The organism is Caulobacter hibisci (assembly GCF_016135805.1).
Taxonomy (GTDB): domain Bacteria; phylum Pseudomonadota; class Alphaproteobacteria; order Caulobacterales; family Caulobacteraceae; genus Caulobacter; species Caulobacter hibisci.
Genome location: NZ_JADWOX010000026.1, coordinates 1 through 52,208 on the forward strand (window position 1 = coordinate 1; position 52,208 = coordinate 52,208).

The 52,208-nt window shown below is 69.9% G+C and carries 44 protein-coding genes and 2 pseudogenes; 23 read left to right on the forward strand and 23 right to left on the reverse strand.

The window, feature by feature from the left end:
• Nucleotides 1-2,365: ATP-binding protein (locus I4Q42_RS23950; protein WP_198578614.1), on the reverse strand; the 2,365-nt coding region annotated here is incomplete at its 3' end.
• Between the two features lie 186 nt (nt 2,366-2,551).
• On the opposite strand from I4Q42_RS23950, the gene I4Q42_RS23955 reads away from it, so the two are divergent.
• Nucleotides 2,552-3,841 carry an MFS transporter gene (locus I4Q42_RS23955; RefSeq protein WP_198578615.1) on the forward strand — a complete coding sequence of 430 codons (1,290 nt, stop codon included), beginning with the start codon at nt 2,552-2,554 and terminating at the stop codon, nt 3,839-3,841.
• Here the strand turns inward: I4Q42_RS23955 and I4Q42_RS23960 are convergent.
• Nucleotides 3,838-4,320, reverse strand: coding sequence for a DUF1348 family protein (locus I4Q42_RS23960; RefSeq protein ID WP_198578616.1), 483 nt, complete (start codon nt 4,318-4,320; stop codon nt 3,838-3,840). The two genes, I4Q42_RS23955 and I4Q42_RS23960, sit on opposite strands and share 4 nt — an antisense overlap.
• Before the next feature lie 221 nt (nt 4,321-4,541).
• On the opposite strand from I4Q42_RS23960, the gene I4Q42_RS23965 reads away from it, so the two are divergent.
• The 7 genes from I4Q42_RS23965 (at nt 4,542) to I4Q42_RS23995 (ending at nt 10,627) form a co-directional block, all read left to right on the forward strand.
• A complete protein-coding gene (locus I4Q42_RS23965) occupies nt 4,542-5,546 on the forward strand; it encodes an alpha/beta fold hydrolase (protein ID WP_198578617.1) in 1,005 nt (334 codons plus the stop codon).
• A 12-nt stretch (nt 5,547-5,558) separates the two neighbouring features.
• Nucleotides 5,559-6,062 carry a cytochrome P460 family protein gene (locus I4Q42_RS23970; protein ID WP_232793406.1) on the forward strand — a complete coding sequence of 168 codons (504 nt, stop codon included), beginning with the start codon at nt 5,559-5,561 and terminating at the stop codon, nt 6,060-6,062.
• A gap of 90 nt (nt 6,063-6,152) precedes the next feature.
• Nucleotides 6,153-7,439, forward strand: coding sequence for an epoxide hydrolase family protein (locus tag I4Q42_RS23975; RefSeq protein ID WP_332873143.1), 1,287 nt, complete (start codon nt 6,153-6,155; stop codon nt 7,437-7,439).
• Nucleotides 7,440-7,464: 25 nt separating this feature from the next.
• Nucleotides 7,465-7,875 carry an Ohr family peroxiredoxin gene (locus I4Q42_RS23980; RefSeq protein WP_198578618.1) on the forward strand — a complete coding sequence of 137 codons (411 nt, stop codon included), beginning with the start codon at nt 7,465-7,467 and terminating at the stop codon, nt 7,873-7,875.
• Nucleotides 7,853-8,947 carry a redoxin domain-containing protein gene (locus tag I4Q42_RS23985; protein ID WP_198578619.1) on the forward strand — a complete coding sequence of 365 codons (1,095 nt, stop codon included), beginning with the start codon at nt 7,853-7,855 and terminating at the stop codon, nt 8,945-8,947. The genes I4Q42_RS23980 and I4Q42_RS23985 overlap by 23 nt, the downstream gene beginning before the upstream one ends.
• Before the next feature lie 25 nt (nt 8,948-8,972).
• Nucleotides 8,973-9,758, forward strand: a complete 786-nt coding sequence (locus I4Q42_RS23990) for an alpha/beta fold hydrolase (RefSeq protein WP_198578620.1) — start codon at nt 8,973-8,975, stop codon at nt 9,756-9,758.
• Nucleotides 9,759-9,784: 26 nt separating this feature from the next.
• Nucleotides 9,785-10,627, forward strand: coding sequence for an oxidoreductase (locus I4Q42_RS23995; RefSeq protein ID WP_198578621.1), 843 nt, complete (start codon nt 9,785-9,787; stop codon nt 10,625-10,627).
• A 25-nt stretch (nt 10,628-10,652) separates the two neighbouring features.
• Here I4Q42_RS23995 and I4Q42_RS24000 read toward each other — a convergent pair whose 3' ends face one another.
• The 6 genes and pseudogenes from I4Q42_RS24000 to I4Q42_RS24025 all read right to left on the reverse strand — a co-directional run.
• Nucleotides 10,653-10,958 carry an MBG domain-containing protein gene (locus I4Q42_RS24000; protein ID WP_332873144.1) on the reverse strand — a complete coding sequence of 102 codons (306 nt, stop codon included), beginning with the start codon at nt 10,956-10,958 and terminating at the stop codon, nt 10,653-10,655.
• A 26-nt stretch (nt 10,959-10,984) separates the two neighbouring features.
• Nucleotides 10,985-11,788, reverse strand: coding sequence for a hypothetical protein (locus tag I4Q42_RS24005; RefSeq protein WP_198578623.1), 804 nt, complete (start codon nt 11,786-11,788; stop codon nt 10,985-10,987).
• A 2-nt stretch (nt 11,789-11,790) separates the two neighbouring features.
• On the reverse strand, nt 11,791-13,062 hold the full coding sequence (locus I4Q42_RS24010; RefSeq protein WP_198578624.1) for a hypothetical protein: 1,272 nt from the start codon (nt 13,060-13,062) through the stop codon (nt 11,791-11,793).
• A gap of 465 nt (nt 13,063-13,527) precedes the next feature.
• Complete coding sequence (locus I4Q42_RS24015; protein WP_198578625.1) at nt 13,528-19,422, reverse strand: autotransporter domain-containing protein; 5,895 nt, start codon at nt 19,420-19,422, stop codon at nt 13,528-13,530.
• A 248-nt stretch (nt 19,423-19,670) separates the two neighbouring features.
• The gene (locus I4Q42_RS24020) at nt 19,671-20,594 is read right to left on the reverse strand and encodes an AraC family transcriptional regulator (RefSeq protein WP_198578626.1); all 924 of its coding nucleotides are present in this window, start codon (nt 20,592-20,594) and stop codon (nt 19,671-19,673) included.
• A gap of 314 nt (nt 20,595-20,908) precedes the next feature.
• Nucleotides 20,909-21,940: pseudogene (locus I4Q42_RS24025) on the reverse strand (DUF2278 family protein); the annotation flags it as partial.
• Nucleotides 21,941-22,149: 209 nt separating this feature from the next.
• Between I4Q42_RS24025 and I4Q42_RS24030 the strand changes: the two are divergent.
• The gene (locus I4Q42_RS24030; protein ID WP_198578628.1) at nt 22,150-22,422 is read left to right on the forward strand and encodes a hypothetical protein; all 273 of its coding nucleotides are present in this window, start codon (nt 22,150-22,152) and stop codon (nt 22,420-22,422) included.
• Entirely contained in the window at nt 22,419-23,783 is a 1,365-nt protein-coding gene (locus tag I4Q42_RS24035; protein ID WP_198578629.1) for a hypothetical protein, read from the forward strand. The genes I4Q42_RS24030 and I4Q42_RS24035 overlap by 4 nt, the downstream gene beginning before the upstream one ends.
• On the opposite strand, the gene I4Q42_RS24040 is transcribed toward I4Q42_RS24035, so the two are convergent.
• From I4Q42_RS24040 to I4Q42_RS24080, 9 genes are all read right to left on the reverse strand, one after another.
• Complete coding sequence (locus tag I4Q42_RS24040) at nt 23,692-25,461, reverse strand: hypothetical protein (protein WP_198578630.1); 1,770 nt, start codon at nt 25,459-25,461, stop codon at nt 23,692-23,694. The genes I4Q42_RS24035 and I4Q42_RS24040 overlap by 92 nt on opposite strands.
• 173 nt (nt 25,462-25,634) lie before the next feature.
• Nucleotides 25,635-26,987, reverse strand: a complete 1,353-nt coding sequence (locus I4Q42_RS24045; RefSeq protein WP_198578631.1) for an MFS transporter — start codon at nt 26,985-26,987, stop codon at nt 25,635-25,637.
• A 49-nt stretch (nt 26,988-27,036) separates the two neighbouring features.
• Nucleotides 27,037-27,582 (reverse strand): DUF3237 domain-containing protein, encoded by a 546-nt coding sequence (locus I4Q42_RS24050; protein ID WP_198578632.1) that lies wholly within the window; start codon nt 27,580-27,582, stop codon nt 27,037-27,039.
• On the reverse strand, nt 27,579-29,069 hold the full coding sequence (locus I4Q42_RS24055) for an AMP-binding protein (protein ID WP_198578633.1): 1,491 nt from the start codon (nt 29,067-29,069) through the stop codon (nt 27,579-27,581). The genes I4Q42_RS24050 and I4Q42_RS24055 overlap by 4 nt, the downstream gene beginning before the upstream one ends.
• Nucleotides 29,070-29,109: 40 nt before the next feature.
• On the reverse strand, nt 29,110-29,937 hold the full coding sequence (locus I4Q42_RS24060; RefSeq protein WP_198578634.1) for a p-hydroxycinnamoyl CoA hydratase/lyase: 828 nt from the start codon (nt 29,935-29,937) through the stop codon (nt 29,110-29,112).
• Nucleotides 29,938-29,973: 36 nt separating this feature from the next.
• A complete protein-coding gene (locus I4Q42_RS24065) occupies nt 29,974-31,377 on the reverse strand; it encodes an aldehyde dehydrogenase (protein WP_198578635.1) in 1,404 nt (467 codons plus the stop codon).
• 2 nt (nt 31,378-31,379) lie between these two features.
• A complete protein-coding gene (locus tag I4Q42_RS24070) occupies nt 31,380-31,862 on the reverse strand; it encodes a MarR family winged helix-turn-helix transcriptional regulator (RefSeq protein WP_332873145.1) in 483 nt (160 codons plus the stop codon).
• Nucleotides 31,863-31,952: 90 nt separating this feature from the next.
• Nucleotides 31,953-33,575 carry a tannase/feruloyl esterase family alpha/beta hydrolase gene (locus tag I4Q42_RS24075; RefSeq protein ID WP_198578636.1) on the reverse strand — a complete coding sequence of 541 codons (1,623 nt, stop codon included), beginning with the start codon at nt 33,573-33,575 and terminating at the stop codon, nt 31,953-31,955.
• Nucleotides 33,576-33,642: 67 nt separating this feature from the next.
• Nucleotides 33,643-35,880: a TonB-dependent receptor gene (locus tag I4Q42_RS24080; RefSeq protein ID WP_198578637.1), complete on the reverse strand. Its 2,238-nt coding sequence runs from the start codon at nt 35,878-35,880 to the stop codon at nt 33,643-33,645.
• Nucleotides 35,881-36,209: 329 nt separating this feature from the next.
• On the opposite strand from I4Q42_RS24080, the gene I4Q42_RS24085 reads away from it, so the two are divergent.
• Complete coding sequence (locus tag I4Q42_RS24085) at nt 36,210-37,367, forward strand: alpha/beta hydrolase (RefSeq protein WP_198578638.1); 1,158 nt, start codon at nt 36,210-36,212, stop codon at nt 37,365-37,367.
• Between the two features lie 23 nt (nt 37,368-37,390).
• Here I4Q42_RS24085 and I4Q42_RS24090 read toward each other — a convergent pair whose 3' ends face one another.
• From I4Q42_RS24090 to I4Q42_RS24105, 4 genes are all read right to left on the reverse strand, one after another.
• Nucleotides 37,391-38,404 carry an alpha/beta hydrolase gene (locus I4Q42_RS24090; protein ID WP_332873146.1) on the reverse strand — a complete coding sequence of 338 codons (1,014 nt, stop codon included), beginning with the start codon at nt 38,402-38,404 and terminating at the stop codon, nt 37,391-37,393.
• Nucleotides 38,405-38,444: 40 nt separating this feature from the next.
• On the reverse strand, nt 38,445-38,771 hold the full coding sequence (locus tag I4Q42_RS24095; protein WP_198578640.1) for a hypothetical protein: 327 nt from the start codon (nt 38,769-38,771) through the stop codon (nt 38,445-38,447).
• Nucleotides 38,772-39,137: 366 nt separating this feature from the next.
• Nucleotides 39,138-40,496: a GntR family transcriptional regulator gene (locus tag I4Q42_RS24100; RefSeq protein WP_198578641.1), complete on the reverse strand. Its 1,359-nt coding sequence runs from the start codon at nt 40,494-40,496 to the stop codon at nt 39,138-39,140.
• 150 nt (nt 40,497-40,646) lie between these two features.
• The gene (locus I4Q42_RS24105; protein ID WP_198578642.1) at nt 40,647-41,540 is read right to left on the reverse strand and encodes a LysR family transcriptional regulator; all 894 of its coding nucleotides are present in this window, start codon (nt 41,538-41,540) and stop codon (nt 40,647-40,649) included.
• 125 nt (nt 41,541-41,665) lie between these two features.
• Here I4Q42_RS24105 and I4Q42_RS24110 point away from each other — a divergent pair, with 125 nt between their 5' ends.
• From I4Q42_RS24110 to I4Q42_RS24130, 5 genes are read left to right on the forward strand one after another with little or no spacing between them, the layout of a single operon-like run.
• Nucleotides 41,666-42,013: a flavodoxin gene (locus I4Q42_RS24110; protein WP_198578643.1), complete on the forward strand. Its 348-nt coding sequence runs from the start codon at nt 41,666-41,668 to the stop codon at nt 42,011-42,013.
• Entirely contained in the window at nt 41,991-42,275 is a 285-nt protein-coding gene (locus I4Q42_RS24115) for a flavodoxin (RefSeq protein ID WP_332873147.1), read from the forward strand. Before I4Q42_RS24110 ends, I4Q42_RS24115 begins: the two co-directional genes overlap by 23 nt.
• Nucleotides 42,276-42,297: 22 nt before the next feature.
• Nucleotides 42,298-43,296 (forward strand): aldo/keto reductase, encoded by a 999-nt coding sequence (locus tag I4Q42_RS24120; RefSeq protein WP_198578644.1) that lies wholly within the window; start codon nt 42,298-42,300, stop codon nt 43,294-43,296.
• Nucleotides 43,297-43,320: 24 nt separating this feature from the next.
• Nucleotides 43,321-44,472: an aldo/keto reductase gene (locus tag I4Q42_RS24125; protein ID WP_232793408.1), complete on the forward strand. Its 1,152-nt coding sequence runs from the start codon at nt 43,321-43,323 to the stop codon at nt 44,470-44,472.
• 43 nt (nt 44,473-44,515) lie between these two features.
• Nucleotides 44,516-45,706, forward strand: a complete 1,191-nt coding sequence (locus tag I4Q42_RS24130; RefSeq protein ID WP_198578645.1) for a (R)-mandelonitrile lyase — start codon at nt 44,516-44,518, stop codon at nt 45,704-45,706.
• Between the two features lie 57 nt (nt 45,707-45,763).
• Here I4Q42_RS24130 and I4Q42_RS24135 read toward each other — a convergent pair whose 3' ends face one another.
• The gene (locus tag I4Q42_RS24135) at nt 45,764-46,699 is read right to left on the reverse strand and encodes a LysR family transcriptional regulator (protein ID WP_198578646.1); all 936 of its coding nucleotides are present in this window, start codon (nt 46,697-46,699) and stop codon (nt 45,764-45,766) included.
• 98 nt (nt 46,700-46,797) lie between these two features.
• Here I4Q42_RS24135 and I4Q42_RS24140 point away from each other — a divergent pair, with 98 nt between their 5' ends.
• The 4 genes from I4Q42_RS24140 to I4Q42_RS24155 all read left to right on the forward strand — a co-directional run bounded on the left by I4Q42_RS24140 (nt 46,798) and on the right by I4Q42_RS24155 (nt 49,621).
• Nucleotides 46,798-47,802 carry an NADP-dependent oxidoreductase gene (locus tag I4Q42_RS24140; RefSeq protein WP_232793409.1) on the forward strand — a complete coding sequence of 335 codons (1,005 nt, stop codon included), beginning with the start codon at nt 46,798-46,800 and terminating at the stop codon, nt 47,800-47,802.
• A 55-nt stretch (nt 47,803-47,857) separates the two neighbouring features.
• A complete protein-coding gene (locus tag I4Q42_RS24145) occupies nt 47,858-48,256 on the forward strand; it encodes a RidA family protein (RefSeq protein WP_198578648.1) in 399 nt (132 codons plus the stop codon).
• A 73-nt stretch (nt 48,257-48,329) separates the two neighbouring features.
• Nucleotides 48,330-48,815, forward strand: a complete 486-nt coding sequence (locus tag I4Q42_RS24150; protein ID WP_198578649.1) for an ester cyclase — start codon at nt 48,330-48,332, stop codon at nt 48,813-48,815.
• A gap of 11 nt (nt 48,816-48,826) precedes the next feature.
• On the forward strand, nt 48,827-49,621 hold the full coding sequence (locus tag I4Q42_RS24155) for an alpha/beta fold hydrolase (protein WP_198578650.1): 795 nt from the start codon (nt 48,827-48,829) through the stop codon (nt 49,619-49,621).
• 6 nt (nt 49,622-49,627) lie between these two features.
• Here the strand turns inward: I4Q42_RS24155 and I4Q42_RS24160 are convergent, their stop codons facing one another.
• On the reverse strand, nt 49,628-50,548 hold the full coding sequence (locus I4Q42_RS24160; RefSeq protein WP_198578651.1) for an AraC family transcriptional regulator: 921 nt from the start codon (nt 50,546-50,548) through the stop codon (nt 49,628-49,630).
• Between the two features lie 91 nt (nt 50,549-50,639).
• Between I4Q42_RS24160 and I4Q42_RS24165 the strand changes: the two genes are divergently transcribed.
• The 3 genes and pseudogenes from I4Q42_RS24165 to I4Q42_RS24175 all read left to right on the forward strand — a co-directional run.
• The gene (locus tag I4Q42_RS24165; protein ID WP_198578652.1) at nt 50,640-51,383 is read left to right on the forward strand and encodes an SDR family oxidoreductase; all 744 of its coding nucleotides are present in this window, start codon (nt 50,640-50,642) and stop codon (nt 51,381-51,383) included.
• 206 nt (nt 51,384-51,589) lie between these two features.
• Nucleotides 51,590-51,745: a hypothetical protein gene (locus I4Q42_RS24170; protein ID WP_198578653.1), complete on the forward strand. Its 156-nt coding sequence runs from the start codon at nt 51,590-51,592 to the stop codon at nt 51,743-51,745.
• Nucleotides 51,746-51,778: 33 nt separating this feature from the next.
• Nucleotides 51,779-52,208, forward strand: a pseudogene (locus tag I4Q42_RS24175) (hypothetical protein); the annotation flags it as partial.

The window sequence follows — 52,208 nt, forward strand, 5'->3', positions numbered from 1 at the left end:
AGGCGTTGACGGCGGCCAGCTTGGAGAAGGCCTTCAGCCCGGCCTCGGTCTCATCCAGATCACCAGCCCACAGCGACACCGAGAGGGTCCAGATCAGGGCGATGCAATGGGTGATCGGATGGTCCAGGCGACCGGCCTCGCGCAGCGTCTCGGCGGCGATGCGGCGGGCGCGGTCGGCATGGCCCTGCAGCCACAGGGTGCGGGCCAGGGCGATGCCGGAGCGATTGCGATGGTCGTAGCCGTAATAGATCGTGCGGCCGCGTTCCGAAGGCGGGCTCGACCGCAAGGCCTGCTCCAGCTCGCGCCGGGCCAGGGTCTGATCGCCGGCCAGGTGGTGCGAGACTCCCGACAGCGAAGCGGCCACGGCGATCGCTTCGGGTTCGCCGATGGCGTCGGCGACCTCCACGGCCATGGCCGCCCAGCCCAGGGCCGTTTCGAAGTCACCGATCCGCTCATGAAAGATGTGCAGGCGCCCCAGCAAGCGCAGTTGGTTCCACTGGTCGCCGAGCCGCGTCGCCAGGTCCAGGGCCCGGCGCAGCGCCTTTTCGGCCGCGTCGCTGTTGCCGCGCGTGAACATCAGCGACAGCCCGAGCGCCGCCTGCAGCTCCAACTCGATCGCGCCGTCCCGGTGCTCTTCGCGCAGGCCAGCCACGGCCCGGGCGCACCAGGTCCGGCACTCGACCAGCAGGGACAGGTCGAGGAAGGCCGAGGCGCTGGCCGAGGCCAGGGGCGCGGCCAGGTCGGGGTCGCCGTCGGCGCCGAAACTCCAGTCCAGCGCGCTGCGGATGTTGCCGAGCTGCGAAGAGAGGTCGGCGGCCCATCGCTCCGCGTCCTCCGCGCGCCGGTCTTCGGCGCCCTTCAGGCTTTCCAGCACGTGGACCGCGTGACGACGGGCGGTGGCGGCGCCCTCCCCGTCTCCCCGCGCCGACAGCTTGGCGCGCGCATGGGCTCGGGTCATCTCCAGCAGGCGATAGGCCCGCGCGTCGCCCCAGCGGTCGGGAGAGACCAGCGACTTGGCGATCAGCTCGTCCAGGGCCGAGGCGGCGACGTCGACGCAGAGATCCTCGCCGACGATCACCTCCAGCGCCGCTTCGAGCGAGAACGGCCCGAGGAACACCGAAAGCCGCTCGAACGTCCGGCGTTCGGCGTCCGAGAGCAGGTCGTAGCTCCAGTCGAGCGTCGCCTGCAGCGTCTGCTGCCGGGGCTGGGCCGTGCGGCGGCCGACCCAGGCCAGGCTGAAGCGCTCGCCCAGCAGGCGGGCGGTGGCCTGGACGCCGTGGGCGGCCACCCGTACGGCCGCCAGCTCGATCGGCAGGGCCATGCCGTCCAGGCGACGGCAGATGTCGGCGACCGCGCGGGCGGTGTCGAGATCGGCGGCGGGCGCGCCGCCCGCGGCCGCGGCGCGAGCCAGGAACAGCTCGACGGCCGGATAGGCCAGCAGCGCCTCGCGGCTCAGCTCCGCCGTCTCGTTGGGATAGTCGAGCGAGGCCAGCCAACGAACCTGTTCGCCGCGCACCCGCAACGGCTCGCGGCTGGTGGCCAGGATGGCGACCCGGGGCGCGGCCTCGCGGATCCGCTCGACGACGCCGGAAACCGCGTCGACCAGGTGTTCGCAATTGTCGAGGATCAGCAGGCGGTGCTGCTCGCGCAGGTGGCCCAGCACGACCGCCAGCGGGTCCTCGGCCTGGACGACGACGCCCAGGGCGCCGGCGATGGCCGAAGCGACCAGCGCGCCGTCCTCGAGCGCGGCGAGGTCGACGAAGTTCGCCCCGTCGGCGAAACGCTCGGCAAGGGCGTGGCCGGCCTCGATCGCCAGGCTGGTCTTGCCCACGCCCGCCGCCCCCACGACGGTGAGGATCTGGCCGTCGCCGATGCGCTCGAGCAGCAGCCGCACCTCGTCGTCGCGCCCGATCAGCCGCGAGAGCCGCGCCGGTAACCGGCCGGCCGACCCCGGCTCGATATTGGCCGGCGGCGCGGGGATGGCGGGCGGCGCGGACAGTCCCCGCACAGGCGCGACGAAGGCGTAGCCGACGCCCACCTGGGTGGCGATGAACCGCGCGCCATCCTCGCCGTCGCCCAGGATCCGGCGCAGATTGGCCATGTGGAACCGGAGGCTGGCGTCCTCGACGACGACATCGGGCCAGACGCGCTTGAGCAAGTCACGCTTGGAGAGCACCCGGCCGGGCTGGGCAACCAGGGCCAACAGCAGGTCAAGCGTTCGCCCGCCGATCTCCAGCGGCGCGCCGTCACGGGTCAGCAGCCGCTCGCCCGGCGTCAGGGCGAAAGGCCCGAACGACAGCCGCGCCCCGATGGGCGGCTCGACGCTGATGACGCTCGAAGCAAGGTTTTCCACGGTCTGTCGCATGTTGCGGACGCGATCGCCCTAGACTCACCTGAGATTACGGGGCGGCCAGCGGCCGGATAGTCCAAAGCTGACGCAATGTCGCCGGCTGGTTTCCGTCTGTCGGACCTGAACCCCGCATGCAAGTTAGCGCGTGCGAGACGCTGCAAGACCGACGTTATTCGCTCTTCCATAGAGCCGAAAAACGCGGTGGAAACGTTCAAGAACAGCGCCGAACGCCATGCTCATACCGGCCTCATGACGCCTCACTGGTATCGTGGTCTCAGCGGAGACGCCCGGCGCGCCTTCTGGAGCTCCTATGCCGGCTTCGGGCTCGATGCGATGGACGTGCAGCTCTACGCCTTCGTCATGCCGGCGCTGCTGGCGCTGTGGGGACTGAGCCACGCCGAGGCGGGCCTGCTGGCGTCGGTGACCCTGGCCTGTTCGGCCCTCGGCGGCTGGGCGGCGGGCGCGCTCTCGGACCGGCTGGGCCGGGTCAGAGTGCTGACGGCGACGATCCTCTGGCTGGGCGTATCGACCTGCCTCTGCGGCCTGGCCCGGAACTTCGACCAGCTGCTGGTCGCCCGCGCCCTGCAAGGGCTGGGCTTCGGCGCCGAGTGGGCGGCCGGCGCTGTGTTCGTCGCCGAGATGGTGTCGCCCGGCGTTCGCGGTCGCGCGGTCGGCGCGGTGCAGAGCGCCTGGGCGCTGGGCTGGGGCCTGGCGGCGCTGATCTCGGCCGCGGCCCTGGCCCTGACGCCGCCGGACCTGGGCTGGCGACTGACCTTCGTCGTCGGCCTGGCGCCGATGGTCGTCATCTATCTGGTCCGCGTCCGGATGCGCGATTCCGAGACCTTCCTGACTGGACGCAAGGCCGCCGGCTGGACCGCCATCTTCGCCCCCGGACAGCGCTCGATCACCCTGCGCGCCAGCCTGCTGGCGGCCGGCATGCACGGCGGCTACTGGTCAATCGCGACCTGGTGGCCCTCGATGCTGCACGCCGAGCGCGGCTTCTCCGCCACCCTGACCAGCGTCTATTTCGGCGTCATCGTCGCCGGATCGCTGCTGGGCTATCTGGCCGGCGCCTGGCTGGGCGACGTCGTCGGCCGCAGGGCCACCCTGGCCGGCTTCGCGCTGGGCGCGGCCATCACCGTGCTGGCCAGCACGGCCCTGCCGGTCAGCGACACGGCGCTGCTGGTGCTGAGCTTTCCACTCGGGGTCTTCGCCCTGGGCATGTTCAGCGCCATCGGGCCGGTGCTGACCGAGCTCTTTCCGACCGAGATCCGGGGGGCGGGCCTGGGCTTCTGCTACAATATCGGGCGGGGCGTCGCCGGCTTCGCGCCGGCCCTGATCGGTCTGCGCATCGACAAGACCAGCCTGGCCCATGCGATCGGGCTCTACGCCACGATCGCCTATGTCCTGGTGCTGGCGGCGACGGCGCTGATCCCCGAGACCCGCGGCAAGGACCTGGCGGCGATCGCCCCGAAGCCGGCCCTGGACTAGAGTCCGAGGTCCGACAGCGCCGGATGATCGTCGGGCCGGACGCCGGCCGGCCAGCGCAGGACCCGCTCGTGCTCCTGGATGGGCTGCTCGTTGACGCTGGTGAAGCGGCGTCGGATCAGGCCGCCGGCGTTCAGCTCCCAGTTTTCGGCGCCGTGCGCCCGCCGCCAGTCGCCGCCGTCGTCGCGGAACTCGGCGACGAAGCGCAGCGCGAGGCGGTTCGCCTCGGCGGCCCAAAGCTCGGTGATCACCCGGCGCTCGGTTTCCCGCCGCCACCTGCGGGCGAGATAGGCGCGGATCTGCTCGCGGCCCCAGAAATAGTCCGCGCGGCTGCGCCACTGGCAGTCGATGCTGTTGTGCAGCACCGCGCCTTCGAAGTCCCGCAGGTTGGAAGCGTTCTCGGCGTCGCGGACCTTCACCAGCGCCCGCTGGCGTTCGGGACACAGGTCGGGGCTGGGGTCGGGGCTGGCTCTGCCGGTCATGTCGTCTCGCTCTCAAGCCGTCCGGCGCGAGCATGGCGCCGATCGCCGCGACCGCCCGTTAGCGGCTGTGAGGCGGCGTGATTTCGCGGGGCCGAACCCAAGCGCGGTCCTGCCGTTGGAAAAGGCCCTGGCGAGCGCTCACCGCCGCTCACACCCGCTAACAGCCGGCCGAGCCCGACCGCGCCTAGTCTTCGGTCACCAACAGCCGAAGGACCCGCGCCATGTCCGCCGCCCCCATCGACCAGAGCCGTCGTCGCCTTCTCGGCGCGGCCGCCCTCGTCACCGCCCTCGCCCCGCTGGCTGGAGCCGCTCGCGCCGCCGTCCCCGCCACGTTCGGGCCGGTCAAGCAGATCGCCGCCGGCCTGCTGGAAGTCGGCTATGTCGAGACCGGGCCGGCCGACGGCCCCGCCGTTCTGCTGCTGCACGGCTGGCCCTACGACATCCACGCCTTCGCCGAGGTCGCCCCACGCCTGGCCGCCCGGGGATACCGGGTGATCGTCCCGCACCTGCGCGGCCACGGAACGACCCGCTTCCTGTCGGCCGCCACGGCGCGCAACGGCCAGCAGGCCGCCCTGGCCCAGGACGCCATCGCCCTGCTGGACGCCCTGGAGATCAAGCGCGCCATCGTCGCCGGCTTCGACTGGGGCGCGCGCACCGCCGACATCATGGCCGCCCTTTGGCCCGAGCGCTGCAAGGCCCTGGTCTCGGTCAGCGGCTATCTGATCGGCAGCCAGCAGGCCAACCGCGCGCCCCTGCCGCCGCAGGCCGAACTGCAATGGTGGTACCAGTTCTACTTCGCCACCGAGCGCGGCCGCGCCGGCTACGCCGCCAACACCGAGGCTTTCAACCGGCTGATCTGGACCCTGGCCTCGCCGCGCTGGACCTTCGACGACGCCACCTTCGCCCGCACCGCCGCCTCGTTCGCCAATCCCGACCACGTCGACATCGTGGTCCACAACTACCGCTGGCGGCTGGGCCTGGCCGATGGCGAGCGACGCTACGACGACCTGGAGGCCAGGCTCGCCGCCAGCCCGCCGATCACGATCCCGGCGATCACCCTGGAAGGCGACGCCAATGGCGCGCCGCACCCCGATCCGGCCGCCTATGCCGGCAGGTTCAAGGGCCCCTACACGCATCGCCTGATCACCGGCGGCATCGGCCACAACCTGCCGCAGGAGGCCCCGGCCGCCTTCGCTCAGGCCGTGCTCGACGTCGATCGGCTGTAGGCGGCGTCCGTGATGAAAATCCCAAGTCTTCTACTGGTCGCCGGCGCCGGCGCCATGACGGTCGCGGGCCTGTGCTGGGCCGCGGGACCGACACCGTCCGACGCCTCGCCGATCTACGGCGTGCGCATCCCCGCCGGCTATCGCGACTGGACCCTGGTCGCGCCGGCCCAGGAGGCCGCGCCGCTGGACGAGCTGCGCGCCGTGGTCGGCAATCGCAAGGCCCTGAAGGCCTACCGAATCGGCGCGCGCGCTTTTCCGGACGGCACGGTGCTGGTCAAGCTGGCCTGGAAGCACACGCCCTCGCCCGACTTCCCGCCGGCCTCGATCCCCGGCGCCGCGACCACGGTGCAGGTGATGATCAAGGACAGCCGACGCTACGCCGCCACCGGCGGCTGGGGCTTCGGCCGCTTCGTCGACGGCCGGCCGGTCGATCAGGCCCAGCACGAGACCTGCTTCGCCTGCCACGCCGCCCGCGTGAAGGACCGCGACTACGTCTTCACCCGCTACGCGCCCTAGCGCGGCCTAGCTCCAGACAAGGCGACCGCCGCCCCGGCCGTCGCCAGCCCCAGCCCGACAAGTTCCGGCCTCTCGAAAGCGGAGAACACCGTGTCCATACCTTCCCTGCCCGCCGCCCTCCCGGCGACGCGACGCCACATACTCGGCGGCATCGGCCTGGTCCTGACGGCGAGCCTCGCGGCGGCCGAGACCAGCGCAACGCCGACCGGCGACGCCGTCCGTCCGTTCAAGGCGGCGATCCCCGACAGCGCCCTGGCCGACATGCGCCGGCGGGTGCGCGAGACCCGCTGGGCCGACGCCGAACCGGTCGCCGACGCCAGCCAGGGCGTGCAGCGGGCCAAGCTGCAGGCGCTGATGCGCTACTGGGGCGACGGTTACGACTGGCGCAAGATCGAGGCGCGGCTGAACGCCTTGCCGATGTTCGTCACCCAGATCGACGGACTGGACATCCAGTTCATCCACGTCCGCTCGCGCCATGCCAACGCCCTGCCGATGATCATGACCCATGGCTGGCCGGGCTCGATCCTGGAGTTCCTCAAGGTGATCGGCCCGCTCAGCGATCCCACCGCCCACGGCGGCAAGGCCGAGGACGCCTTCCACCTGGTGATCCCGTCGATCCCGGGCTTCGGCTTCTCGGCCAAGCCGACCACGGTCGGCTGGGGCTCGGATCGCACCGGCCGGGCCTGGGCGACGCTGATGCGCCGCCTGGGCTACGAACGCTACGTCTCGCAGGGCGGCGACTGCGGCTCGGTGATCTCCCAGCGCATGGCGTTGCAGAAGGTCCCGGGGCTGCTGGGCGTCCACCTCAACATGCCCGCCACCGTACCGGCCGAGATCGTCAGGATCCTGGCCGCCGGCGATCCGGCCCCGGCCGACCTGTCACCCCAGGAGCGCAAGGCCTTCGGCCAGCTGGAGGCCTTCTATCGCGACAGCGCCGGCTACGCGCAGATGATGAACACCCGCCCCCAGACCATCGGCTATTCTCTGGTGGACTCGCCGGTCGGCATGGCCGCCTGGATGTACGAGAAGTTCCAGACCTGGACCTACAGCGGCGGCGATCCCGAGCGGGTGCTGACCCGCGAAGAGATGGTCGACGACATCGCGCTCTACTGGCTGACCGGCACGGGGGCCTCGGCCGCCCGGATCTATTGGGAAGACCACACCAACAACTTCAACGCCCGCGGCGTCATCGATACGCCCGTCGCGGTCACGGTCTTTCCCGGCGAAATCTACTGCGCGCCCAGGAGCTGGGCCGAGCGCTGCTACAGCGACCTCATCTACTTCAACGAGGCCTCGAACGGCGGGCACTTCGCCGCCTGGGAGCAGCCGGCGCCGTTCGCCCAGGAAGTCCGCGCGGCCTTCCGCACGCTCCGCTGATCCCAACCCGAAAGGACGAGACCCCATGACCCAAGCCCAGACCCTCTATACCGGCAAGGTCCACGTCGTCGGCGGGCGCGAAGGCGCCGCCCGCAGCGCCGACGGACGCCTGGACATCAAGCTCTCCACCCCGGGCGGCCCGGGCGGCGGGACCAATCCCGAGCAACTGCTCGCCGCCGGCTGGTCGGCCTGCTTCCAGGGCGCGATGGCGATCGCCGCGCGGCAGATGGGCGTCACCCTGACCGAGGTGGCCATCGACGCCGAGATCGACCTCAATACCGACGGGGCGGGCTATTTCCTGGCCGCCCGGATGAACGTCTCGACGCCGGGCCTCGCGCCCGACATCGCCCAGCAGGTCGTCGAGGCGGCCCACCGCACCTGTCCCTATTCCAAGGCCTTGCAGGGTAATATCGATGTCGTCCTCAACCTCGTCTGATCCCGATCGGCGGACGTGGCTGAAAGCCGTGGCGGCGGGGCTGATCCCCGTGGCGCTGGGCGGGGCCTTGGCCGTGCCCCAGGCCCGCCAGGCCCTGGCGCGGGTGCTCCAGCCCACGCCGCCGCTGGACGGGCTGCGTCTGTCCGGACCCTGGCTGAACAGTCCGCCGCTCGACGCGGCGGCGCTACGCGGCAAGGTCGTGGTGGTCTGCTTCTGGACCTATTCCTGCATCAACAGCCTGCGGGTGCTGCCCTACCTGCGGGCCTGGCAGGCGCGTTACCGCGACCGGGGCCTCGTGGTGATCGGCGTACACACGCCCGAATTCCGGTTCGAGCGGGACCCGGCCAACGTGCGTCAGTCGGTGCGCGATCTCGACGTCGGCTTTCCGGTGGTGCTGGACGGCGATCGGCGGATCTGGAGCGCATTCGGCAACAATGCCTGGCCCGCCTTCCACTTCTTCGGCGCGGACGGCCGGCTGTACGGCCATGTCGATGGCGAAGGCGGCTACGACGCCTCCGAGCGCCGGATCCAGGCTCTGCTGTCGCAGACGCCGGGACCGGTGGTGGCAAGCCCCTTGTCGACGATCTCCGGCAGCGGCCCCGAAGCCGCCGCCGACTGGGACAGCCTCGGCTCGGGCGAGACCTATATCGGTTACGGCCAGGCCGACGCCTTTGCCTCGCCCGGCGGCTTCAGGCGCGACGTCGAGCACCTCTATCGCGCCCCGGATCGTCTGGCGCTGAACCGCTGGCGCCTGACGGGCGGCTGGACGGCGGGCGAGGAATTCGCCGTCGGCGCGGTCGCGGGACGGATCGCCCACCGCTTCCACGCCCGCGACCTGCACATGGTGCTGGCACCCGACACGCCCGAGCGGCCGGTCCGCTACCGCGTCCGGATCGACGGCGCGCCACCGGGCGCCGATCACGGCTGGGACGTGGCTCCCGACGGTTCGGGCGTCGTCCGCGAGCCGCGCATGCACCAGCTGGTCCGCCAGTCCCGCCCGGTCGCCGACCGCACCTTCGAGATCGAATTCCTCGACCCAGGCGTCCGCGCCTACGTCTTCACCTTCGGCTAGCCCTTCCCTTTCAAGGAGATTTTCGATGTCCAAGACCATTCTCGCCGTCGCCTGCGCGCTCGGCCTGCTGGGTACGGCCAGCGCCCATGCCACCCCCGACCATAGCAAGCCCACCGTCGTGCTCGTGCACGGCGCCTTCGCCGATTCCAGAAGCTGGGACGGGGTGATCGCCGACCTGACCCGCGACGGCTATCACGTGGTGGCGGCCGCCAATCCGCTGCGCGGCGCGGCCAGCGATGCGGCCGCCGTGAAGGCGGTCGTCCAGTCGATCCCGGGGCCGGTGGTCCTGGTCGGCCACTCCTACGGCGGCACGGTGATCTCGGCGGCGGCCGACGGCGCGGCCAATGTCGAGGCCCTGGTCTATGTCTCCGCCTTCGCCCCCGAGGCCGGCGAGAGCACCTTCGAGCTGGCGGGCAAGTTCCCCGGCTCCACCCTGCCCGCGGCCCTCGACAAGCCGGTCGACCTGCCCGGCGGCGGCCACGACCTCTACATCAGGCAAGACAGGTTCCCGGCCCAGTTCGCCGCCGACGTGCCCCTGGCCAAGGCCCGGCTGATGGCGATCGCCCAGCGCCCCCTGGCCGAGGCCGCCGGCGGCGAGAAGGCAGTCGCGACAAGCTGGAAGACCATTCCCTCGTGGTGGGTCTACGGCGAGGCCGACCGCAACATCCCGCCCGCGGCCATGAAGTGGATGGCCGAGCGCGCCAACGCCCGCCAGGTGGTGACTGTGCCGGGCGCATCGCACGTGGTGATGATCTCGCACCCTCACACGGTCTCGGCCGTGATCGAAGCCGCCGCCGCCGGCGCCCGCTGAACGCTCCAAAGCCGAAGGAGACGACGATGTCGCAGAGATGGCTGATCACCGGATCCTCGCGGGGCCTTGGCCGAGCCCTGGCCGAGGCCGCCCTGGCGGCCGGGCATCGGGTGCTGGCCACGGCCCGCGATCCCCGCGCTCTGGACGCTCTGGCGGAGCGGCATGGCGACGCCGTTCGGCCGGCCGCCCTCGACGTCACCGACCCGGAGGCGGCCCGGCGGGCCGTCGCCGAGGCCGTGGACGCCTTCGGCGGCCTGGACGTGGTGGTCAACAACGCCGGCTATGGCGACATCGGCGCGGTGGAGGACACCGCGCTGGACGACTTCCGCCGGCAGATCGACGCCAACCTGTTCGGGACGATCATCGTCACCAAGGCGGCGATCCCGGCGATGCGCGAACAGCGCGCCGGTCACTTCATCCAGCTCTCGTCGGTGGGCGGCCGGCTCGGCGCGCCCGGCCGGGCCGCCTATTCGGCCGCCAAATGGGCCGTCGAGGGGTTCTCCGAGGTCCTCGCCCAGGAGATGGCGCTGGTCGGGGTCAAGGTCACCATCGTCGAGCCCGGCGGCTTCCGCACCGACTTCGCCGGCGCCTCGACCCGCCTGGACGCCGGACGGGCCGAGTACGACGCCGTGGTCGGCGAGGCGGCCCGGCGGCAGGCGCACTATGACGGCCGGCAGCCGGGCGATCCTCGCCGGGCCGCCCAGGCGTTGCTGCGGCTGGCGGCCATGGACCGGCCGCCGCTGCGGCTGGCCCTCGGCAGCGACGCCGTCGCCGCCATCCGCTCGGCCGACCAGCGCCGACTGGCGGAGCTGGAGCACTGGGCCGCGCTCAGCGCCTCGACCGACTACGGCCCCGACGAGTCGAGCTGACGCCGGACCCGACCCACCGGCGTCGCTAGTGCAGCAACGCGACCGTCGCCAGTTGCGACGGGCAGCCTTCGCCGGAACAGGCCGCGCCCAGGGCTTCCAGCTTGGGCTCGGGGTCCCAGTCCAGGGTGAAGTCGGGCGAGGCGTTCAGGTGCTTCAGCGTCGTCGAGCCGTTCTGCTCGGCCGGCGGCAGCGGATCGATCGTGAACCGCGCGCCCGTGAAGGTCAGGTCGTAGTTCGCCGACAGGGCCAGGGTCCCGCGCGTGATCGCATAGGCGCCGGCCGTCTCGCCGGCGTCGCGGGCCAGGCCGCCCGTGAAGGCGTCGCCCGCCACCAGGTCTCCCACCGTGATGCGATAGGTCAGGGTCGGGTCGAAATGGCCGAACCGTAGAAGCTCTTGCCCACCAGGCCGTTGAAGCTGTTGGCCGCGGTCGAGCCGGACGCATTGCCGACCGCCTGGGGGTAGATCAGCCAGCGGCCGACAGCGTTGCTGGCGGTCACCGCGTCGGCGCCGCGCGCATTGGTGAAGGTTCCGTCGGAGGCCAGCACGATCGCGTCGCCCGCCCCGTCGGCCGTCACCTTGCCCGTGCTGGCGAAGGTCATGCCGGCATGCGAGGTCAGGGCCAGCGTCCCCATGCTCAGCACGATCTCGGTGATGGTCAGCGAGCGATCGTCGAGCAGCTTCAGCAGGCCGCCGGTGTTGGTGAAGTCGCCTAGCTGCACCACCTGGTTGGCGGCGCCGAAATTGGCCCCGCCGACCGACGACCCGGTCAGGGTCTGGGCGGCGATGATCCCCGTCGAGACCGGGCCGATGGCGTGGGCCGAACGCAGGTCCACCGTCTGGCCGGTCGCGGTGATCGGGCCGTAGAGGTCGAAGGCCAGGGTGTCGTGGAAGGCGAAACCGCCGGCCGTGGCGCTGATCGCGTCCAGGTACGAGACTTCGTTGGCGCCCAGCAGGACGATGCCCGTTCCCGCGGTCGCGCCCCGCGCTTCGATGGTCGTCAGGTGGGCCGTGGTGGTGTGGTCCAGATTGACGTCGAAATAGCCCAATGGGGCGGTGGCCTCGACGATCGTGCTGGCGCGCGCCGAGGTGATGATGTTGGCGGAGGTGATCGCGCCCGGCGTCGCCGCGCCCAGCACCACGTCGCTATTGGCGGTGTGCACCGTCAGGCTGTTGGCGCCAGTTCCAGTGAGGACCGCCGCCCCCAACTTGGCCGGGCCGTTGGCAGAAAGACGTCGATCAGGTTCGCGCCGGTGGCCGAGGCGACCGACATGCCGCCCACATTGGATCGCCCTAACCTGGCGGACGCCGCGTCCAGTGCGCCCAGTTGGCCGCTGTTGGCCTCGATATAGATATCGCTGGCGTCGCTTTGCACCGTGTCGAGCGTGATGCCGGCTGCGGTCACCTCGACCTCGCCGTCGCCGATCCCCGTACCGGCGTCGAGCTGGCCCAGGCCTGTCACCGCGCCGTTCTGGGCGGTGATGGTCAGCTTGTGGCCGGCATGCAGGCTGAGGGTCCCCAGGTCGAGGTCGCCCAGGGTGTCGGTGATGGTGACGTCGAGCAGGTCGCCGAAATACGGATACGGCGCGAGGGCGTCGCCCACGAAGCCCTGGGCGGTGACCGTGTAGTCGCCGCCGCTGCTGATGGCGCTGACGTCCAGCGTCCCGCCCATGGCCTCGAGCGTGATGTTGTAGGCCGCCAACTCGTCGATCACCAGGTCGCCGGTCTTCTGCAGCCCGGTGACATTGCCCGCGATCGCCGAGGCGACCAGGGCTATGCCGTTGCTGGCGGAGTCGATGTTGACCACGGCGTCGCCGCCCGTCGACTTGACGCTGGCCGTGCCCGTATTGCCGCCGGTGGGGCTGAAGAGGTTGGCCGTCGTGATCGCCGCATAGTCTGGATCGCCCAGCACCGCGTTCCCGGAGGCCGTGATCGACAGGTCATGACCGGTCCCCGAACCGGTCAGCACCGCCTTGCGCAGGATCGCCTGACCGCCGTTGGAGGTGACGGAGATGTCGCGGGCGGAGGTCGCCGACGCCAGGTCGATGTCGCCCGCCGCGACCGCTTTGACGTCGCGCGTCGCCAGGGTGGAGCCCGCGGTGATGGTGTCGCCTGCGTCGAAGGTGACGTCGCCAGCAGCCACGCCCGCGCCCTCGGTGACCCCGGAGCCGACATTGACCGCGCCGTTGGTCGATTTCGCCAGCACGTGGGCGTCGTCGGCGGCGCCGACGCCGGTCGACTTCAGCGTCGCGGCGCTGGCCAGGATGTCGCTGGTGGCCGTGATCTCGACGGCATCGCCGGCCGTGGCGGACGTGACGACGAAGAGGTCGCGCGCCGCCGAGCCGATCGTCAGGCTGCTCGTCGCGCCGTAGACCTTCAGGTCCCGGCTGGCGCTGCCCGAACCGAGTGTGGCGCTGGTGCTGGCGGAGACCACCACGTCGCCGGCCGCCGTGCCGGTTCCTTCGGTGATGGCCGCGCCGACATTGGCCGCCCCCGTCGCCGACGAGACATAGACGTAGGAGCCTCAATAGAACCCGAGGCGCCCACGCTGCCTGCGCCCGTCCCTTTCAGGGTCGCTCCGCTGGCGAGGACGTCGCCGTTTGCGTTGATGATGACATCGTCCTCGGCCGTGGCCGACGTCGTGACGGTCGCCGCGCCGCTGGTGGCGGTGACGCTGATATCGCGCGCCGCCGAGCCGGTCGTGATCGCGGCGGCGGCGCCGGAGACTTTCAGATCGCGGCTGGCGTCCCCCCGAGCCGAGGGTCGCGGTCGTTCCCGCCTGGATGGTGACGTCGCCGCTGGCGGCGTCCGTGCCTTGAGTGATCGCCAATCCGACGTTGACGGCGCCGCTGGTCGAACGCGCCAGAACGTGTGCGTCGTCGATCGTGCCGAGGCCCGCCGATCAGAACCTCCAGCTGAGTTGCGCGCGCGCGCCGTGGTTGGTCGAGCGGTCGCCGTAATCCCCGGAATAGGTCACGCCCAGCACGGCGCTTCGACCGAGGTCGGCTTCCAGGCCCAGCTTGACGGCGAGGCTGTCCTCGTCGATCGGAGCGCCGACGATCGCGAACGATGGCGCGCCGGTGAAGGCCAGGTCGATGCTCGGCGCGCGGTCGCCGAACGCATGGCGCAGCGCGGCCGAACCGTTGAGGCGCAGGCCAAGCTTCCCGGCGGTCAGGTCGCTCTTCAGGCGCACGCCCACCGAGCCATAAGCCAGGTGCTCGTCGCCGCCGCCGCCATGCAGCGCGGCGCTGCCGCCCTGCTCGCTCACGCCGGCGTTGGTCAGCGCGACATAGGCCAGACCCGCGAATGGTTGCAGCGTCGTACCGGCGACCTCGTGCTTGAAGGCGACTTCGCCGAACGCCTGGTAGGTGTGGGCCGAATAGTCGCTCGACAGGGTCTCGGCGAAGGTTCCGAAGGCGACCCGACGCGCGGCCTTGACCTCGTTCCAGGCATAGGCGCCGCCCAGCTGGACCGACAGTCCGCCGCGCTCCGCCAGCAGATGGCCGCCTATATGAAGGGTCTCGACGTCGTGCTTGGCGTTGGCGGTCTTCAGGTCGCTCGTGCTGTAGCCCGCCGCGACGCCGACGCGCACATGCTCGCCGAAGGCGCTATCGACGCCGGTCAGCAGGCCCTGGATGTCGCGGTCGTAGCTTTGCGCATTGCCGTCGCCCTTCATGGAGCCCCAGTCGCCGAAGATCTGCCCCCAGGCCGAGGGCCCCTCGACGCCGGCCAGGTCGCCCCGCGCCAGGATCGCGTCGCGCACGAAGCGGCTGTCCTGGATCAGCGAACCGCGCAGGCTGGCGTAGTCCGAACCGGCCAGCTGGTCGAAAGCCCCGCGCGCCTGCTCGGTCGAGAGGTTGACCACGGTGTCGAACACCGGGTTGTCCCAGCCCAGGCTTTCGGCGCCCGCCCCCGCCGCGACCTGGTTGGGGGTCACGCCGATGTCTGTGAAGCTGATGTCGTTGCGGCGCAGGCGCAGATAGACGTTCGAGCCGTCATAGCTGAGCGAGGGGTCCAGGAAGGCCAGGTTCGAGGTGACGCCGTCGAACTTGCCGCCGGCCGCGAGGCCGCCGTCGGCATGCAGGATCAGGTAGCTCGTCTGCGGCTTGTAGTTTCCAGCGCCCGCCAGCACCTGGACGGTCCCGCCCTGGATCGTGGCCACGCCGGAGGCGAGGATCTTGTCCGACTGCCCCGCCGCGTTGGCCTCGACCTCGAAGACCGAGCCCGGCTTGAAGGTGACGCCGCCGGCGACGGTCAGCGCGCCGATCGAATTGCCGGGCGCGATCGTGCCCGACACGACGGTGGTCCCCACCGTGCCGACGCCCTGCAGGCGGGCGCCGGACCAGACGTCCAGGGTTCCGCCGAGCCCGCCGTTCACCGCCAGCGTGCCCCGCTCGACCGTGGTCGAGCCGGTGAAGCCGCTGGAGGTCCCGGTCAGTTCGGTCTTGCCCGCGCCGACCTGACGAAGCTGTCCGGAGCCGCTGATGGCGCCGGCGTAGGTCAGGCTGTCCGAACGGTCGAACACCAGCGCGCCGCTGTTGGCGACGTTACCGACGATCGAACCCGTGGTTCCGCCGGCGCCCAGCTTCAGCTGCGCGCCGGAGGCGATCGTCGTGCCGCCGACATAGCTGTTGTTGGCGGTGAAGGTGACGCCGCCATCTAGGATGCGCACAGCGCCCGAACCGGAAACCAGACCGCCAAAGGTGATGGCGTCCGACCGGTCGAAGGCCAGCACGCCGCTGTTGGCGACGTCGCCGACGATGGAACCCGAAGTCCCGCCATCACCGATCTGGAGCGTACCCGCCTGAATGGAGGTGCCGCCGGCATAGGTGTTGGTCCCGGTCAGCACCAGCGTGCCGGCCTCGGTCTTGGTGATCCCGGCCACGCCGGTGATCGCCGCGCCGATCTTGGCGACGTCGGCCAGGACGCGGATCTCGCTCCCCGTCGCGACAGTGGTGAGCTGGCCGCTCCCGTTCAGTTCATAACCCTCGTCGACGAACTGCAGGCCCAGGAAGCTCTGCGCGCCCTCCACCGTGATCTCGCCGCCGGCAAACGCGCCGGCGTCCTTGAAGACGGCGTAGTTGCCCGCCCAGGCGGCCGGGGTGTTGCCGCCCTGGTTCAGCCATTGGGTGTTGGCCGCGTTCCAGACGCCGTCACCGCCCTGCCAGTGCTGCAGGGTGTCGTCGCCGGGAATGAGCGTGGTGCTGATCAGCAGGTCGACCCGGCCGCCGCCCGCCTGCAGCGTGTAGTCCACATTGCTCAGCGACAGGGTGGAGTTGATCGTCGCCGTGTTGGAGGTCAGAGCCCCGCCGTAGGTGATGAGGCGATAGTATCCCAGGCCCGCCGCCATGGCGGGGCTCTGCGAGAGATTGACCACGCCGTCCAGCGCCAGGTCGCCGCTGACGACCAGACGGTCGCTGACTCCGGGCGAGGCCGACGACGCGCCCGGCGCGACCAGCTGGATATCAAGGTTGGAGCCGGACGCCAGGGTAAGGTCACCCGCGATCGATAGGGTGGCGACAGATCCGATGGCTTCCCCGGAGCCGGGCGCCAGATGGCCGCCGCTCTGGATGGTGGTGTCGCCCACCGTGCCCGCGCCGCCCAGCGTCGCGCCGGAGGCGACGGTGAGCGTCGAGCCGACCAGGGAGCCGTTGACCGTCAGGGTTCCCGCCTCGACGGACGTCGCACCGGTGAAGGCCGAAGAGTCGCCGGTCAGGACCAGCTTGCCCGAACCGACCTGGCGGACCACGCCCGAGCCGCTGATCAGGCCGTCGAAGTTGAAGCTGTCGGAGCGGTCGAACAGCAAGGCGCCGTTGGCGACCACGTCGCCGATCAAGCCGCTCGTGCCGCCGGCGCCGAGGTTCAGCTGCGCGCCCGAAGCGATAGTCGTGCCGCCGGCATAGATGTGGTCGGCGGTGAAGGTCACGCCGCCGTCCAGGATGCGCAACGCGCCCGAGCCGGAGATCCTACCGGCGAAGGTGATGTCGTCCGACCGGTTGAAGACCAGCACGCCCCGGTTGCCGACATTGCCGACGATCGAGCCCGAAGTCCCGCCGTCGCCGATCTGCAGCGTGCCCGCCTGGATCGACGTCCCGCCGGTATAGGTATTGGCGCCGGTCAGGATCAGCGTGCCGGCCTGGGTCTTGGCGACGAGGCCCGAGCCGGTGATCGCAACGCCGATCGTGGCGGTGTCGGCCAGAACGCGGATCTCGCTTGTGCCCGAGGCGGCCAGTTGGCCGGCTCCGGTCAGCTCATAGCCCTCGTCGACGAACTGGAGGCCGATGAAGCTCTGCGCGCCGTCGACCGTGACGGCGCCGCCCGTGAAGGCGCCGGCGTCCTTGAAGATCGCGTACTTGCTCGCCCAGGCCGCCGGGGTGTTGCCGCCGTCGTTCAGCCATTGCGTGCTCGTCGCGCTCCAGACGCCGTCGCCGCCCTGCCAGTGCTGCAGGGTATCGTCACCGGGAATGAGGGCGTTACTGATGTACAGGTCGACCCGGCCGCTGCCGGCCTGCAGCGCGTAGCTCACATTGCTCAGCGACAGCGTGGAGTTGATCGTCGCCGTGTTGGAGGTCAGGGCGCCCCCATAGGTGATCAGGCGGTAGTAGCCGATGCCGGCCACGCCGTCGGCCGAGTCCGCGCTCTGCGCGAGATTGACCACGCCGTTGAGCGCCAGGTCGCCGCTGACGATCAGCCGATCGCTGACGCCGGGCGAGGCCGAAGACGCCCCCGGCGCGCCCAGCTCGATGTCGAGGCTGGAGCCCGAGGCCAGGGTCAGGTCGCCGGCGATCGACAGCGAGCCAACGGAGTTGCCGGCCGCCAGATGGCCGCCGCTCAGGATGGTGGTATCGCCCACCGTGCCCGTGCCGCCCAGCGTCGCACCGGAAGCGACGGTGACCGTCGAACCTGCCAGGGAGCCGTTGACCGACAGGATCCCGGCGCCAACCGTGGTCGCACCGGTGAAGGCCGAAGAGTCTTCGGTCAGGATCAGCTTCCCGACGCCAGCCTTTCGGAAGTCGCCCGCGCCCGAAAGCACGAAATCATAGGTTCCGTTCCTGCTCTGATCGAGTGTCAGGAAAGCGCCGGCGCCGATCGTGGCGTCGTTGCCGAACAGGCCGGCCGAAGCGATCACACCGCCGCCCGAAATCGTCCAGTTCGAGGCGGACTCGCCGGTCAGCGTCAGGGTTCCGGCGCCCGTCTTGGTTACAGCGCCGCCGCTAGACATCTGGCCGCGATAGACCCCGTCGAACGCCTGGTCGAAGACGACGCCCCGACTGCCGGCGCCGGTCCCGAAGACCACGCTGCCGGCCAGACTGTTGCTGTCGCCCTTCAGTACGCCTTCCAGCACCGACCAGGTCTGGTTACCCGTACCGGTCAGGGTCCAGGTGCTGGCGCCCAGCTTCTCGAAGGTGTCGAAGCCCATATAGCCGTAGCCGTCATAGGACCCGTCAGACCCGATATGCGTGGCGTCGAAGGTGTCGTCGTCCGCGCCGCCCAGGGCCAGCACGTTGTTGGCGACGCCGCCGGTCACTGCCACGACGTCCCGGATCCACGAGCCGGCGTGGAGCTCCAGGCGGTTGTCGCTGCCGAACAGCTCGATCGCATAGGCGCGCTGGGAGCTTACGCTGACGCCGCCGATGATCGTGCCCGAATTGATGATGGTCGTGGAGCCCGTGCTGGCGCCGACCACGCCCCTGCCGCCGGCGCCCCGCCGGATCGCGTTGGAGGCCTGGCCGCCCGCCCCGCCCTGGATCGTTCCGGCGTTGACCAGCAGCCCCGGCTGGCCGCCCGTGAAGACGATGCCCGCCCCGCCGGCGCCGGAATACATCCCGCTGAAGTTGCCGTTCCCTTGCCCGCCGACGCCGCCGGCGATGACGCCGGTCGCGCTGTTCTCGATCGTGCCGCCCCAGGCGATCACGCCGATGCCGGCCGCCCCGCCGTTCGAGTAGCCGTAGCCGCCCTCGCCGCCGACGATCGTCCCCGCGTTGACGATGGTTCCAAGATTGCTGAGCACGCCGGCCGCGCCCGCCCCGCCCCAACTGGCGAAAGTGCCCCCGGCCCCGCCCGTGATCGCGCCGCTTTGGACGTTCAGCGAACCGCCGTTGTAGAGGAAGAGGCCCGCGCCACCATTGCCGAGCGAGCTGCCCGCGCCGCCCGTGATGGCGCTGGCCGCACCGCCCGCGCCGCCGTCCACGGTCACCGAGCCGCCGTTCAGCAGCACCAGCCCGACGCCGCCGCCGCCACCGCCGCCGCCGCCGCCAGCGTTGCCCTCGCCGCCGTCGCCCCCCGTGATGTCATAGCCCGCGGTCGACAGCCGCACGTTCGCGCCCGTCAGCACGAGCCCCCCGCCGCCGCCGCCGCCGGCCGCGTTGGCGCCGCCGTTAGCGCCGTCCGTCCCGGCGAAGTCGACGGCCAACGAGATGGCGCCGGTCGAAGCAAGCTGCCAGCCAAGGCCGCCGTCGCCGCCAAGGCCGGTGGCGCCGCCGCCGCCGCCGCCGGCCGAGAGATCGTTCAGCGCCCCGGGCTGCCCTCCGGCCTGGCTGCCGTTGGCCCCTGCCTCGGCCGAGCCGGTCGGCGTGGCGGCCGCCGCCCCGCCATAGCTTCCAGAGCCGGAGGCGCCGCCGGCGCCGCCGGCGATGCCGCCCTGGGGCGTGAAGGAGCCGAAGCCGGCGCCATCGCCGCCGCCCCGGGTGATCTGCCGGGCCTGCGCCACCGGGGCGCTGAGGCCGACCGCCAGCGCGAGCACCGTGAGCGAGACCGAGTTGCGGATGGCCCGCGCTTTGTTGATCGACTGCCGCACTTTGACACCTGCCAGGCCCGTCTTGGCGGGCCGTTCTTGAACCGCAGGGACGTCAGATCGCGTCACGCGACGCGTTCGGCTGGGCCAGGCCCGATCCCCCTGAAACGCACACGCCGACAGCGGTCGACGGCGACGCCTTCAGGCGAGCCCGCTCGACGATCCGCATGGCGCGTGCCGGCCCGTCCCTGCCAGCGGGGCGTGCGGCGGACTATGCGATCCCGGCATGAACGGTAGAGTTTGGAACCTGGTCAGTGCGCCTTGCGGCGCAGGGTGTCCGAAGGACGCTCGCCGAAGCGGAGGCGATAGGCCTGGGCGAAACGTCCCAGCTCCCAGAAGCCGTTGTCCATGGCGACGCTAGTCACCAGGGTGGTGGCGGGATCGGAGGCCCGCAGCCGCGCGTGGACAAGGTCGAGACGGCGATTGCGGGCATAGCGCACCGCGCCTTCGCCCAGGAACTCCTGGCAGGCCAGGTTGAGCGTCCGCTCCGCCACGCCCACGACGGCGCAGATGTCGCCCAGCGACAGCATCTCTTCCGGGCGCTCCTCCAGGGCGCGCTCGAAGCGGGCGACGATCTGGCGATGACGCCCCAGGGCCGCGCCGTCGGGCTTGACCAGGCCCTGGGAGAGACAGGCCATCAGCTTGTCGACGACGGCCCCGGCCAGGGCCCGGGCGGGCTGCGGCTCGGCGATGACCTGGGGCGTGTCCTGGATCACGACCGAGATGTCGTTCATCAGGCCGACGAGTTCGTCCATCGCCCCCGGCGGCGCGATGAACATGCGATCGTCGTCCAGCGGCGTCGTATGGCCGACGCCCATCAGGTTCGGCGCATGCGCGGTCAACCGCTCGAACGGCATGGTCACGATGCCGAAGGCCCATGGCATGTCGGGGGGAGAGCCGGTGACGGTCTGCTCGTTGGGGCAGAAGTGGAAGATGTGCCGGCCAAAAAGCTTTCGCCCCGAGACGCGCCGCATGATCCCCGGCTCGGTGGCGAACATGAAGGTATGGACACCGGGGATGGCCGCGGTCTGGGCGATGCCCTGGGCGAAACGGCCCATGCCCAGGTTCAATCCGCCGAAGCTCGCCCGCGCCAGCATGCCGTCGAAACGCCGGGTCGTCCGTCCGAGCGGAAGGGGCTTGGCCCCCGAATTGATGTCGCCGATGGCCAGCGCCATCGTCTCGGGGTCCGTGAACCTGGCGAAGGCGCTCGAGGCGGAAGGCTTGCTGGACGGATCGGGCGTCATCGTGATGCGGAGAGGTCGCGAACTGTGTCGACTTGGCGACAATGCCCAACGCCTATGCCAAGACTCACCCAAGAACAACCAAAGCTTGGCGACGGCGTAACCGAACCAACGGCGTCCGCCCGGCGACGCCAGGGCATCGGCGACAGAAACGACACTTGAGGGACGGCAAAGCCGTCTAGATCGTCGAACCTCCACGCAGCGACGCCCGTTTTACGTCGCTGCGCGCCTTCCAACGCCCGGTGCGGCTATCTCTGGAACGGCAGGGTGCGGCCTGGCTGACGAACCTGGTCGCGGGTGTAGGCCACGCCGTGCACCTTCAGCCCCTTAGCGTCGACAAGCGTGATCTGGCCGCCCTTGTTGCCCAGGACCATAGGCTTGACCACGGCGATCTTCAGGGTGTCGCCCGGTCCGATCTCGCCGTTCAGCGCCGTGGCCTGCTTCTGGGCGTCGAGCAGGCGCCACCCCTCCAGGCTGACGGCCAGGTCGGAGGTGTTGAGCAGAGTGACGCTCTCGCGCTCGGGGTCGGCCTTGTCGTTGACCAGGGCCGCGACAATGCGGACCAGACCGTCGGGAACGTCGGCGTTCGGGAGAACATCGCGCTCGACCGGAGTATGCGGCTGACCGGGAAAGTCCGGATCGACGGGCGCGGCCGGCGCGCCGGTGATGTCGTCCGAATGCCAGGCCTGGGTCTGGAACTTGAGGAAGATGCCCACCCAAAGCTTCTCGTTTGGGAACTCGAATACCAGGCAACCGTCCTGCCAAGGACCGTTGCTGGCTTCGAACCGCCCGGCGGGATTGCCCTGATTGAAGTGGATGTCGTGGATGCTGCGCCCCGGTTTGAAGCCGAAATAGCCATCGGCCTTGGGCTCCGGGCCCCAGGTCTCGCCGAAGGCGTAGATCATCGCCGTCTCGTCGGCCATGGCGCGCTGGACGTAGGCGTCGATCTTCTCGTTGAGGTCGTTGTCGGGCCCAGCCGCGTCGATCGGCAACGGCTTGAACTCCCACGGCTGGCCGACGTTGGAGCGGATGAAATCGATCGCCAGGCCGCCCGGGCGGCTCTGCAGAGGGTGCAAACCCTGCTCCAGCGCCTTCAATCCTTCGGTCACCGGATGCTCGAACGGCGCGCGCACCAGGAACTGCACCTCGCTGCCGTCCGACGATCGAACGTTGATTGCGATGCGGTGCTGCTCGCCGTCGGCCGAGACCTGGATCTGATAGTGCGGCGAGCGGCTCGCCCCCAACCGGTTGGCGGTCGGACGGCCCTTGAGCACGGCGTAGTTTTTAAGCGGCGCGACCTGTCCCCCGCAATTTCGTCGCGCCCATGACGATCAGACGCAACCGCGGACGTGACTCATGTCCAATGAACATTGCAATTCAGAATCGTGTATTCTTTTTTACACAACCATACGCAGAGGGGGATGCGTCTATGGCCGACGACAATGCGCATGTGGCTTCCGGCGCTGGGGACGCGTCTAACGATCCATCGATGATTTCGTCGCGTGTCACCGCTGCGGTGACCGCGCAGATGATCGCCGAGGCGCTGTGGCCGCCGCCCAATGTCGTCAAGACCTTCAAGGACGACTGGAACTTCAGTCGTGACCAGATGCGCAACTTCCTGGCCGACGTCCAGGAAGCCCTCCAAGCTGGCGATCCTCCGCTGACCTTCGAGTTCGACGCGGCCTTCATCCGCAGCGCCCTCTCGGCCACCGCGCCGGGCCTGATCGCCCTGATCGAGCCCAAGGTGGAGGCGAACGCGTGAACCGCCTCGCCTTCGCGACCGGCGTTCTGCTGCTCGTCCCGGCCGCCGCCTTCGCCGCCCCGCCTCAGCCCGTTCCCAGCTACGACGCCGTCTGCCTCAACGGCGAGGTCGACAAGGAAAAGCTCGCCACCTTCTATCTCGACCTCAAGCCCGTCAGCCGCACGCTCGAGGACTGGGCCCAGGCCAATCCTGACAAGCCCTTCGGCGCGTCGCGCGTTGACATGAGCGGCTGGAACATCTCGCCTCGCCAGCGGCTTCTGGTCGACGCCCGCATCTGCGAGGACAACGACAAGACCAAGAACCCCGCGTGCAAGGCTGACGACGTCAAGAACCTGGCCGAGGCCCGCGCTCAGGCCAGCTTGCTGCTGCAGGCGTTCGGCGACTATTTCCCGGCCAATTTCCCGGTCAGCGAGGGCGGCCAGCCTGTCACGCTGCTGGCCTACTTCAGGGAAGGCGGCAAGGTCCTAAGCTGCCCAGCCGGGGCCAAGCCCCCGCCAGGCAGCGTCGCTCCGCCCAAGTTCGCCTATACCTTCCCGATGCGGGTGCGCGGCTCGACAGAGGGGCTCAATTTCGATCGCGACGAGCCCGACTTCGCGGTCTTCGAAAGCGCCTCGGTGACGATTTCCAACGACGACGTCGCCGCCAAGAAGGTGAGGAAATGGTCGTTGGTCGCCGGCATCCCTCTCCCCACGATACCCGTTGGCGCAAAGGGCGGCGGCGAGCTGGACATCATTCCCTATGTGGGCGGGTCGCGCGACTACTCGCATGTCGAAGGCAAGGCCCCGGTGAACACAGTGGAGTCCACGATCGGCGGCGTGATGGCCGACCTGCGGATCGTCGATCCCGGCGGGCTGAACGCCCTGGCCACCACCCACTCGTTCATCCTGCGCCCTGAATACCGCCACAGCGAGGCCGACAAGGACGTCAGCCGCCTGTGGACCGTGACAGCGGCCTGGACGCCCATCCGCAATAACGGCCTCAACAGCTACAAGGCCTTTTCGCGAAGCCGCGACCTGGTTTCCTGGCGCGCCATCTTCGACGTCCGCGCCGTCGGAGGCTGGTTCACCGATCGCGGCAATCTTGAGCCGCCGTACAATCAGGATTTCCTGCGTGTCGGCTCGCGGGCGGGCTTTGCGATCACCAGCGACCTCGTAAACCTGCCTGTCGACCTGGTGTTGACCGACACTTGGCTGCCCAATCTGTCGAGCGGCCAGGACATCAACTTCTTCACCACCCGGCTGTCGCTGTCGCCCGACCCCAAGCGGATTTTCACCCTGGACCTGTCCTATTCGAAGGGGCGGCGTTCCGACGTGATCCAGGATCAGCAGGAATGGAAACTGAGCCTCGGCGCGAAGTACTGACCGCCCCGGCGTTCATTTCGCGATGTTCTACGCGCCGACGAAATACCGTCGGCGCAGGGCCTTGGGTCCATCGGAGAAGTGGGCGTCGAGCCAATCGCCTTGTTGCGCCTTGAGATATCCGCCCGAGCCGTCGCCGGCGTGAGCCCGCCGCATGCGGCGAGTGACGTAGCGGGCGTAGAGATGGTCGAAAATCCTCAGAAACTCGCCGAAATAGATGTCGCCGACCCGAGTGTCGCCGCGGATCACTGTTCTCGTCATTGGTATGCTGCGAGGGTTTGCTGAAATTGGCCGTGCCGGTGACCACCACCGGATCTTCCCCAAGCGGGTCGGTGACGATGAACTTGTCGTGGATGTAGAGATTCTTGTTGAACCCCGACAACCGCTCGCCGACAAACAGTTCCAGGTCGCCAGCCTCCAGCTTGGCGCCCGCCGCCACCACGGTCCGACCATCGGCCGTCGCGCGCATCTCGGCGTTGGCGTTCAGGCTCTTGTCGAACAGCAGATAGCGCAGCGCCTGGCTCGGCGCGGCCAACGCCTGCAGGAAGATGTCGTCGAAATTGAAGGCGAAGGTCATGCCGGCCCATTGCTGGGCGGAGGCCAACACATCCCCATACCAGTACAGGGTCGGGACGGTCGCGGTCGGATCGCGCGGGCTAAACAGGGTCAAGATGCGGTCAGCGGGCGGCGGCGATTTTGCCGCCGGCGTGGCCTCGACTGTCTTGTTGGCCGTCTTCAGCGCCCCGACCGTGACGTCGACGTCTGAGAGACGCTCCCAGAAGTCCGAGAAGCGTCCAGCGACTTCGGCATCCCAGATCTCGTGCCCGACATTGGAATGCCCGAAGATGCCGCCGGCCGAAATGTTGGTGGATCCGGTCCACACCGCCACCGGCTCGTCGTCCTCAAGCAGGACGATGAACTTGTTGTGCCGGATCCCCCCGCGCTCGCCCTGCGGCGAACAGATATCCTCGATCCCGACCGCTTTGATCATCTCCTCATTGTGGCTCTTGTAGCTCTCGGCTTCGTAGAAAACCTTGACGTCAGCGCCCCGATCCCGGGCGGCCTTGAACGCTTGCCCCACCGGCGCGTACTGGAATTCATAGAGCATGGCCCGCAACGAAAAACGGGGTCCGGACGCCCGACCGATGAAAGCGATGAGCGCCTCGAAAAGGCCCCGCGACAGCCAGGCCATCTGCGGCGACGAGGGCGCATCGGGATCGGGGCGCTGGTCGCCGAATTTCCGCGCATAGGCTTGTGAGCCGGCCGCGCCCCGGTTGAAAAAGATGTTGTGGCGTACGCCTTGCGTCCGCGGGTCCTGTTCGGCCTCGGTGACGACTGTGACGCTCACCGCCGCCTCGGCGTCGAGACGCAGGCGCTTGGAGCGCCCGTAGACCGGTGTGACGGTGTATCGATAGGTGCGGCCGGGCTTGGCGGTATAGTCGCCCCACTGGAAACTCTGCACGGGATGCTCGGCGGTCGAGACCAGCGACCCGGCCGGCAATCCCTCGTCCTTGTCCTCGAAGCGCTTGATGCCCCGGAGGGGATAGTCCTCGACCACCTCCCCATCGACAATCTCAGCGCGCGACAATGCAAATCCGAGCAGATTGAGCGAAGCATCGGGTGGACCGTCAACGAAATCCCAGCCCAAGCTGACCACGTGTAGCCCGGCGATCGCTCGCACGACCAACACCTCGCCTAAGACCTTCGCACGCGTATGTCCGCCCCCCCCCGGCTCCGACAATCGAACGATGCTCCGCCCGATGCACAATCCAAGATAGCAGACGCGCCAGCTTCACTGAAGCCATCAAAGATCACCGTTCGCCCAGATTGCGCGACACGGCGGCGGCCAAGCGTCTAGTGCCGTGGCGGTTCCAGGAGCGTCAGCAGCACGATCCCCACCAAGGCCGTCAGGGCCAGCGGGGTCATGGCGGCGACGACCGAGCCGGCGCTGTCGCCCGCCTGCAGCAGCTGTCCGCCCACGAGGGGCCCGACGACGGCGCCCAGACGTCCCCAGGCCACGGCCGCGCCCGATCCCCTGCCCCGCGCCTGCGCCGGATAATAGGAGGCCGCCGCGCCGTAGAGGGCGTAGTTGGCGCCCAGCACGAAGAAGCCGACCGCGCCGCTGAGGGCCAGCACCGCCGCCAGACCGTCGGCTCGCGCCAGCAGCATCAGGCTGAGCGTCAGGCCGACATAGCCGGCGATCATCGGCCAGCGCAGGCCGAAGCGGTCGACCAGCCGTCCCAGGATCAGGGCGCCGACGACGCTGGCGAGGTTGAAACAGGCCGAGGCCAGGCTGGCCTGGGGCGCGAAGCCCTTGGCGATGACCAGGGTCGGCAGCCAGTTGAGCACCAGATAGAGGATCAGCAGGGTCGGAAAGAACACGGCCCACAGCAGCAGCGACGGCAAGGCCCGCCGCTCGCCGAACAACGCCGCGCGGTTCACGACCATGTAGGCGATGATCACCGTCGGCAGGGTCGCCAGCCACGGCGCCAGACCGCGCAGCGATCCCAGCCCCGGAAGGCCGCCGAGCCATGTCAGGGCCAGGTGGGACAGGCCGTAAAGCGGGATCAGGCCCAGCCACGTCCAGGCCGCGCCCTTGGCGGGCGACGGCGCGGGCCGCGCGGTCTCCTTCATCAGCACCAGGATCAGCGGGGCCAGCAGCAGCGGCGCCAGGCCGCCGATCAGGAACAGGTGACGCCAGTCGAGATGCGGGTTCAGCCAGCTCACCAGGGCCACCAGCCCACCGCCCAGCGGCATGCCGCAGAACATCATCGTGCCGGTCGAGCCGCGCTTGCCGGCCGGCGCCACCTCGGCGGCCAGGGCCATGATGTTGGGCAGGGCCGCGCCGAAACCGAGGCCCGCGCCCAGCCGCGCGGCGAACAGCATCGAGAAGTCGTGGGCGAACATGGTCAACAGGGTGAAACCGCCAAAGCCGAGCACCGCGCCGATCAGCACCGCCTTGCGCCCCAGGCGGTCGGCCAGCCAGCCGCCGAGCACCGCCCCCAGCACCAGGCCGATATTGCTGGCGGCCAGGGCCTCGCCCAGCACGGCCTTGGCCAAACCCAGCTCCGGCCCCAGCTTCGGCGCCGCCACGCCCATGGCCTGGATGTCGAAGCCCTCGAGCACGGCGACGAGGAAGCACAGCAGGACGGTGATCGCCCCGCCCTGCATGGCCGGCCGGCGCGCGGCCTGCGATCCCGTGGTCATCGTTTCCTCCCGGCCCTTAGTGGTCGCCTGGTCTTTTCGCGGCGTTTGGTCAGGCGACCTTGAAGACGCCCAGCTCGACCCGGCGCGGCCGCCTCGCGCCGGCGCTGACGAAGACGCTTTCGGTCAGCCACAGATAAGGCCCCGGCCCGACCTCGAAGACCGGCGTGGCGCGGAAATAGTAGAGCGACGGATCGACGTCCTCGCCGGCGGTCAGGCGGCGAACTACCTCGGCGTCGGCGCGGCGCACGCCAGTGTTGATGATGCCGATCGTCGCCCCGTCGCTCATACGCACGGTGTAGCGGGCCTGCAGCAGGGTGACGCCGTCGGGCCGGATGGTCTGCCAGTCGGCGCCGCCCGGCAGCACCTCGCCCGACAGGCCCGGACCGGTCAGGCTGCCGCCGGTGATCGGGATCACCCGTCGCCGTCCGCCGCCGACCTCGCCCAGTTCCTGGGCCGGCCCGACCTCGACGGCCAGGTCGAAGACGTGCGCGAGGGCCGGCGGTGGGTTGACCACAGCAGCCTGCGCCGCACTCGCCAGGCCGGCCGCGGCGACGCCGAGACCCAGCCCGCGCCGGCTGATGGGCGGCGTCTTCATGCGGGGGTCCTTTCGAGGATCAGGGCCTTGAGAACGGCCTTCTGGATCTTGCCCGACCCGGTGCGCGGCAGGCTGTCGACGATGGTCGTGGCCTTGGGCAGCTTGTAGCGGGCCAGGCGGTGTTCCAGGTGGGCGACGACGGCGGCGTGGCTGACGACCGCGCCCGGCCTTGGCACGAGAATCAGGTGTCCGACCTCGCCCCAACGGGGGTCGGGCAGGCCCAGCACCGCGCATTCGGCGATGCCGGGATGGTCGGCCAGGGCCGCCTCGATCTCGGCCGGATAGACGTTCTCGCCGCCCGAGATGAACATGTCCTTCTTGCGATCGACCAGCCAGTGGAAGCCCTCGGCGTCGGCGCGGGCGATGTCGCCGGTGCGGAACCAGCCGTCGGCGGTGAAGGCCCCGGCCGTGTCGTCCGGACGCCGCCAATAGCCGGAAAAGACGTTGTCGCCCTTGAGCAGCAGCTCGCCGGGCTGGCCGTCGGGGCAGTCGCGGCCGGCGGCGTCGACGATGCGGCTGCGCACGCCCGGCAGGGCCACGCCCACCGAGCCGGCGCGGGCGTCGATCTGGGCCGGGTCGACCGGCATGCCGAACACCGTGCCGGTCTCGCTCATGCCGAAGCCGTCGACCACCGGCACGCCGATCGCCAGCCAGGCGCGGATGTCGGCGGCCGCGTGCGGCGCGCCGCCGGTGAAGATCGCCGTCAGGCCAGCCAGACGCTCGGGCGCGAGGTCCGGATGGTGACGCAGGGCCTGGGCCATCTGCGGCACGCAGAAATAGTGGCTGACTGCCAAGTCCGGATCGGACAGCCGCGCCAGGGTGCGGGCCGGCTCGAACCCGTCCGAGACCAGGATCGCCCCGCCGTGCAGCAAGGGCGGCCGCACCGTGGTGACCAGGCCCAGGACATGGAACATCGGCGCGTCGATCAGGAAGGCGCTCTGATGCGTCACCCGTCCCAGCCGGCCGAAATTGATCGCCGTGTGGTCGAGATTGCGCTCGGACAAAACGACGCCCTTGGGACGGCCGGAGGTGCCCGAGGTGTAGAGGATCAGCGACGGCCGGCCGCGATCGAACGGCGCGGCCGCCAGCGGCTCGGCGGCGGCGATCTCGGCGGCCAGGTGGTCGAGCGAGAGGCCCTCCAGCTCGACGCGGTCCAGCTCCTGGTCGCCGACCACCAGCCGGGGATCGGCGTCCTCGACCAGGGCCAGGATCTCGGCCGGGCTGAGCCGCCAGTTCAGCGGCGCGTAGACCGCGCCGATCCGGGCGCAGGCCAGGTGCAGGATAACCAGATCGACGCGGTTGCGGGCCAGGCTGACGATCCGGTCGCCGAGCGCCACGCCGCGCTCGACCAGCACGCGGGCGCAGGCGGCGACGTCGGCGTCGAGCTCGGCGTAGGTCCAGCGCCGCCCGCTGGCCAGGTCGACGGCCGCGAGGCGGGTGGGCTGGAGCCTGGCCTGCAGGCCGACATGGTCGATGGGGCCGCTCATGGAACCCTTCCCTTTTCGCCGTTTCCTCCCCTGCCCCGTCTCAGCTCTGCTTGGCCAGATCGTAGGCGCCCAGTCCGGGCTTGTAGCTCTTGTCGTCGATGAACTGCTTGATGCCCTCCTTGCGACCGTCGTTGTCGAAGGAATTGGCCGCCTCCTGGGCCCTGACCAGATAGTCCTCGGCGTTGTCGTAGGTCATTTCCTTGACCCTGCGGACGGCGTCCTTGGTCGCCTTCAGCGCCACGGGGTTCTTCTTGAGCAAGACCTCGGCGAGCTCGCGAACCCGCGCCTCCAACTGGGCCAGCGGCACGCTCTCGTTGACCAGACGCCATTGGGCCGCCTTCTGGCCATCGATCAGCTCGCCGGTCAGGGCGTGGTACATGGCGTCGCGCATCGGGATCAGGTCGACGACCACCTTGGTGGCCCCGCCGCCGGGCAGGATGCCCCAGTTGATCTCCGACAGGGCGAACTGGGCCTCGTCGGCGGCGATCGCCAGGTCGCAGGAATAGAGCGGGCCGTAGCCGCCGCCGAAGCACCAGCCGTTGACCATGGCGATGGTCGGCTTGTTGTACCAACGCAGGCGCCGCCACCAGCCGTAGGACTCGCGCTGCGCCTGGCGCACCGCACCCAGACCCTTGGCCTCGGTCTCGCGGAAATATTCCTTCAGGTCCATGCCCGCCGACCAGGCCGAGCCCTCGCCGGTCAGCACCACCACCCCGACGTCGTCGCGGTATTCCAGCTCGTCCAGCACCTCCATCATCCGACGGTTCAAGGTCGGGCTCATGCAGTTGCGCTTTTCGGGACGGTTGAACTTCACCCAGGCGATGCGGTTCTCGACCGTGAAGGTGGCGGTGTCGTTGACCTTGGTCATGACGGATCCTTGAGAAGCGGAAGGTGACGCGGCGCGTCAGATCGGGAAATGGCCGGGCTGGGTCTCGATGGTGATCCAGCGCAGGTCGGTGAAGGCCTCGATCCCGGCCTTGCCGCCGAACCGGCCGTAGCCGCTGGCCTTGACCCCGCCGAACGGCATCTGGGCCTCGTCGTGCACGGTCGGGCCGTTGACGTGGCAGATGCCGGACTTGACCTGGCGGGCGACGCGCAGGCCGCGGGCGGTGTCGCGGGTGAAGACCGCCGCCGACAGGCCGTATTCGGTGTCGTTGGCCAGGGCGATGGCGTGGGCTTCGTCGCGGGCGCGGGTGATTCCGACCACCGGTCCGAAGCTCTCCTCGCGGAACAGCTTCATCTGCGGGGAGACCTTGTCGATCACTGTGGCCGGCATCAGCACGCCGTCAGCAGCGCCGCCGTTGACCTGCACCGCGCCGGCGCCGACCGCGTCGGCGACCAGGTCTTCGACATGGGCGACGGTCTTCAGGTCTACGACCGCGCCGAGCGGCGTCTTGCCGGCGCGCGGGTCGCCGGCCGTCAGGGTGGCGACCTTGGCCTGGAACTTGTCGACGAAGGCGTCGGCCACCGTCTCGATGACGATGATCCGCTCGGTCGACATGCAGATCTGGCCCTGGTTCATGAAGGCCCCGAAGGCGGCGGCCTTGACCGCCTCGTCCAGGTCGGCGTCGTCCAGCACGATCAGCGGGGCCTTGCCGCCCAGCTCCAGCAGGGCCGGCTTCAGGTGCTCGGCGCAGCGCCTGGCGATGATCTTGCCGACGGCGGTCGAGCCCGTGAAGTTGATGCGGCGCACGGCCGGATGGTCGATCAGGGCGCCGACGATCTCGCCGGCGTCTGCCGGCGCGTTGGTCACCACATTGACGACGCCCGGCGGCAGACCGGCCTCGGCGAAGGCCTCGATGATCAGGCTGTGGGTGCACGGGCAGGTCTCCGAGGCCTTCAGCACCACGGTGTTGCCGCAGGCCAGGGGCGTGGCGATGGCCCGCACGCCCAGGATGATCGGCGCGTTCCAGGGGGCCACGCCCAACACCACGCCGGCCGGCTCGCGCACGGCCATGGAGATGCAGCCGGGCTTGTCGGACGGGATCACCTCGCCGGCGACCTGGGTGGTGAGCGCGGCGGCCTCGCGGACGATGCCGACGGCCAGCATCAGGTTGAACCGCGCCCAGCCCTCGGTGGCGCCGATCTCGCCCATCATCGCCTCGACGAAGGCGCCGGCCTTGGCCTCCAGGGCGTCGGCGGCCTTGGACAGCAGGGCGCGGCGGGCGTTGGGGCCCAGGGCGCTCCAGCCGGCGAAGGCGGCCTGGGCGGCGTCGGCGGCGGCTTGGGCCTGCACCACGGTCATGGCTTCTGAGGTGCTGGCGACCGCGCCGGTCACCGGGTCGCGGCGTTCGAACGTCGTGCTCATGGTCATCCTTCCTTGGAAGCGGCGATCGCGGCGTCGCCCTGATCGGCAGCGTCGTCATTGAGGCGCAGCTTGGCCAGCAGGCGGCCCAGCTGTGCGCGCTCGGCGGGGTCGAGCGGCGCGAAGGCGGCGATGTCGTGCTCGCGGGTCACGGCCTCGACCTGGTGGCGGAGGGCGGCGCCGGCGGGCGTCAGGTGCAGGGCGTTGGTCCGGCGGTCGCGGCCGGGGCGGCGCTCGAGGACGCCCAGCGCCTCCAGTTCATCGACCGCCTTCATGGTGCTGGCCCGATTGACCCCGAGCGCGCGGCCCAGGGTGATCTGGTCGCAGCCCTCGTGCAGGGCGATGTAGACGACGGCGGTGGCCCGGGCCGGCGTCACGCCCAGCGGGGCCAGGCGCTCGGCCAGGGCCGCCATGGCGCGGACGTCGGCATAGTGGAGCTGAAGGCCCAGGCGTTCGCCCAGGGCGCCGAACGCCTCGATCTCTTCCACGCTTCGCTCCCTGGCGCGTTCGTTGTTGAGCAATTCGTATGCCTGACAGACAGTATCGTCAACACTGAATTGACCCGCCGCCAGCGCCCGTCACTCGGCCTTTGGCGCCTTGCACTGGAAGCTGCCGGCGTCCTGCACCGGACCCTTGCCGTCGTAGCGGGCGGCGGCCGGCCAGGCGCAGATCGGACGGGTCACGCCCGGAAACGCCTGACCCTTGGCCACGAAGAGATCGGGAGCCGGCTTGCCATCGGTCCAGGCCACCAGGGACGACAGCGGATCGAAGTCGTCCAGGCCCGCACCGCCGCCGCAGTGCTCCATTCCCGGTACCACGAACAGCCGCGCGAAGTCGGCGGCGGGCCGGCCAGTGGCGCCCTGCATGTCCGACGACATCTTGCCGTACCAGGCCTCCAGCTGCGGGGCCGAGAAGATCGGGTCCGAACCGCCGGTGACCAGGATCAGCTTGCCGCCGCGGGCCTCGAAGGTGCGGAAGTCGGTGGCGTCGGCATCGGTATAGGCCGCGGTGGCCGCCACGGCCTTCAAGAGCGGCGCGACGTCGTCGGTGGCGACCGGTCGCTTGAGTGTCGGGAAGGCGAAATAGTCGCTGAGGGAATTGGTCACCAGGTCGCGCAGCAGGGTGAAGGCGCCGCCGTTCGGGGTGGGCATGCCGGTCTGCCAGATCCGCCAGCCCTGGCTGAACTGGCTGGCGTCGTAGGGCCAGCTGCCGACCACCGCCTTGCCGTCGCGATCGCGGGGACCACGGAAGGCCTTCTCGACCGCCTCGGCCTTGTCGGGCGCCAGGCAGCCTTCGCTTTCCTTACCCTTGCAGGTGATCTTGCGGATGTCGAAACGGCAGGCGCCGAAGATCATGCCGTCCTTGGCGCCGTCGAGGTCGTCGCACTGGGCCAGGATCGCCTTTTGCAGGAGCGCGCCGTCGGCCGGGGTCAGCAGGCGCGAGGCGTCGGTCTGGCGATGGGCGGCCGCGGCGGCGAAGATATTGGCCGAATAGGTCGAGAGGATCGCCGCGCGGCTGAGCTCGAAGGCCGGGTTGGCGGCGATGACGCCGTCGAACTCGGTCGGATAGCGCTGGGCGGCGATCAGGGCCTCGCGGCCGCCGTTCGAGCAGCCCATGAAATAGCTCTTGGCCGGCGCGCGGCCGGTCAGCTCGCCGATCAGCAGCTTGGACCCGGCCGTGACCTTGCCGATCGCGGCATAGCCGTAGTCGAGCTTGGCCTGCTGGTCCTTGGCGAAGCGGGAGTCGGCGGGATTGGCGGCCTGGTGGCCGCTGTCGGTGGAGACCACGGCGAAGCCGCGCGCCAGGGCAGGCGGCTCGCGGCTGCCGGACGGCGTCGGCTCGCCGAGCGCGGTCATCACCACCCCGTTCATGCCGCCGCCGCCCTGGTAGAGGAAGCGCCCATTCCAGTCGGCCGGCACCCGCAGCTCGATCTTGATGGCGTAGGGCTGGCCGTCGGCCCCGGTGCGCCGGGCGATGTCGGCGGTGACCAGGCAGTGCGCCGGCAGCGGCGGCCGGACGGCGGGCGCGCCGCCGTTGGGCGACATCAACACCGGCGCCGGAGCCGGGCCGGCCACGACTTCGCTGGCGCCGGTGACCACGAGGTCGCCGAACGCCCTGCCCTGCAGCGCCGCGCAGGCCTGGCCGAAGGCGGCGGGAGCCGGCGCGGCGACGGCGCTGGCGAGAAGAGCGGCGACAAACATGCTTGAACCTCGATAGGGCGATCAAAAAACGAGGCGGAGCCAAAGCCCCGCCTCAGTCGGGGACACTTCAGAAGCGGGCGTCAAGGCTCAGGCCGACCAGCCGGAACGACTGGGGCGTCAGGATCTGGCCGTAGGAGCCGATCGAGCCGTCGGGGAAGTTGGCGTAGCGAACCGTGGGCTCATGGCTATCAGTCAGGTTCCGCACGAAGATCGCGGCGGTCCAGCCCTTGTCCGGATCGCGCACGCCGATGCGGCCGCCGACGGTCCAATGGGCGTCGAAGGTGACGGTCTCGTCGGTCGAGGCCGCGTAGCGCACGGCCGACTTGTAGACGGTGTCGGCGGCGACGAAGCCTTCGATCGTTCCGGCCACGGCATGACGGTATTCGCCCGACAGGGTGAACTTCCACTTGGGCGCATTGGCCATCTGCTCGCCGCCCAGGTCGCTGCCGTCCTGCGCCGTAAAGCCCTTGGGATAGGTCACCGGGTTGTAGATCACGCCGGTGTTGAGCGAGAGGCCGTGAACGGGCTGGCCGAACAGGTTCACCTCGACGCCCTTGGAGATCACCTTGCCGATGTTCTGCGGCGCGCAGGTCAGGCCGCCGCTCTGGTTGGGTGTGCAGAGCTGACCCTGGTAGTCCTTGAGGTTCATGTAGAAGGCGCTGACGTCGGCCAGCAGCCGGCCGTCCAGCAAGGCGCCCTTCAGCCCGGCCTCGTAGTTGGTCGGGATCTCCGGACGGATCAGGGCGGGCTGGTTGGTCGGGATGGTCGGATCGCCCACCGCCACCTGCGGGCCCTTGTAGCCGCGCGACACGGTCGCATAGGCCATGGTGTCCTTGTCGAACTGGTACTGCGGCCCGAGCTTCCAGGACCAGTTGTCGATCGTCGTCTTGCGGCCGCCGCTCGTGCCGGAGTCGAGCGAGGCGTAGCCGACCTTCATCGTCTCGTGGGTGTAGCGCGCCCCGGCGATCAGCCGCAGCTTCTCGCCGACATGGTAGGTCGCCTGGCCGAAGGCGGCGGCCGAGCGATCCTTGATGTCGAGGTCGTAGCCGAGCAGGTTGCTGATCGGGATGGTCAGGCCCGGAAAGGGCGTGACGTTGATCGCCAGCGCGGCCGGGTCGGTGTGGTTGGTCTGGCTCGAATAGAACAGCCCGGCCGTATATTCGAACACCGCGCTGGACGGCGAGGCGATCCGGACTTCCTGGGTGAACAGCTCGCCGTCGCCGGTGGACGGCCCCTGCCGCACCTTCAGCGGATTGACGTCCAGACGGAAGATGTCGAGGAAGGTGGGACCGGCGTCGAGCTTCCGCAGGGCGGTGATCGAGGTCACGCTCGCCGCGCCGAGGTCGTAGTCCAGCTGCACTGAGCCGCCGTAGGACTTGTTCCTGTTGATCAGCTTGCTGGTCGAGCAGTAGTCGCGATTGGCCTGGCTGGCGACGATCCCGCACTGGGCCAGTTCCGCGGTCAGGGCGGTGTTGGCCTTGTAGAGCACGAAGAAGTCCGTGCCGTCGTCGTCGGTCTTGCTGTAGTCCCCGATCAGGTTGACGGTCAGCTTGTCGCTGGGCTCCCACAGCAGGCGGCCGCGCAGGGCGTAGGCGGCGTGATCGTCGAGGTCGCCGGTCAGGGTGTTGCGGTTGACGCCCTGGCGCTGGTTGACGCTGGCCGACACTCGCAGGGCCGCGGTCTCGGCCAGCGGAATGTTGAGCAGGCCCTGCACCACCTGCTGGCCGTATTTCGAGCCCGCCGTTCCGTCCTTGGACAGCTCGGTGCGCACCCGGCCGCTGAACTGGCCGAACTGCGGGGCGTTGGTGGCGATGTTGATCACCCCGGCCGAGGTCGTCAGGCCAAACAGCGTGCCCTGCGGCCCTTTCAGCACCTCGACGCGGGCGATGTCGAACAGGTCGGAGATGTTGACGTTGCCCTGGCTGACCTGGTCGACGACGATGCCGACCGAGCCGACCGCCCCAGCCTGGAACGACTGGGTGCCGATGCCGCGGATCTGGCCGCCGCCCCCGACGCTCTGGCCGGGCGCCTGCTGCACCTCCAGCGAGGGCGCGATCCGCGCCAGGTCCGAGACCTGGTTGACCTGCTGGCGCTCCAGCTGGGCCGAGCCGGCGACGGTGATTGACAGCGGTACTTCCTGCAGACGCTCTTCGCGCTTCTGGGCGGTGACCACGATCTCGGTCACCACGGCGTCCTGGTCGGCGGTCGTAGTCGCCTGGGCCTGAGTCTGAGCTTGGGCCTGAGCGGCTAGCGCCAGGACGCTGGTGGTGACCATGACAGCGGCCAGTCGATTTTTATCAAGCATAGCTTTCCCCCTTCTTCGGCCAGCCGTTCGGCGGAGCCTCGGCTGACGGCTGCGTTTCCATCCCGGCGCGGGTGGTCCCACGCGCTCTTATTTTTATACTGTATGCCGATGATACCATCAGGCATTCATTGAATCGAATAACACTACATATTCAAATAATTGATGCCAAATTTGGACGTGATCATTCAAATTCAGAATCGACAAATGACTATCATCGATTCTAATTATTGAATGAGATTCGGTTTTACTGATTTTATTTAATCGATGCGGGCGACCTCCGTCGCTTAGACGTCATGAAACGGGAGGCGCGCGCAGGCGCGACAGGCAAGATGAACCAGACGCTCGCGCGGACTCTGGCCGCGACCTTGGTCGCCACGACCCTGCTGACCGGCGCCGCCCAGGCCCAGCCGCCGACGGCGCGGCCGCCCGGCATGCCGGCCCCGACGCCCAACGACAGGCTGGTCTCCCCCGAGGTCGCCGCCGACCGGCGCGTGACCTTCCGCCTCTACGCGCCGGACGCCCGTACCGTCGCCGTCACCGGTGAGTTCCTGGCCTGGGGCGGGCCGTCGCTGGCCCTGGCCAAGGGCGCCGACGGGGTCTGGACGGGAACCAGCGACGCGCTTCCGGCCGGCGCCTATCGCTACGCCTTCCTGATGGACGGGGTGCAGGTGGTCGATCCGCGCAATCCGGCCACCTCCGCCTCGCTGACCCAGGCCAAGAGCCTGCTGGTGGTCTCGGACGATGATTTCGCCGCCGATCGGCCAAGCGTGCCGCACGGCGCGATCGCCCGCGTGCGCTACGCCTCGCCCGCCCTGGGCGTCGAGCGCCAGATGCAGGTCTACACCCCGCCCGGCTACGGCCGAGACGGCAAGACCTATCCGGTGCTCTACCTGCTGCACGGCGGCGGCGACGCCGATGATTCCTGGCCGACGGTCGGCCGGGCCGGCTTCATCCTCGACAACCTCATCGCCGAGAAGAAGGCTCCGCCGATGATCGTGGTCATGCCGGCCGGCGCCGTGAAGCCGACCGGCCAGCCGATGACCTGGGACGCCGGCCAGGACCCGTTCACGGCCGACCTGCTGGGCGCGGTCATGCCCTATGTCGAGGCCAACTACCGGGTGTCCAAGGCGCCGGGCCAGACGGCGCTGGCCGGCCTGTCGATGGGCGGCATCCAGACCCTCAACATCGGCCTGACCCATACCGAGCGGTTCCGCTGGATCGGGGTATTCAGCTCCGGCTGGTTCCCCGGCGACCTGAAGGCGTTCGAGGATCATCACGGCGCCGACCTTGGCGCGAAGGCCGCCAGGCTGAAGCTGTTCTACTATTCCAACGGCGAGACCGACATCGCCCTGCCCCAGGCCAAGAAGGCGTTCGAGATGTTCGATCGTCACGGGGTGCGGGTGGAGACCTACGAATTCCCGGGCGGCCACGAATGGTCGGTGTGGCGGGCCAGCCTGCACGACTTCGCGCAGAAGCTGTTCCGCTAGGATCGAGGTCCCGGCCGTGCGGCTCAAGCGAAGGCCCGCCGCAGGGCCGAGATCTTGGCGGCCGCGAACTGCTGGGCCACGGCGGTGGCTGAAGCGATGCCGTCGAAGCCGTGGAAGGCGCCGGGCACGACCAGAAGCTCGGTCGCCACCCCGGCGTCGATCAGGCGCTTGGCGTAGTCCACGTCCTCGTCCACGAAGAGATCGATCGAGCCGACGCCGATGAAGGTCGGCGGCAGGCCGGCCAGGCTGGCGGTTCGGGCCGGCACGGCCTTGGCCGGAACCTTGGCGCCGCCGGGCGCCTGGCCGAGGAAGGACCGCCAGCCGAAGGCGTTGGCCTTGGCGTCCCAGCCGATCTTGCCGATTGGCCCAGACGGCAGATGCGTGCTGCCGGTGCGGTCATCGAGCATGGGATAGATCAGCATCTGGAAGGCCAGCGGGATCTCGCCCCGATCACGGGCGGCGATGGCCAGCAGGGCCGCGTGTCCGCCGCCCGCGCTCTCGCCCATGACCGCGATCTTCGCCGGATCAATCCCGACCTCCGCGGCATGGTCGCGCAGCCAGCGCAGGCCGGCGTAGTTGTCCTCGACCGAGGCGGCATAGGTCGCCTCCGGCGCCAGCCGGTACTCGACCGTGACGATCCCGTAGTCGAGCGTCGCGGCTAGGTCCTGCAGTTGGCGGACGCTGGACTCGGCGCTGCCGCCGACGAAGCCGCCGCCGTGCATATGCACGATCCCCGGCCGCGCGGCGCCCGGCTTGGCGTTGATGACGAAGATCGTCACCTCGGGCGCCCCTTCGGGACCCTTGATCGCCAGCCTCCACACCGGCGGCGTGGCGGCGGCCGGCGCGCCGAAGCCCGACACGAACTTACGCCAGGGGATCAGGGTCTCCTGGGCCGGCGGCGGGAACCTGGCGCTCATGGCCTGGATCTGGCGCGCGGCCGGCCGCAGTTCCGGATGGACCAAGGCCAGCGGGTCTTCCGACCCGCCGGCGCCCGCCGCGACGGTCTTGCCCGCCACGGCGGCCATGGCGGCGCTCACGCCCAGCAACCCCAGCCGCCGCCTGCTCAGACCCGGCATGTCAGTGACCGCGCTTGGCCTGCATGGCGGCCAGGTCCTTGTCTATCTTGGCCAGCTTCTCGGGCGTCAGGGTCGGCTCGAACTGGGCGATGTCGCGCAGCTTCATGCCATAGCCCATGGTCAGCTGCGGATTGGTCACCACCTCAGGGATATTGGCGGTCAGCACGGCCTTGGCGTCGGAATCCTTGATCAGGTCGCCGACTAGGCTGTCGACGCTGAGCTTTGCCGCCGGCGCGGCGGCGGGCGCCGGGGCCTGGGCCAGGCTCACGCCGGCGCCGCCCAAGGCGAGCGTCAGGCCGAGCAGAAAGGCGGTCACGGACTTGGACATTGGGTGTCTCCGATTTTTGAGATGTCGAGGGGCTCGGACCGTCACGAAGGCGAGGCCGAAGAGGTCCTGCGGCGGCGCGCCCCCACGCGCCGCCGCAGCGGTTGCGTCGGCCCGATCAGCCAGGGCCGGATCGACCGACGCGAGATCGCCTTCAGCCCCCCTAGGCGCCGGACGGCTCATCGCCGCTCGCGGCGCCTGCACAAGGCGATCCATACGCTGACTTCCCCCCGGACGCCGTGGCGCGGCGCTGCGTTGGCGGCGGGGACGAAGCCCGCCGCTTGGGGACGATCTAAGTTGGGGACGGCGCGCTTAAATAGCGCCCACAATTGCCCCGCGTCCAGCGGCGCCAGGGTCGAAGCCTGGGCTTTACGCGCGCATCAGGCGCCTGGGGCCGGGAATGAAGATCGCCCGCGCCCGTTCGTGGCCCGCGCTCGCCAGCACCGCGTCGCGCTCGGCGACGCCCCGGACGATCGCCCAGCCGGCCTCGCGGATTTTCCCCGCCAGGGCAGGATCTGACGCCGGCGCCGAAGCCTGGGCGCGGACTGTGAAGCCCGCGAAGCAGACGGCCAGCAGATGCAGGGGGCCGTTGTCGGCGATCTCGTAGAGCCGCCGCTGCAAGGCGAACCAGGCCTGCGCCCTGACCGGTTCGGGAGCGGCCTCGACCAGCCCCCAGAGCCGGCCCAGGTCGTCCATCTGCGCGTTCGAGCGGGTCCGCGCGGCCTGCTCGGTGGCCCAGGCGTTGAGGTGAAAGCAGACCTCGGCCTCGGGCATGGCGGCGTGGGCGGCCAGATAGCCGTGCACGGTGGTGATGATCGACGCCGGATCGGGCTGACGCAGGCGCACGCCGCCGCCACGTCCCTTGACGCTTTTCGCCACGCCCGCGTCCTCGAGCAGGCGAACCGCCTCGACCATCACGCCCGGACTGACGCCGTAGCGCTCCGACAGGGTCCAGACCGTGCCAAGGGGCTCGCCGTCGCGGCAGGCGTCCGGCCGGATCTCCGCGCCGATGCGCGCGGCGACCCTGGCGGCGAGGTTCTGGCCGACGGTCGCGCCAGGAAAGCTTGGCGCGCTTTCCGAAACGACGGCTAGGCCCGAACCCCGACGAATCCTGACGCTCTCGCGCGCCAGATCGAAGGCGCGGTCGGCGTCGCCGGCTCGCATAGCCGCATCGAGCGCGCGGCTCAGGTCCTTCGGCGCGCTAGACAGGCCGCCGCCGAACCGTTCCAGGCAGGCCAGGGCCAGGCCGAGGAACGGCGGCGCCGCTGCGGCCTGGCCTCGATCCGACGCCTGCGCCGCGGCTGCCAGGGCCAGGGGCTCGATCAGCGCCCGCGCCTCCCAGACCTCGGCGTCGCGAACGCCGGTCCACAGCAGGTGGTTGGCCATGGCCGCGGCGATGGCGGCCTGGTCGGGCGCCAGGACGATCAGCCCGCCGGAAGGACCGCGCCTGAGCCGGCAGGCGCCTCGCGCCTCCAGGATCCGCAAAGCCTGGCGAAGCACCCTGACGGAGACGTCGAAATTGTCCGCCAGCGCCGTTTCGGGACCGCAGACCCGACCGACCGGCCAGCCGGCCCGGTCCAGGGCGTCCTCGATGGCCATGGCCACCCGCGGCGCCAGACGCGCGTCCTCGGCGCCGGTCAGGGCGCCGTACTGGGCCAGTATTTCAGGCGTGGCGCGGAACGAGGCAGGCGCGAGGTCGAACGCCAGGATCGGCACGCCCGTCGCCATATGTCGCCCCTCCCCGGAACCCCCGCGCCTTCAGGCGTCGTTGCAGGCTACTAGGTCGCTGCGGCGCGCAGCTTGTCAATCGCGGCGCCATGCCCACGATTGGAGGAGGCAAAGCCCCCTCCCTTCAGGCCCGCCTACTAACGCGCCAGACTACCGGTCCTTGAACCGCAGGGCGTCCAGAAGCATCGAGAAGGCGGGCAAGGCGTGGCGGCGGCTGGGATAGTAGAGGTGGTAGCCCGAAAACGGCGGGCACCAGTCCTCCAGCACCCTGACCAGTTGGCCCGAGGCCAGGCAGGGCGCGGCGACGTCCTCGGGCATGTAGGCCAGGCCCAGGCCCTGTAGCGCCGAGTCCAGGCGCTGCCGGATCGTGTTGAAGATCAGCTGGCCGTCGACCCGCACCTTGACCTCGCGGCCGTCCTTCTCAAATTCCCAGGGAAACAGGCCGCCATAGGTGGGCAGGCGCATGTTGATGCAGTTGTGCTCGGTGAGGTCCTGCGGCGTCAGGGGAACGAGCCGGCTCTCGAAATAGGCCCGGGACGCGACGACGGCCATGCGCATGTCGGGGCCGATGCGCAGGGCGATCATGTCCTTGGCCACCTGTTCGCCCAGGCGCACCCCGGCGTCGAAGCCCTCGGAAACGATGTCGACCAGGCCGTAGTCGACGACGATCTCGACGCGGATGTCGGGATAGTCCGGCAGCAGCCTGGCCAGGCCCGGCTGCAGGACCGAGCGCGCCGCGTGCTCGCCCGCGGTGATGCGGATCGTGCCGGCCGGCCGCTCGCGCATCTCGGCCAGCGCGACGAGGGCCTGCTCGATCTCCTCGAAACGCGGCGCGACCGTCTGGAGGAGGCGCTCGCCGGCCTCGGTCGGGGCGACGCTGCGGGTGGTGCGCGTCAGCAGGCGGACGCCCAGCCGCTGTTCGAGACCCTTGATCGTCTGGCTGAGCGCCGAGGCCGAGACGCCCAGCTTGGCGCCGGCGCGCGTGAAGCTGCGCTCCCTGGCCACGGCGGCGAAGGCGGCCAGCTCATCGAACCCCTGAGCCATTTGTTAGCCCCACTAAAAGCGACATCGCGATTATGGGACCTAATCGCCAGAACGGGCCAGGCCTATCTTGCCGGTCATGCGAAGGCGCTGGGGGCTCCGCGTTCGCCAATGGCCAGGAGCACCCTATGTCCGTCCTCCCCGTGGAGATGTCGCGCCGAACCGCCCTCGCGGCCCCCGCCGCCATGGTGCTGGCCGCGGGCGCCAGCGCCTGTGCGGCCGAGGATCGGAACACGGCGGCAAGCGGCTCGCGCCTCCTCGTCGCCTATTTCACGCGCTCGGGAAACACGCGGGTCATCGCCGGCCAGCTGCATCGGGACTTGAAGGCCGACCTTAAGGCCGACCTTTTCGAAATCCAGCCGGCAAGGCCCTATCCCGAAGACTACGAACAGACCCGTCGAGCAGGCGCGCCAGGAGCGCGACGCCGGCGTCCGTCCGCCGCTGAAGGCGACCGTGCCCAACTTCGCCGCCTATGACACCGTCTTCCTCTGCTTCCCCGTCTGGGGCGAGACGGCGCCGCCGATCATCCGCAGCTTCCTGGCCGCCCACGACCTGACGGGCAAGACCATCCGGCCGGTGGTCACCCACGGCGGCTACGGCTTGGGCGACAGCCTGGCCGTCCTTCAGCGCCACGCCCCGAACGCGAACCTGGAACCAGCCTTCTCGATGGAAGCCGACCAGAAGCGACGCACCATGACCCAGGTCCGCGACTGGCTCGGCCAGATCGCCCGCGCCTGATCCCAATCCCAGGAGAACCAACATGCAAAAGCGCAAACTCGGCCAGGCCGGCCTCGAAGTCTCCGCCCTCGGCTACGGCTGCATGGGCCTGAGCGCCGCCTATGGACCCGCGACGCCGCGCGGCGAGGCGATCGCCGTGATCCAGGCCGCGTTCGACCGCGGCGTGACCCTGTTCGACACCGCCGAGGCCTATGGCCCCTTCGCCAACGAAGCGCTGCTGGGCGTGGCCGTGGCGCCGTTCCGCGACGAGGTGGTGATCGCCACCAAGTTCGGCTTCGACATCGATCTGGAAACCGGGGCGCGAACCGGCGGCCTCAACAGCCGGCCCGACCACATCAAGACGGTCGTGGAGGGCCAGCTGCAACGCCTGCGCACCGACCACATCGACCTGCTCTATCAGCACCGGGTCGATCCGGCCGTGCCGATGGAGGACGTCGCCGGGGCGGTGAAGGACCTGATCGCGGCCGGCAAGGTGGGGCACTTCGGCCTCTCCGAGCCCAGCGTGGAGTCGCTTCGGCACGCCCACGCCGTCCAGCCCGTCACCGCCCTGCAGAACGAATATTCGCTGTGGACGCGCGACGTGGAGCACAATGGGATCCTGGCGGCGTGCGAGGAACTGGGCATCGGCTTCGTGCCGTTCAGCCCGCTGGGCGCGGGCTTCCTGACCGGCAAGATCGACGAGTCCACCCAGCTCGACCCGACCGACTTCCGGTCGATCTCGCCGCGCTTCGCCGCCGACGCCCGGGCCGCCAACATGGCGCTGGTCGATCTGCTGAAGGCCATCGCCGAACAGAAACAGGCGACCCCGGCCCAGATCGCCCTGGCCTGGCTGCTGGCCCAGAAGCCCTGGATCGCGCCGATCCCCGGCACGACCAAGATCCATCGGCTGGAAGAAAACCTGGGCGCGGCCAGCATCGAACTGACGGCCTCGGACCTGACCCAGATTGCGGGGGCCGCCGCGAAGATTTCCATCCAGGGCGCGCGCCTTCCCGAAGCCGTCCTGGCCCAGACCGGCCGCTGATCCACCCCAAGGCAGGAGACCCTCATGGACGACAAGACCTCCAGGACCGCCGGCCTCGGACGCCGCGATCTGCTGGCGCTCGGCCTGGCGCTGCCGGCCGCCGCGGCCGCGAGCTCCACCGCCGAGGCCCGGGCCCAGATCCCGAACAATACGCCCGCCGCCAGCGGCGAACGGCGCAGGCTCGGCAAGCTGGAGGTCTCGAGCCTCGGCATGGGCGTGCAGAACATGCACCGCGCCTACTCGACCACGGTCCCCTACCGGCCCGAGATGCTGACCATCCTGCGGGCCGCCCACGACCGGGGCGTCAGCTTCTTCGACACCGCCGAGGCCTATGGTCCGTTCGAGAACGAGAAGATCCTGGGCGAGGCGATCCAGCCGTTCCGCGACAAGGTGGTCGTCGCCAGCAAGTTTGGCTGGAACATCGATCCCGAGACCGGCCGGCGCAGCCCGGGCCTCAACAGCCGGCCCGAGCACATCAGGGTGGCGGTCGAGGGCAGCCTCAAGCGCCTGCGCACCGACCGTATCGACCTGCTTTACCAGCACCGCGTCGATCCGGCCGTGCCGATCGAGGATGTCGCCGGGGCGATCCAGGAGCTGATGAAGGCGGGCAAGGTCCTGCATTGGGGCCTCAGCGAAATGGGCCCGCAGACCCTGCGCCGCGCCCATGCCGCCCTGCCCCTCACCGCCGTCCAAAACGAGTACTCACTGCTCTGGCGCGGGCCGGAAAAATGGGTGCTGCCGACCTGCGAGGAACTGGGGATCGGCTTCGTCTGCTGGAGCCCGTTGGGCGTGGGCTTCCTCAACGGGGCCATCGACGCGGCCACCCGCTTCGCCGACGGCGACATCCGCAAGGTCGAAGGCCGGTTCGCCCCGGAGAACCTGGCCCACAACCTGGCCCTGGTCGATCTGCTGAAGACCTGGGCGCAGCGCAAGTCGGCGACGCCCGGCCAGATCGCCCTGGCCTGGCTGCTGGCCCAGAAGCCCTGGATCGTGCCGATCCCGGGTACGACCCAGATGGCGCACATGGTCGACAACGCCGGCGCGGCCGCCGTGCGCTTCACGCCGGCCGAGCTCGGCGGACTGACCGCCGCCGCCTCGGCGATCCAGATCCAGGGCCTGCGGCTGCCCGAGGGCGTGCTGGCCTTCTCCGAAGTCGAAGCCCCCGCCCGGACCTGATGTCCCAGCCCTTCAAACCTGTTCCTTCAAGATGGAGTTTCCCATGAAGCCCGTTGTCGCGGCCATGGCCGCCTTGACCCTGGCGACGCCCGTCGAGGCCCAGGACCGCAAATCCGTCGCGCCCAAGGCCATGCAGGCGGTCGCCCCAGGGCTGGCCGGCTACACAGACGAGGTCCTGTTCGGCGACGTCTGGGTGAGCCCGGCGCTCAGCCCGTGCGATCGCAGCTTGGTGACGGTGTCGGTGCTGATCGCCACCGGCAAGACCGCCCAGCTGACAGGTCACCTGGGCCGCGCGCTCGACAACGGCGTCACGCCCGTCGAGATCGCAGGCGTCGTCACTCACCTGGCCTTCTACGCCGGCTGGCCCAACGCGGTCTCGTCGCTGGAGGTGATCGAGAAGGTGTTCACTGACCGGAGTGTCGACATGACGGCCCTGCAAGCGCCGGTGGCGGCGAGCCTCCCCATCCCCGCCTCGGACGCCGCTCGGGCCCAGGCGGTGACGGCCGGCATCGGGCCCGCGGCGCCCAAGCTGGCGGCGCTGACCAACGATGTGCTGTTCGCCGACCTGTGGCGACGGCCCGACCTCGCCCCGCGCGACCGCAGCCTGGCGACCATCGCCGCGCTGGCCGCCAATGGCGACGAGGCGGGCCTGGCCTTCCATGTCGGCCTTGGCCTCCAGAACGGCCTGACGCGCGCCGAGGTCGGCGAGGCGCTGACGCACCTGGCCTTCTACGCCGGCTGGCCCAAGGCGACCGCCGCGGTCGCCGTGGCCGACAAGGCGTTCAAGGGCCTGGACGCCGCCCAAGCGGCTTCGGCCGCCGAGGGCGTCAGGATCGTCCCGCCCGGTTCGCAACCGGTTCAAGGGCCGGCCGCGACCTTCACCGGCGCGGTCACCGTGACCTCGCCGTTCAAGGGCAGCGGCGACGCGCGCCTTGGCGGCGCCACCGTCACCTTCCAGCCGGGCGCCCGCTCCAACTGGCACAGCCATCCGCTGGGCCAGCTCCTGATCGTCACGGCGGGTGAAGGCCTGATCCAGGCGCAAGGCGAGCCGGTTCGTCGGATCAAGCCCGGCGACGTCGTCTGGACGCCGCCCCGCGTCAAGCATTGGCACGGCGCCACGCCCGCCAGCGCCATGACCCATGTCGCCGTGGCCGAAGCCCTGGACGGCGCGAGCGTCAGCTGGCTGGGGCCGGTGACCGACGCCGAGTATCGCACCGCCCCCACAGAGCGCTGAGGCCCGCCCGATCCGCAAGGCGCGAGCCGCCCGCAGCCTGGCATGTGGACGTTGACTTCAGGCCTCGGCGCTCGCGCCCGTTCGGTGATCAAGCGTCTCCCGCAGCCAGTCAATGAACGCCCGCACCGCCGGATTGGTCTGGCGGCTGGTCGGCCAGAGCGCCGTGATGCTGCTGCGCTCCACGGCGTAGTCGGACAGCACGGGTACGAGCTCGCCCCGCGCCACATAGGGATCGGCGAGGAAGGACGCGGTGACGCCGACGCCGCCACCGGCGACGATCATGGCGACCACCGCGTCGCTGACGTCGGCGACGAGCTTCGCCGCGGGCACGATCTCCAGGGTCCGGTCGCCGCCGGCCCGGAACGGCCAGCGGAACGGCTGGCCGGTGCTCTGGTAGCGCAGGTTGACGGTCTCGTGATCCATCAGTTGGTCGGGATGGATCGGGACGCCCCGCTCGGCCAGATAGGCGGGCGAGGCGTAGGCGCAGAGCCGGCACGGGGCGAAGCTCTGCGACATCAGCCGCGTGTCCCCCGCCTCGCCGATGCGGATCGCCACGTCGACGCCCTCATCGATGATGTCGACGATGTGGTCGCTAATGCGCAGGTCGATCGTGACCTTGGGATGACGCCGACGAAAATCGGGCAGCGCCGGGGCGATGATGTGCACGCCGATCGGCAGCGACGTCGCGATCCTAAGCGGGCCCGAGGCCTCCGCCCGCACGCTCGACGCCACCTGCTCGATCGCCTCGGCCTCCTGCAGGAGCCTGAGCGTGCGTTCGTGGATGACGCGCCCTTCCGGCGTCAGGGCCAGGGCCCGCGTCGTACGCGTGAACAGCGAGACGTCGAGGGCGCGCTCGAGACGTTGCACGCTCTTGCTGATCGCCGACGGCGACACCGACAGCGAGCGCGCCGCGGCGGTGAAGCTGCCCAGCGAGCCGGCGCGCGCGAAGGCGATCAGGCCGGTCAGGTGCTCGAAGACGATTTGTTCCTTCATGGAACAATAGAAGCGATCTCAGGCAGGATTATCAACCCCACTACCGGAACGCCGCGCCGGTTCGAGCCTTCTCCAATGTGAGATTGAGGAGCAGCGCGATGAAGGCCGTTCGCTTGCACGCCTTCGGCGGCCCGGAGGTGCTGCGCTACGAAGACGCCCCGCGCCCGCGGCCCGGTCCTGGCGAGGTGATCGTCCGGGTCCACGCCGTCGGCGTCAACCCGCCCGACTGGAACCTGCGCGAGGGCTATCGATCGCTGCCGCCCGAATGGCGCCCGAACCCGTCGTTCCCGCTCATTCTCGGTTCGGACATATCGGGCGTGGTGGACGAAGTCGGCGAGGACGTTACGGGCTTTGGCGTCGGCGACGCGGTCTACGCCTTGGTGCGCTTTCCGCGCGATGTCATGGAAGGCGGCAAGGCCTACGCCCAGTATGTCAGCGTGCCCGTCGGCGACCTGGCGCCGAAACCAGCCGGCATCGATCACGTGCATGCCGCCGGGGCGCCGATGTCGCTGCTTACCGCCTGGCAGTTCCTGATCGATCTTGGCCATGACGAGCCCAACCCGTTCCAGCCCTTCCGGCACGAGCCGGCGCCGCTGGAGGGCAAGACGGTCGTCGTCAACGGCGCCGGGGGCGGCGTCGGGCATCTGGCCGTGCAATTAGCCAGGTGGCAGGGCGCGCGGGTCGTCGCCGTGGCGTCGGGCAGGAACGAGGCGCTGATGCGCGCCTTCGGCGTCGATCGGTTCGTCGACTACACCCAGGAAGCGGTCGAGGACGTCGTGCGCGACGCCGATGTCGTTCTCGACGCGGTCGGCGGCGAGCAGGCTAGCCGCTTCCTGCCGATCCTGAAGCCGGGCGGCGCGCTGTTCCTGGTCTATCCCATCGGGTTCTCCGCCCACGCCGCCGCCGAGGCGCGCGACGTGACGGTGTCGTCGACCCAGGTCCGGTCGAACGGCGCGCAGCTGGCGCAGGCCGGCCGGCTGCTCGATGACGGAACGATCCGCGTCGTCGTGGACAGCGTCTTCCCGCTCGCCCAGGCCGCAAAAGCCCATGAGCGGGCCGCGGCCGGCGGCCTCCAGGGAAAGATCGTCCTGACGGCGGCGTGACAGCGCCAGCACGGCCATCCGGCCCCCAACGATCAGCCTTCGAGGACACCACGACATGCCCAAGCGAGACCCGATCTTCCCGCCCGGCCGCCACGCGCTCTACGAGGCGCACGGCTATTCGCCCGCCATCCGTTCCGGCGACCTGCTGTTCGTGGCGGGGCAGGTCGGGTCCCGCCCGGACGGCTCGCCCGAGCCGGTGTTCGAAGACCAGGTCAGGCTGGCCTTCGCCAATCTGCACGCGGTGCTGGCGGCGGCCGGATGCAGCTTCGACGACGTCATCGACGTCACCTCCTTCCACACCGATCCGGAGGCGCAGATCGCCACTGTCCTGGCGGTGAAGGCCGAGGAAATCGGGCCGCCGCCCTACCCCACCTGGACCGCCGTCGGCGTGACCTGGCTCGCCGGCTTCGACTTCGAGATCAAGGTGATCGCGCGGCTGCCGATCCTCGACTGATCGCCCCGCGCGCCCCGCACCGACAATCCCTCCCGGCGACACATCGATGATCGAGACATCAGGAAACTCGCGGATGGACATCTACATCAGCCCCGACGATCTTCAGTACAGCGAGCGGGCCCGTGGCCTGATCCGCATCGGCAGGGACGCCGTCGCCCGATCCGACGACGCGGCGCTCGATCGCTATTTCTCGCCCGACTACGTCCTGCATGGTCCGGGCGGCGACGTCGACCTGGCCGGGCTGAAGGCGTTCTTCGCCGTGATGCGATCGGCGTTCTCGGATTTCGCCTGCGAGCGGGTCGAGCTGGTGGAGCAAGGCGACGTCATCGCCGCCCGCACCGTCATGACGGGCCTATTCACCGGACCGCTGCCCGGCACGGCGGTCGGTACGATCCACCCGACCGGACAGCCCATGCGCCGCGAGCTACTGAACCTGTTCCGATACGACGCCGACGGCCGCCTGGCCGAGGAGTGGGTCCAGTACGACGACCTCTCCTTCCTGAAGCAGCTCGGCGTCGAGATGGCGGTGCCGTCGGACCTTCAATCAACCCAAGCCTAGAGGAGACATTCATGGTGAAAAGCATCTTCGGCGCCATGGCGCTCGGGGCCATGGCCACGGCGTCCCTGGCCCCGGTCGCCACCGCGCAGACCCCTGCCGGCAAGCCGACCATCGTCCTGGTGCACGGCGCGTTCGCCGACTCGTCCAGCTGGAACGGCGTCGTTCGCCTTCTCGAACGCGACGGCTACACCGTGGTCGCTGCGGCCAATCCGCTGCGCTCGGTCAGCGGCGATGCGCGATCCGTCGGCGACGTCGTGGCGAGCATTTCCGGGCCCGTGGTGCTGGTCGGCCACTCCTATGGCGGGTCGGTGATCAGCGCCGCGGCCGAGGGCAAACCCAACGTCAAGGCGCTGGTCTATGTCGCGGCCTTCGCGCCGGACGTCGGCGAGACCGCCGGCGGCCTGAGCGGGAAATTCCCTGGCTCGACGCTCAAGCCGGCGCTGGCGCCGCCCGTGCCGCTGTCGGGAGGCGGCAACGACCTCTACATCCAGCAGTCGCGGTTCCACGACCAGTTCGCGGCGGATGTTCCAGAAGCGCAGGCCAAGTTGATGGCCGCCGGCCAGCGCCCCATCGCCGACAAGGCCTTGGGCGAGGCGGCGACCGAGGCGGCCTGGAAGCACCTGCCGACCTGGTTCATCTATGGCGACCAGGACAAGAACATCCCGCCGCAGGCCCTGGCCTTCATGGCCGAGCGGGCGCACTCGCGCCAGACCGTCGTGGTCAAGGGCGGATCCCACGTCGTGATGGTGTCGCATCCGGAGGCCGTGGCGGCGCTGATCGAAAAGGCCGTCGGCGGCAAGCCGTAGCCACACTTATCCGCTTGCTCGGTCGGGATGCCGTCGCTCACGCGCGTAGACGATCGGCGGCGTCCCGACCGAACGGGTGAAGGCGACGCTGAACGTGCTGGCCGACCCATAGCCCACCCGCGCGGCGACTTGGGCCACGCCCACCTTCTCGCGGCGCAGCAGGTCCTTGGCCAGGGCCATGCGCCAGCCCAGCAGGTACGCCATCGGCGCGACGCCCACCTCACGCCGGAACCGCTCGAAGAAGGTCGAGCGGGACAGGGCCGCTTCCCGCGCCAGTTCGACCACCGTCCAGGCGTGGGCGGGGCGCTCGTGCATGCGCCGCAGCGCGATGGCGAGGTGTGGATCGGCGAGCCCTCTCAGGAGTCCGGGCGGCGCCACGGCGCAGGCGGTGGACCGCAGCGCCTCGATCAGTAGGACCTCCAGCAGGCGGGCCAGGACCACGTCCCTTCCGGGCCGATCGGCGCGCGTCTCGCCGTTCAGCAACTCGACCAAGGTGGTCAGCCGCGCCTCGCCGCGCACGTGGACCACCTGCGGCAGCAGCGACACCAGAAGGCCGGCCTCGTCGGCGACGAAGGCGCAGTGGCCCACCAACAGCCGCGCGCTGGGCGGAGCGTCGGGATCGCCGAGCCGGAATACGCCCGGAGCGATCTCGGTCCGCTCCGTCTCCGAGTTTTCCAGCGGAGGTTCCAGACTGGAGGTCGAGAAATCGAAGGCCGCGGGCACGAGGGCGAAATCCCCCTGCTCGAGCGTGAGGGGCGGCCGCCCGACGACCGACAGGCGGCAGGCGCCGTCCAGCACCGCGCAATAGAACGGCCGTCCGCTGTCGTCCGAGCGATGCACCGACCACGTCCCGGAGGCGACGACCAGCTTCGAGAACAGAGCGCTCGGCTGCAGCAGGCCGACGACCTGCGCGAGGGGATCGGTCATTTCCGGACTTACGCCAACGAGATCTGGACTTTGGATCGTAGCAGGTCCGAACGCCCTCTCCTACCTGTCAGGCACTTCACAAGGAGCCATCATGAACACCATTCTCATCACCGGATGCTCGTCGGGCTTTGGCCTGGAGACCGCGCGCCATTTCCTCGATCGGGACTGGACGGTCATCTCCACCATGCGTAACCCCAATCCGGACCTCCTACCGCCGTCCGATCGGCTGAGGATCCTTGCCCTCGACGTCACGGACGCCGCCAGCATCGCCCAGGTCGTCGAGGCCGCCGGCCCGATCGACGTGCTGGTCAACAACGCCGGCGTGGGCCTGCTCAACGCGGCGGAGGGCACGTCCATGGATCAGGCCCGCGAGGTCTTCGAGACAAACACGCTGGGGACCATCGCCATGACCAAGGCCTTCCTGCCGCAGTTCCGCGAGCGACGCGCCGGGGTAGTGGTGAACGTCACCTCGACGGTCACCCTGCGGCCGTTGCACCTGCTGTCGGTCTACACAGCCAGCAAGGCGGCGGTGAACGCCTTCACAGAGTCCCTGGCGCTGGAACTGGAGCCGTTCGGCGTCCGCGCGCGGCTCGTCCTGCCGGGACGGGCGCCCGAAACCGCCTTCGGCGCCAACGCCCGCACCCGGATGGGCGCGGCCCTTCCCGAGCCCTATGCCGAAATCGCGGCCAAGGTGTTCGCGGGATTCGCGGACGGCGGAGACGTGACGCGGGCGACGGACGTCGCCGAAGCGGTCTGGCGCGCGGCGACCGACCCCGCCTCCCCCATGCGCCTGCCGGCCGGGGCGGACGCGGTGGCGTGGGCCAGCGCAGGCTGAGCGTTCGCAAGGTGGAGCCCTGCCGGTCGCCGTCCGCGCGGCGATGACGCCGACCGTGACCGGCAGGGCGACTGTAAAGCGAAGATCCCGGCGTCAACCTCGACGCCTGGGCTCCATGACAGCCTTGTCAGCTTAGCGTCAGCGTGGCGACCGCTGGCGTTGGTAGGCCTGACCCCAGTCCTCCCTCCGCAACGACGGAACCTGCCATGATATCCCTCGTGCGGATCGCGCTCTCACGCCCCTACACCTTCGTCGTGGCCGCCATCATGGTGCTCATCGTCGGGGTGCTGGCCGTGGTGCGCACCCCGACCGACATCTTCCCGACCATCAAGGTGCCGGTCGTGGCGGTGGCCTGGACCTAAAACGGCCTGTCGGCCTCGGAGATGTCGGGCCGGGTGCTGACGCCCTACCGGAGGGCCCTGACCACGACGGTCAACGACATCGAGCACATCGAGGCCAATTCGCTGCCGGGCATCGGCGTGGTGAAGATCTATTTCCAGCCCGGCGCCGACGTGCGCCTGGCCAACGCCCAGATCACCGCCGTCTCCCAGACCCTGCTGCGCCAGATGCCCAGCGGCACGACGCCGCCGCTGGTGCTCAACTACAACGCCTCGACCGTGCCGATCGTCCAGCTGGCCCTGGCCGGCCAGGGGCTGAGCGAGCAGAACCTGTTCGACTACGGCGTCAATTTCATCCGCCGTGGGAGATCTACAGCGACGGGCGCCTGTGTGCTTCGGATAATCCTTACAAGACCGCTCGCCCGGCAGACTGACGGGAGCGCCCCCAAATTGCTGCACGCAAAGTTGCATCCCTGCTGGCTACCGG

What these genes read in the sequence shown, in the direction of transcription:
- I4Q42_RS23960 (WP_198578616.1), bottom strand. Translation starts at nt 4,320, where the DNA reads ATGACCGGCAGAGCCAGCCCCGACCCCAGCCCCGACCTGTGTCCCGAA.
- I4Q42_RS23965 (WP_198578617.1), top strand. Translation starts at nt 4,542, where the DNA reads ATGTCCGCCGCCCCCATCGACCAGAGCCGTCGTCGCCTTCTCGGCGCG.
- I4Q42_RS23970 (WP_232793406.1), top strand. Translation starts at nt 5,559, where the DNA reads ATGAAAATCCCAAGTCTTCTACTGGTCGCCGGCGCCGGCGCCATGACG.
- I4Q42_RS23980 (WP_198578618.1), top strand. Translation starts at nt 7,465, where the DNA reads ATGACCCAAGCCCAGACCCTCTATACCGGCAAGGTCCACGTCGTCGGC.
- I4Q42_RS23985 (WP_198578619.1), top strand. Translation starts at nt 7,853, where the DNA reads ATGTCGTCCTCAACCTCGTCTGATCCCGATCGGCGGACGTGGCTGAAA.
- I4Q42_RS23990 (WP_198578620.1), top strand. Translation starts at nt 8,973, where the DNA reads ATGTCCAAGACCATTCTCGCCGTCGCCTGCGCGCTCGGCCTGCTGGGT.
- I4Q42_RS23995 (WP_198578621.1), top strand. Translation starts at nt 9,785, where the DNA reads ATGTCGCAGAGATGGCTGATCACCGGATCCTCGCGGGGCCTTGGCCGA.
- I4Q42_RS24020 (WP_198578626.1), bottom strand. Translation starts at nt 20,594, where the DNA reads ATGGCGCTGGCCATCGGCGACATCAATTCGGGGGCCAAGCCCCTTCCG.
- I4Q42_RS24030 (WP_198578628.1), top strand. Translation starts at nt 22,150, where the DNA reads ATGATTTCGTCGCGTGTCACCGCTGCGGTGACCGCGCAGATGATCGCC.
- I4Q42_RS24045 (WP_198578631.1), bottom strand. Translation starts at nt 26,987, where the DNA reads ATGACCACGGGATCGCAGGCCGCGCGCCGGCCGGCCATGCAGGGCGGG.
- I4Q42_RS24050 (WP_198578632.1), bottom strand. Translation starts at nt 27,582, where the DNA reads ATGAAGACGCCGCCCATCAGCCGGCGCGGGCTGGGTCTCGGCGTCGCC.
- I4Q42_RS24055 (WP_198578633.1), bottom strand. Translation starts at nt 29,069, where the DNA reads ATGAGCGGCCCCATCGACCATGTCGGCCTGCAGGCCAGGCTCCAGCCC.
- I4Q42_RS24060 (WP_198578634.1), bottom strand. Translation starts at nt 29,937, where the DNA reads ATGACCAAGGTCAACGACACCGCCACCTTCACGGTCGAGAACCGCATC.
- I4Q42_RS24065 (WP_198578635.1), bottom strand. Translation starts at nt 31,377, where the DNA reads ATGAGCACGACGTTCGAACGCCGCGACCCGGTGACCGGCGCGGTCGCC.
- I4Q42_RS24075 (WP_198578636.1), bottom strand. Translation starts at nt 33,575, where the DNA reads ATGTTTGTCGCCGCTCTTCTCGCCAGCGCCGTCGCCGCGCCGGCTCCC.
- I4Q42_RS24080 (WP_198578637.1), bottom strand. Translation starts at nt 35,880, where the DNA reads ATGCTTGATAAAAATCGACTGGCCGCTGTCATGGTCACCACCAGCGTC.
- I4Q42_RS24085 (WP_198578638.1), top strand. Translation starts at nt 36,210, where the DNA reads ATGAACCAGACGCTCGCGCGGACTCTGGCCGCGACCTTGGTCGCCACG.
- I4Q42_RS24095 (WP_198578640.1), bottom strand. Translation starts at nt 38,771, where the DNA reads ATGTCCAAGTCCGTGACCGCCTTTCTGCTCGGCCTGACGCTCGCCTTG.
- I4Q42_RS24100 (WP_198578641.1), bottom strand. Translation starts at nt 40,496, where the DNA reads ATGGCGACGGGCGTGCCGATCCTGGCGTTCGACCTCGCGCCTGCCTCG.
- I4Q42_RS24105 (WP_198578642.1), bottom strand. Translation starts at nt 41,540, where the DNA reads ATGGCTCAGGGGTTCGATGAGCTGGCCGCCTTCGCCGCCGTGGCCAGG.
- I4Q42_RS24110 (WP_198578643.1), top strand. Translation starts at nt 41,666, where the DNA reads ATGTCCGTCCTCCCCGTGGAGATGTCGCGCCGAACCGCCCTCGCGGCC.
- I4Q42_RS24120 (WP_198578644.1), top strand. Translation starts at nt 42,298, where the DNA reads ATGCAAAAGCGCAAACTCGGCCAGGCCGGCCTCGAAGTCTCCGCCCTC.
- I4Q42_RS24125 (WP_232793408.1), top strand. Translation starts at nt 43,321, where the DNA reads ATGGACGACAAGACCTCCAGGACCGCCGGCCTCGGACGCCGCGATCTG.
- I4Q42_RS24130 (WP_198578645.1), top strand. Translation starts at nt 44,516, where the DNA reads ATGAAGCCCGTTGTCGCGGCCATGGCCGCCTTGACCCTGGCGACGCCC.
- I4Q42_RS24135 (WP_198578646.1), bottom strand. Translation starts at nt 46,699, where the DNA reads ATGAAGGAACAAATCGTCTTCGAGCACCTGACCGGCCTGATCGCCTTC.
- I4Q42_RS24140 (WP_232793409.1), top strand. Translation starts at nt 46,798, where the DNA reads ATGAAGGCCGTTCGCTTGCACGCCTTCGGCGGCCCGGAGGTGCTGCGC.
- I4Q42_RS24145 (WP_198578648.1), top strand. Translation starts at nt 47,858, where the DNA reads ATGCCCAAGCGAGACCCGATCTTCCCGCCCGGCCGCCACGCGCTCTAC.
- I4Q42_RS24150 (WP_198578649.1), top strand. Translation starts at nt 48,330, where the DNA reads ATGGACATCTACATCAGCCCCGACGATCTTCAGTACAGCGAGCGGGCC.
- I4Q42_RS24155 (WP_198578650.1), top strand. Translation starts at nt 48,827, where the DNA reads ATGGTGAAAAGCATCTTCGGCGCCATGGCGCTCGGGGCCATGGCCACG.
- I4Q42_RS24160 (WP_198578651.1), bottom strand. Translation starts at nt 50,548, where the DNA reads ATGACCGATCCCCTCGCGCAGGTCGTCGGCCTGCTGCAGCCGAGCGCT.
- I4Q42_RS24165 (WP_198578652.1), top strand. Translation starts at nt 50,640, where the DNA reads ATGAACACCATTCTCATCACCGGATGCTCGTCGGGCTTTGGCCTGGAG.
- I4Q42_RS24170 (WP_198578653.1), top strand. Translation starts at nt 51,590, where the DNA reads ATGATATCCCTCGTGCGGATCGCGCTCTCACGCCCCTACACCTTCGTC.